Below are 57,671 nucleotides of genomic sequence, written 5' to 3'. Positions count from 1 at the left end.
GTGGGCTGTGCTCGTCCCGAATTAGGTGCAAAGGAAAACTCAGGTGCTGATTGTTGCTGTGAGCATCCAGGCTCAACTGTTGTTCCTGGCCCAGGCGGGCCAGCAACTCCCGCAGTTGCTCACCCATGATCAACTGCGGCGCAGCATTGGCTGGCCGCGTTTGTGCAGGTTTGAAAAGGATCTTCTGGAGGTAGTCCAGTTCGTCCTGAGTCAACAGCGGGTCACTGTGCATGGCATCAGACTGCATGGGGTCAAGCCCTTGAGACTGTGCGGCTGCTGGATCGTTTTGCCCGTTCGTCAGTTTTTCAGGCGCGCCAGTTCGGCTTTCAGTTCGGCCACTTCGGCCTCCAGCTCACGCACACGCTGCTTGGCTTCGACCTGCTCGGTCACGTCCTTCTGGATGCCGATGTAGTAGGTCAGCTGATCACTCTCGTTGAGCACGGGGGTGATCGACAGCTCGTTCCAGAAGGCGCTACCATCCTTGCGGTAGTTGCGGATGATCTGCCGGCAGGGTTTGTTCGCCTTGACGGCGTCACGAATGGCTTGCAGCCCAAGTTGGTCACGATCACCGGCCTGGAGGAAGCGGCAGTCCTGATAAAGAATGTCATCGCTGGCATAGCCGGTCAGGCGTTCGAACGCGGCATTGGCGTAGATCAGGATATTGTCTTCGCCCTCCTGCTCGGCCACCACGATTCCATCGTTGGAGGCATCGACTACCAGTTGCAGCAGTTTGGCATTGATCATGAGGCTGGTTCCGCGGTGGGTGTGGCGGCATTCTAAAACATCGGGTCAGGCTGTCCAGTTGCGGCATAATACGCGGCGTTATTCCTGTTTCCGGAGTTGTCATGAAAGTCGCCATTGTCTCGGGCTCGGTCTACGGTACGGCCGAAGAGGTTGCGCGCCATGCCGAGGGTCAGCTCAAGGCTGGCGGGCTGGATGCCTGGCACAAAAGCAACATGAATCTCGAAGAGCTGCTGGCTTTTGCGCCGGACGCTCTGCTGACCGTCACGTCCACGACCGGTATGGGTGAACTGCCGGACAACCTGCTGCCGCTGTACAGCGAACTTCGCGACCGCCTGCCAGCCTTGGGTGGCCGGCCTGCTGCGGTGCTGGCGCTGGGCGATTCCAGCTATGACACTTTCTGTGGTGCCGGTGAGCTGATGCGCGAGCTGTATGCCGAACTGGGGCTGCGTGAAGTGGTGGACATGTTGCGCCTGGACTGCAGCGAAACCGTGACCCCGGAAACGGACGCCGAACCCTGGCTGCAGGCCTTTGCCGCAGCGCTGAAGGCCTGAGCCACGCCGCACTCTGCCGGCGTTCGCCTGCGGCAGCCGAGGCCCTGACCTGGCGTGGTGGGCTGTCGGGCGGATGGTCGAAGGGCAATCAATGTGGCGAATGTCGGCTTATCCCCCCGCAGCGCAGCAGCGGCTGACCTGTAAAGCCATCAGGATGGCTGCCAGGGCAACTAGCCTGAGTCGCGCGTCTGGCTAGACTGCGTTCACACCGACCATAACAAGATCGAGGTGATCGCCGTGACTGCTCAGCTGCAACTCCCTGCCGTGAAGAATCAGGTATCCGAAGCCGAATGGCGTACACGCATCGACCTGGCGGCCTGTTACCGGCTGATCGCACTTTACGGCTGGGATGACCTGATTTTCACCCACATCTCGGCCAAGGTGCCGGGCACGGAAGATTTCCTGATCAATCCCTATGGCCTGATGTTCCACGAGATCACGGCGTCGAGCCTGGTCAAGGTCGATCTGGCTGGCAGCAAGTTGATGGACAGCCCCTTCGATATCAACCCGGCCGGTTACACCATTCACAGTGCCGTGCATGAGGTGCGCCACGATGTCGGGTGCGTGCTGCACATTCACACGCCTGCCGGTATTGCCGTGTCGGCGCAGAAACAGGGGTTGTTGCCGCTGTCGCAGCAGTCGCTGTTCGTCCTCTCCAGTCTGGCCTACCACGGCTACGAAGGGGTGGCGCTGAACCATGACGAGAAGGCGCGGCTGCAGGCCGATCTGGGCGACAAGAACTTCATGATCCTGCCCAACCATGGATTGCTCACGGCCTTTGGCAGTATTGCCGATGCCTTCCTCGGCATGTTCACCCTGCAGCGCGCCTGCGAGATTCAGGTGATGGCGCAGAGTGGTGGCGCCGAGCTGATCCATATTCCGCAGCTGATTCTCGATGGCGCGCAGGCGATGATTGCCGGGGTGATGAAGACGCCACAGGGCATGGGCGGCTCGTTGCCATGGCCGGCGCTGCTGCGCAAGCTCGATCAACAGATGCCGGGTTACGACCAGTGAGCGAGCTGCCAGGCATCGCCCTGGACACATGGCGCGCGCAAAGCCAGACCCTGGACTTTCAGGGCCACGCCATCCGCTACTGGGTCGCCGGTAACGCCGAGGCCGAGCCGCTGCTATTGATTCACGGCTTTCCCAGCGCCAGTTGGGACTGGCATCGTCTATGGGTGCCGTTGGCCGAACGTTATCGGGTGATCGCCTGCGACCTGCTCGGTTTCGGCTACTCGGCCAAACCGCGTGGGCATGCCTACAGCCTGCTGGAACAGGCCGATTTGCAGCAGGCGCTGCTGGCGCATGTCGGTGAATCGCGCCCACTGCATGTGCTGGCCCACGATTACGGTGACAGCGTGGCGCAGGAGTTGATTGCGCGGCATCAGGAAGGGCGGCTGCAACTGGCCAGTTGTGTCTTCCTCAATGGCGGCTTGTTCCCCGAGACGCATCATCCGGTACGCGTACAGAAACTGCTGCTCGGGCCGCTTGGGCCGCTGATCGGGCGGTTGTTCTCACGACGCAAGCTGGCACAGAGTTTCGCCCGCATCTTCGGCCCGCAAACTCAGCCCAGCGAGACCGAACTGGATGCTCTGTGGCAACTGGTGGCGTACAACAACGGCCCGGCGGTGATGCATCGCCTGATTCGCTACATGCCTGAGCGGCGTCAGCAACGGCAGCGCTGGGTCAGCGCGATGCAGGCCACGACGCTGCCGATGCGGGTGATCGACGGCGCCTTCGACCCCATCTCCGGGGCGCATATGGTGGCGCGCTACCGTGAGCTGATCAGTGACCCGGATACGGTGCTGCTCGACGGCATTGGTCACTATCCGCAACTCGAAGCGCCGGCGGCGGTACTCGAACATTATCTGCAGTTTCGCAGCACAAGGAGCCTACATGCGTAGACGTACCCTGCTCAAAGGCGCAGCACTGACCGGCGCCGCCGCCCTCGGCGCCGGTTACTGGGTCTTGCCGACGGGGCCGCAGCCCGCGGTCGCCAGTCTGGAGGGGGCGCGCCAGGTGCTGGCTGACTTGCAGGGCAAGACACTACGCAGTGTGCGAGGCTGGAGCCCGAGCCAAGTGTTCAACCACTGTGCGCAGAGCATCGACTATTCCATCGACGGTTACCCCGAGCTGAAGCCCGCCTGGTTCCTCCACAGCCTCGGGCCAGCCGCATTCGCCGTATTCAGCGCGCGCGGTGCCATGCGTCATCCACTGGATGAGGTCATTCCCGGCGCGGCGCCTCTGCTTGAACCGGCCAGCCAGGCCGAGGCCTTGCAGCGCCTGCAGATGGCGTTCGAGCGTTTCGCCAGCCATGCCGGTGAATTGCAGCCGCATTTTGCCTATGGCGCCCTGAGCCATGCCGAGTACGGTCAGGCGCACGTCATGCACCTGTACAACCACCTCAGCCTGATTCGCCTCGCCTGAGGCGCGTATAAGGTCGCATTATCGCTTGTCATTCAGCGCCTGCGCGCGCCTTGTGCCGCCTGCAGGGCTGCCTGACACTCGGGGTATTCGCAATCTGCCTAGGAGCCTGTCGATGAGCGATGCCATCCGTTTCGAAGATCAAGTAGTCATAGTTACCGGTGCTGGCGGTGGTCTGGGTCGTGCCCATGCGCTGCTGTTCGCCCGCCATGGCGCCAGGGTAGTGGTCAACGACCTCGGTGGCAGCACCCATGGTGAAGGGGCCAGCGCTTCGGCGGCGGACAAGGTGGTGGAAGAGATCCGCGCCTTCGGTGGCACTGCGGTGGCCAACCATGATTCGGTGACCGATGGCGACAAGATCGTGCAGACGGCGCTGGATTATTTCGGTCGCATCGATGTACTGGTCAATAACGCCGGCATCCTGCGCGACAAGAGCTTCCACAAGATGGAGGATGCCGACTGGGATCTGGTCTACAAGGTGCACGTCGAGGGCGCCTACAAGACCACTCACGCCGCCTGGCCCCATCTGCGCGAACAGAACTTCGGCCGGGTGATCTTCACCTCGTCCACCTCCGGCATCTACGGCAACTTCGGCCAGAGCAACTACGGCATGGCCAAGCTTGGCTTGTACGGCCTGACCCGCACCCTGGCCATCGAAGGGCGCAAGAACAACATCCTGGTCAACGCCATCGCCCCGACCGGCGCCACGCGCATGACCGAAGGGTTGATCCCGCCGCAGGTGTTCGAGCAGCTCAAGCCCGAGCTGGTCAGCCCGCTGGTGGTGTACCTCGGTAGCGCCGCCTGCCAGGATACCGGCGGCTTGTACGAAGTGGGCGGTGGCTGGGTCGGCAAGGTGCGTTGGGAGCGTAGCCTCGGCGCCGGTTTCGACCCCAAGGCCGGTTTCAGCCCCGAGGATGTCGCCGCGCAGTGGCAGCGCATCTGCGATTTCGACGGCGCCGCGCACCCGGCGGACAACGTCGAGGCGCTCAGGGAAATGATGGCGAACCTGCAAAAATACGCGCTCTGAAAGCTGTCAGGCGTGGCCGGTAATAGCGCTCAGGGCAGCGTGTCGTAAGCGTCCCGCCCCAGGACGAAGTTCGGCTCTATGCCGGGCACGTTCGCGGCGGGGCGCAGGGCTGCATCGCTTCGTGCCTTCGTGTAGGAGCCCCGCCCCGGGGCGAAGCTTTTCGATTCTGCGCCGGGCATGTTCACGGCGGGGCACCGCATCCGCCGGTGCATCGACGCTTGGCTGTGGGATGAGTAGTACCCGGTTGTTACCTGTCGGAAGAAACAGCGGCGAATAATGCTGTTCGTTCCACCTTCCCTCAGGAGACGATCATGGCTGCCAAGAAGATTCTCATGCTGGTCGGCGACTACGCCGAAGACTACGAAACCATGGTGCCGTTCCAGGCGCTGCAGATGGTTGGCCACAGCGTACATGCGGTCTGCCCGGACAAGGTCAGCGGGCAGACGGTGCGCACGGCCATCCACGATTTCGAAGGCGATCAGACCTACAGCGAGAAGCCGGGGCACAACTTCGCGCTCAACTTCGATTTCGCCAAGGTGCGTGCCGAGGATTATGACGCGCTGGTGATTCCCGGTGGCCGTGCGCCGGAGTATCTGCGCCTGAATGCGCATGTCATCGCCCTGGTGAAGGCCTTCGCTGCCGCGAGTAAACCCATCGCCGCCGTTTGCCATGGAGCTCAATTGCTGGCCGCAGCCGGTGTGCTGGAAGGGCGCGAATGCAGCGCCTATCCTGCCTGTGCGCCGGAAGTGACCTTGGCTGGCGGCCAGTACGTGGACATCGCGGTGGATCAGGCGCATGTGCAGGGCAATCTGGTCACCGCGCCGGCCTGGCCCGCACACCCGGCCTGGCTGGCGGCGTTTCTCAAGGTACTCGGTACGGAAATTCATCTGTAAACCCGTAGCCCGGATGCAATCCGGGGGCGCATCATGGCCGGTGACCCCCGGATTACATGCGGGCTACGAGCAGGAGCAGAACGATGTGCGAACTCTATGTGAAGGCCGATCCCATCCTCTACGAATCGCGCTCACGCTCGCTGCGTATTCGCGGCGTGGTGACCACCTTGCGTCTGGAAAATCAGTTCTGGGACATTCTGCGCGAGATCGCTGAAGTCGACGGCATGACCACCAACCAGCTGATCACCAAGCTCTATGAGGAGGTCATGGATTTTCGCGGTGAAGTGGTCAACTTCGCTTCCTTTCTGCGCGTCAGCTGCACGCGTTACCTGGCGCAGAAGGCCGGGCGGCCGGTGCCATTACGGGTAGTTGGTGCTGCCGGCTGACTCACTGATACATCCAGAAATTCGGGTGTTCCTGCACGCTTGGCGTGCTCGCCTGCCGGACCGGTTTGGTTGGCTGGAAAAGGCGCTTGATCAGGCTCATGCGGGGTTACTCCTGTAGAGGTTATCGAACAGGGGCACATGATCGAAGAAGCGCAATTATTGATAAAGCGGATTGTTTCTATTCTTTCGATTTGCTCTGGCTATGAGTGGCTGCGCGGCAGGCGCACGCTGACTCGCAACCCGCCGAGCGGTGATTCATCGAGGGCGATGCTGCCCTGATGCAGTTCCACCACGCGCCGCACGATGGACAGCCCGAGCCCGGCGCCCTGGCCATCGCCGATGCGGAAGAAACGCTCGAACAGGCGCTCGCGCAACTCCACCGGCACACCGGGGCCACTGTCGAGCACTTGCAGTACCAGTTCCTGTGGCGTGGCCTGCAGTTGCACCTGAATGCAGCCGCCTGCCGGGGTGTATTGCACGGCATTGCTCACCAGGTTCTGCAACAGGATGCCCAGGCTGGGCGCATCCGCCGGCAGGTGGTAATCAGCTGGCTCCTGGGCGTCGAGAATCAGCTCCTGGCCACGACTGAGTGCCAGCGGTGTCAGCTCGGCCAGTTCGCCACGCAGGAAGGCCAGCAGATCCAGGTCGTCCATGTTCAGGCGAATGCCGTTGGGGTCCAGACGCGCCAGTGTCAGCAGTTGCGCCACCACTCGTGTGGCACGGTCGACACCGCTGCTCAACTGTCGCAGTGCTTCGTCGCGATCACCGGCATCCGGTGCTTCCAGCGCGTTCTGCGCATGGATACGCAACACCGCCAGGGGCGTGCGCAGCTCGTGGGCGGCATCGGCGATGAAACGTTTTTCCTGTTCCAGCAACTGCCTGACCTGCATCAACAGGCGATTGAGCGCAGCGGCCATCGGCTCCAATTCGTTGGGCAGCGGCGGAAAGACCAGCGGTGCCAAGTTGTCCGGCGCGCGGCCGCGAATGGCGTCGGCCATGCGCTTGAGTGGATACAGCCCCCAGCCGACGGTCAGCCACAGCAGCAGGCCGACGATGGGCAGGCCGATCAGCAGCGGTTGCAGGCTACGCCGGGCGATCTTGCCGATCAGCTCGCCGCGCACGTCTTCGCGCTCTCCCGCCAGTACCCAGTGATAATCGCGGCTGTCATGCAGCACGAACACGCGCCAGCGATGCTCGCCGATGCTCAGGGTGTGATAGCCGATCAGGTAGCGTGCCAGTTGTGCCAGGCGCTGCTGCATGGGTTGGTCGTTGTCCGGCAGCACCAGGCCGAGCTGGGTGATCATGTCGTTGAGCAGGCCAGGCGGAGCGCTGGCGGACTGGAACAGCAGCTCACCATCCTTGTCGAGCATCTGGAAAGCCAGCTTGCCCTCGTATTCGTGGCCGAGCAGGTTGTCCGGGTTGCGCGCGTTGTGCAGCAGCAGGGCTTCGTCGAGTACGGCCTGCATCTCGCGGCGTTCGCTGTCGCTCAGGTCGTGACGCACCAGGCCCATGAGCAGGCGCGCGGTCTGCGACAGCTGGGCGTCGAACAGCTCGCGCACTTCATGCACCGAATCGTTGTAGATCTTGTGGCTGATCAGGCCGAAGCTGCCGGCGACCAGTAGCAGCAGAAGGGCGAGCAGACGGGTGCGGATGGAGCCGAAGGTTTTCAGCACGCTCATTTGTCCACCAGATAACCGACGCCGCGCACGGTGCGGATCAGCTCCGGGAAGAATTTCTTGCGTAGGTGGTGCACGTGCACTTCCAGGGCGTTGCTTTCCACTTCCTCGTCCCAGCCATACAGCGCCTGTTGCAGCTTGTCGCGGGTCAGTACGCGGCCAGGCTGGATCAGCAATTCGTGCAGCAGGAGAAATTCCTTGCGCGGCAGGTTGATGGTCTGGCCCTGGTATTCGACCAACTGGCTGGCCGGATCGAGGCGGATGCCACGGTATTCCAGGGCCGGTTGCGGGCGCTGGAAACTGCGGCGCAGCAGAGCACGCAGGCGCGCCTTGAGTTCAGCCACGTCGAAAGGTTTGATCAGGTAGTCATCGGCGCCGGCATCGAGCCCGGCGATGCGGTCGCTGGTGGCGTCACGCGCGGTGAGCACCAGCACCGGTACCGGGTTGGCGTTGGCGCGCAACTGCTTGAGCACCTGCAGGCCATCCATGCGCGGCAGGCCGAGGTCGAGAATGGCCAGCTCGAAGCTTTCGTGGCTCAGGGCATGCAGGGCACTGGCGCCATCCTGCAGCCAGTCGACGGTGTAGCCTTCGGGTTTCAGCGCGGTGCGAATGCCTTCGCCCAGCGCCTGATCGTCTTCGACGAGAAGAATGCGCATGGTCACTCCTGTTGCGGGTTACCGGAGTTTACCTGCGACCTGCTGCAAAAGCGCCTGGGCTTCTGCACGGCGGCCCTGATCGGCCAGTTCGCGGCCGGGACGATCCTTGGCCGCCAGGGCTTTCTCCAGCGCGGCGCGGGCTTCTTCAAAGCGCTTCTGCCGTTGCAGGAAGTCGCCGTAGAAATAATTCGGATCGATGCCATTCGGGTTGATCGCCAGCGCCTGTTTGAGCATTTGCTCGGCCAGCTCGTCATCACCGAAGCCGATCGGCCAGGCGGGTACCTGGTAGTAGAGGCTGCCGAGGCTGGTGTAGGCCGAACCGTCCAGCGCTTGCGGGGCGATGGCCAGGGCTTGTTCCAGGTTTGTTTTGGCCTTCTTGACCAGACTTAATGCGCCGAGGCCACCCTTGGCGCCGGCCTGGGTGCTGAGGATGATGCCGCGCCAGATTAGCAGCTCCGGCGCTTTCGGCTCGCTGGCCAGGGCTGAATCGGCTTGCGTGACGAGCTTGGCGAAGGCTTCCTCGCGCTGTTTTTCCGGCGTCTGGTAGTTGATTTCGGCCCAGCGTGTCTGCAGTTGGTGCAACTGCACTTCGCCTCCTGCACTGAGGGCAAAGGCGGGCAGGGCGGCGAAGCCGAGTGCGGCGATGATCAGGGTACGAAACAGGTTCACGGTAATCTCCTCAGTGCTTGTGACGGGCAAAGCGTTGAATGATCGGCAACTGCTTGCGCAGGGCCTGGTCGACCACGCGCGGCAGCAGGCCGTTGAGGCGCACGAACAGGCGCTCCGGCCAGCCCAGGTGGCGTTCCTCCTGCTCGCGGCCAATGGCGTCGAGCAACTGCTCGGCGACCTGCGCGGGATCGTCCATGGCCACGCCCAGCTCATCGTTCATCGCCACCACGCTGGGGGCGTTCATCGCCGTGCGGGTGGCGCGTGGGGCGAAGTACAGGACGCGCACATGGGTGTCGGCCAGCTCGCGGCGCAGCGCTTCGGAGAAACCGCGCAGGGCGAACTTGCTGGCGCAGTAGGCAGTAAAACCGGGGTAACCGATGGCGCCGAAGGTGGAGCCGACGTTGATCACCAGCGCGCGGTGCTGGGCACGTAGCAATGGCAGCAGGCGTTGGGTCAGTTGCAGCGTGGCGGTGACGTTGAGGCCGATCAGCTCGGCGATTTGCTGTTCGTCCTGCTGGTCGAGCAGGCCGAAGCGGTTGACCCCGGCGGCGTTGATCAGGCAGTTCAGCCCGCCGAAGTTCTGTGCCGCAGCAACCAGTGCATCACGTCCGCGGCGGCTGGCGATATCGGCCTGCACCAGTTTTACGTTCTGCGGAAAGCGTTGCAGCAAAGGCTGCAGAGGCTCCAGGCGACGTCCGACCAGCAGTAGATGGGCGCCTGCGCCGGCCAGGCGCTCGGCCAGGGCCAGGCCGATACCGCCACTGGCGCCGGTAAGCAGGGCACGGCAATCCGTCGGTTGCATGACCTTACTCCTCGCCGGCAAGCGGCAGGCTGCGGAACATGTCGCCATATAGGCGGTAGACGACCTTGGCGGTGTGCACCACGGCAGCCTTGTCATCGTCGTTGTCCAGGCGGTTCATCAGCTTCTTGAAAAACTCGATGTGCTCCAGATCCAGGCTGCCGTGGGAGTTGAGATAGCTGAAGGCCTTGTTCGGCAGTTGCAGTTTGTCCTGGATGATGCCGGCGGCTTGGGTGGCCAGGGCGATGCTGGTACCTTCGAGGACGTTGACCATGCCGAAGAAGCTCACCGGGTTGTGCCGGGCGATGCGGTCATAGACGTAGGCCACCATCAGCTCGGTGGCCATGTGCGGGGTGCCATGGCGCACCGCTTCCTTGTCGGCACCGCAGGCAGCGATGTCGTTGAGCACCCACTCCTGGTGGCCGGTTTCTTCCTCGATGTACTCGGCGATAGCCTCGCGCAGCCATTCCAGGCGCTCCGGCAGGCGTGCGCCGCAGGCCATCAGCAGCGGTACGGTGTGCTTGACGTGGTGGTAGGCCTCGGTGAGGAAGGCGATGTAGCTGTGCAAGGCGACCTGGCCGGTCATGGCCTGCTGGATGATCGGGGCGCCGAGCAGGTAGTTGCGTTCGGCTTGGGTCTGGGCCAGCAGGGATTCGTAGAAGCTCATGCGTGTACTCCTTCTGCCATCAACGCTTCGATGGCGGCTTGGTAATGATTGAACAGGGCAGTGCGGCGCAGGCGGCCGTTGGCCGTGGCCAGGTCGTTGCTCGCGTTGAAGGGGGCATCGGCGCGCAGCCAGTGGTGCACGCGGGCGTAGTCCGGCAGGCCGTGATTGACGGCGTCCACCGCTGCCTGCAACTGCGCGTCAGGGGTATTGGGGTAGCGCGGCACCAGCACCGCGACGTTGGCCGGCAGCGCCTCGCCGTGCAGCCAGGCCTGGGCGATGGGCAACTGCTGCACCAGCTCGGACTCGACCCATTCCGGGTTGACGTTACGCCCGTAGGCGGTGATGAACTGATGCTTCTTGCGCCCGTGCAGCACCAGGAAACCGTCCTCGAAATGGCCGAGGTCGCCGGTGCGCAACCATTCGCCTTGTGGCGCCGGGTCGCCGATGTAACCGAGCATGCGCGCCCCCTTGACCTGCACTTCGCCATCGTCAGCCAGCATGACCTGCAGATGACCGAGCGGCTTGCCGGTGCTGCCGATACGGCGCTGCTCGGGGGTGTTCATGCACACCACCGAGGCGCACTCGGACAGCCCGTAACCCTCGAAGATCGGCAGCCCCAGCGCATCGGCGCGCTGCAGCAACTGGGCGGAGACGCGCCCGCCACCGACGGCGACGAAGCGCAGCGAGCCCGGCACCGGCAGTTTGCGTTCGGCCGCGCTGACCAGCGCCAGCAGCAATTGCGGCAGCAGGATCAAGCTGTTCGGCTGGGCGGCTTGCAACGCCTGCAGAAAGCGCATCAGGTCGAAGCCACTGGCGCCGCTCAGGCCGATCTGCGCCATGGGCATCAGCTCCACCCGTGCGCCGGCCAGCAGCGGCGCGTAGACGCCGGCAATGTTCTCCAGCAGGGTCGCCAGCGGCAGGATGCACAGATGGCGCTCAACGTTGCGGCTGGCGCTGGCCTTGACCAGGCTGTCGGCCACAGCCAGTTGCGTGGCCAGATCCAGGCACACGCCCTTGGGCTGGCCGGTGGTGCCGGAGGTGTAGGTGATCTTGCAGGTGCCGTGATGCAGCGCTGCTGGCTGCGCCACGCTACGCCGGTGAATGTCACCCTCGACGCTGGCGAAGCCGGGGGCGCCGGCGCCGATCAGGCAGTCGATGCCGGCACTGTCGAGCACATGGCGCTGCTGCTCAGCGGAGAAGAACCCCGGCACCGACACACAGACCAGGCCGGCCTGCAGCGCGGCCAGATCCCACAGCACCCAGTCGATGCCGTTATCCAGCGCCAGTGCCACGCGCTGAGCGCCCAGCTCGCGCAGATGGCGGCTGCGGTTGGCCACGGCTACCAGCAGGTCGTCGTAGGTCAGCTCACGGCCATTTTCGGCCAACGCTGTGCGTGACCCGAAGGTGGCCAGACGGGCGAAAAAGGCTTCAGCTACAGGCCACATCGGGCATGTCCTCCAGGGCATACAGCGGTTGATGGCCCAGGCGTGGGTATACCCCCATCTGCAGCAGGCGTTGATGGCCGCCATGGATATCGCCGGCCATTACCCAGGGGCGGCTGTTGTAGTAACGGCCCCAGTCGGCCAGCTCTTCGCCCATACGCGCCGGCTCGGCTTCACCCAGGGCGATGGGCGCCAGGCCCAGACGCTGGAAGCTGTTGAGCAGCGTCGCTGTGCCGGTGAAGGTGACCCAGCGAAAGCCCAGGGCTACCAGCAAGTCGGTCAGGGCGACGATCAGCAGGCGTGCGGCGCCGGGGCTGTCAGCGGCCAGATTGCCCACTTCCACCAGCTCGTCACGGCCAGGCTCGGTGTGGCCGAGGCGTGCGCCGATGGCGTTCTGGATCGGCTCGTCCAGGTAACGTTCGAGAAACAGCGGCCCGCTGCCGGCACTGCGCACGCCTACAGCGCCGAGCAACTGCCCGGCCTGGTTTTCCAGGCTGAACAGACAAGGCATGAAGTGACGGATGCGTGCGCCGTGCTGCTGCTCGAAGCGCTGGCGGACGAACTGCTCCAGCGCCGCGCGTCGTGCGCTGCCGGGGGACGCCAGGTGGAGTTGATAAGTCTCGCCGCGCCCGATACGGGCAACGGGACGATCATGATGCGCCCAGGGTAGTTCCATGCTCGGAACCTCGGTGATTGGCCTGGGGGCGATTCTGGGAGGGCTGGCTTAACGCTGTATTAAGATGTTGCAGAATGTTTCAGGCGTTGCGCTGTCGCGGCTAAAGCCCCTCCCACAGTCCGTATGGCAACGGGCGCCAGCGTTCAGGCCCAGCGCCTGTAGGAGGCGCTTTAGCGGCGAGCTGTTCTATCGCGGCTGAAGCCGCTCCGCTCTGACACTGGCCCATGAGCGGGTGAGCGGGTAAGGTTCGCCATCGTTAGAAACACCTCGCAGGCAGGCGCGCAAGGCGCCTGGCGGCATTCGCTCAAGGAATACACGCGTGAACCAGCAAAACCTCGCCGACTTCATCTGGAACGTGGCCGACGTGCTGCGCGGCGATTTCAGACAATCCATCTATGGCGCATCATCCTGCCCTTTACCTTGCTGCGTCGTTTGGAGTGTGTGCTGGAACCAACCCGTAACGCGGTGCGTGCCCAGCATCAGGCGATGAAATCCAGCAGCGTTGATCTGGATCTGATCCTGCCCGCCACGGCCAAGGCCACCTTCTACAATGTCTCGCAATTCGACCTGGCCACCCTTGGCGCCACCGATACCCGCGCCAACCTCGAAGACTACATCGCCAAGTTTTCCGCCAACGCCCGCCAGGTGTTCGAGCACTTCGCCTTTTCCGACTGGCTGGTGCAGCTCGACAAGGCCAAGTTGTTGTATCTGGTCACGCAGAAGTTCGCTGCCATCGACCTGCACCCGGAGGTGCTGAGCAACCACGAAATGGGCCTGGTGTTCGAGCATCTGATCCGCAAGTTCGCCGAATCCGCCAACGACACCGCCGGGGAGTTCTTCACCCCGCGTGACGTGGTGCGCCTGACCACCACCCTGGTATTCGCCCCGGATCACCGCGCCCTCAACCAGGAAGGCGCGGTGCGCACCGTGTATGACTGCGCAGCCGGTACGGGCGGTTTTCTGTCGTCGGCCATCGAGCTGGTCAAGGACGAATGGAAGGCTCCGGCGCGCATCGTGCTTACGCCCAGGAGCTGAACCCGGAAACCTACGCCATCTCCGTAGCGGACAAACTCATCCAGGGCTTCGAGACCAAGAACATCAAGCTCGGCAACACCCTGTCCAACGACCTGCTACCCGCCGAGCGCTTCGACTACTGCCTGGCCAACCCGCCGTTCGGTGTGAAGTGGGAGAAGGTACAACCGCAGGTGCAGGCCGAGCACAACCAGCATGGTTTCTACGGGCGCTTCGGCCCCGGCCTGCCGCGTGTGGGCGATGGCTCGCTGCTGTTTCTCATGCACTTGCTGTCCAAGCGCAAACCGCCGGAAGAGGGCGGCACGCGCATTGGCATCGTGCTGTCCGGCTCGCCGCTGTTCAACGGCGGCGCCGGCTCGGGCGAGTCGGAGATTCGCCGCTGGATCCTGGAGAACGACTGGCTGGAGGCGATCATCGCCCTGCCCAATGACCTGTTCTACAACACCGGCATCGGCACCTATGTCTGGGTGCTGTCCAACCACAAGGACGAACTGCGCAAAGGTAAGGTGCAACTGATCGACGCCACCGCCATGCACGCGCCCATGCGCAAGAGCCTGGGCAACAAGCGCAAGTACCTGTCCAAGCGCAGATCGCCGAGATCGCCAAGCTGCACGAAGCCTGCGAGCAGGGCGCCCAGTCGAAAATCTTCGCCACCAGCGACTTCGGTTATCGCCGCATCACTGTCGAGCGCCCGCTGCGCCTGCGCTTTAGCGTCACCGCCGAAAAGCTTGCCGCCTACCGCGAGGCCAAGGGCGCCGACCAGATCGACGCCTTCGCCAGCGTGAGCGGCGAGTTCGATAACTTGCCGGCTTTTCTCAAGGCCGCAGGCATCACGAAACTTGGCAAGGGCGCGCTGAAAGCCGCACTGGCCTGCTTCGGCGAGCGTGACCCCAGCGCCCAGCCGATGCTCGATGACAAGGGCAAGCCGCAGCCCGACCCCGACCTGCGCGAGTTCGAGAACGTGCCGCTTAAGGAAAACATCGACGACTACTTCGCCCGTGAAGTTCTGCCCCACGTGCCCGACGCCTGGATCGACACCGGCAAGCTCGACCCCAAGGACGGCCAAGTAGGCATTGTCGGCTACGAGATCAACTTTAACCGCTACTTCTACGTCTACCAGCCACCACGCCCGCTGGCTGAGATCGACGCCGACCTCAAGGCCGTGGAGGCCGAGATCGCCGCGCTGCTGGGTGAGGTTACGGCGTGAGTGAAATTCTGATCTACCAGGCAGACAACCATCCGGTCGAGGTGAGACTGGAGGGCGAAACCGTGTGGCTTAGTCAGCGGCAACTGGCTGAATTGCTGGACACCACCACAGATAACATCAGCCTGCATCTGAAGAACATCTACAGCGACGGTGAGTTGGATGAGGCGGCAACTACCGAGGAAAGCTCGGTAGTTCAGCAGGAAGGTAAGCGTCGAGTGACGCGCCAACTGCGGCTTTATAATCTGGACGCCATCATATCGGTGGCCTATCGGGTCAACTCCAAGCGCGGTGTGCAGTTTCGCCAATGGGCCACGCGTATTCTGCGTGAACACCTGAGCCGGGGTTACACGCTCAACCAGCAGCGCTTCGAGAGCAATGCCCGTGAGCTTGAAGCGGCGTTGCTGATGGTGCGTCAGCTCAGCAGCAACCCACACCTGACGGCCGAGGCGGGGCGAGGCTTGGCGGATATCGTCAGCCGCTATGCGCAAACCTTTTTGCTGCTGCAGCGCTATGACGAAGGCCTGCTGAGCGAGCCAGAGGTGCAAGCCGGTGGCCTGCTGCCCACGGCGGAACAAGCGCGCACGGCCTTGGCTGGGCTAAAGGCCAACTTGCAGGCGCGGGGTGAGGCCACTGACTTGTTCGCCCGTGAGCGGGGCGATGGGCTGGCGGCCTTGCTGGGCAACCTCGATCAGAGCGCATTCGGTGAGCCGGTATACCCCAGTATCGAGGCCAAGGCGGCGCACCTGCTGTACTTCGTCATCAAGAACCACCCGTTCGCTGACGGCAACAAACGCAGCGGCGCCTTCCTGTTCGTCGATTTTCTGCACCGCAATGGTCGCCTGCTGGACGCCACAGGCCAGCCGGTGATCAACGATATCGGCCTGGCTGCGTTGGCGCTGCTGGTGGCTGAGTCCGACCCCAAGCAAAAGGACACGCTGATTCGTCTGATCATGAACATGCTGGCCGGCCCGGCGGCAGGAGCAACGCTATGAGCCATTACAAGCCGTACCCGGACTATAAGGATTCCGGGGTGGAGTGGTTGGGGCGGGTGCCGGAGCATTGGGTGAGCAAGAAGCTTGGCAATAAGTTGCTCGTTCTGCTCAGTGCTGGACATTTATGCCTCCTTGCGTTGATCTTGGCTTTTGTTTTGACAAAAAGGGGGCAGATTTATTTTCCTGTCTAACGCCTTTCTCGCCTGATTTCAAAGCGCCATCTTTCCCGGCCCAAACCCTTGCGGTCAAGCCCTTCAAACGCCAGAAACGAAAAAGCCCCGTCAGTTATGACGGGGCTTTTGCTTGGCTGTCTGGAGCGGGTGATGGGAATCGAACCCACGGCTCTAGCTTGGGAAGCTAGGGTATTACCATTATACGACACCCGCAGTGGGTGCCTTTATACCGGAAGCGGCGGCGGAAATGAAGCGCAAAGCGCATTCGCTTTGCGCTCGGTGCCCGTCATACCGCCATCGCCTGCAGTTCGCGCAGGTCGCCTTTGGCGGGCAGTTGCAGGCGTTTGCTGGGGGCGTTGAAGAAGTCCAGCAGCACGCGCTGGGTCTGTAGCCAGGCTGCTTTGTGTTCCATGTCGAGGAAGTGGCCGGCGTCGTCGATCACAGCGAACTGGGCGTGGTCGATGTGCTGGGCGAATAGGCAGGCATCTTCCACCGAGGTGTACTCGTCGCGCTCGCCGTTGACGAACAGCAGCGGGACGTCGATGGCTTGCAGGCATTCCATGCGGCAGTGCGCTTCCATGCTTAGCACCTGTTTGATGTGGGCGTACATCTGCCGGTATTCGTGTTCGTCCAGGGTACTGACGTGCTTGTGGTTGAAGCGTTTGAACAGCGACGGCAGGTGTTTGCCGATGGTGCTGTTGACCAGCAGGGCGATGTTGTCGCGATCCACTGCGTTCAAAAAGCGCAGGCCTTTGTGCAGGTAGTCGAGCATCGGCACGTTGAGGATCGGCGAGAAGGAGCAGATGGCAGCCTTCTCCAGCGTCGCCGGGCGCTGGGCCAGGGCGAGCATGGAGGCGACGCCGCCCCAGGAGAAGGACATCAGGTAGTTGGCGCTGTAGTGGTCGATCAGGTGCAGCAGGATCGCCGCTTCGTCTTCTTTGGTGATCGGCGTGAAGTCCGTGTTGTGTGGCTTGGACTGGCCGGCATAGGGCAGGTCGAAGGCCACCACGTTGAATTGTGGTTGCAGGTATTTGACCGATTGCGCGAACGAGGCGGTGGTCGCCAGGGAACCATTGACCAGGATGATGGTCTTGCTTGCGGCCGGGTTGCTGTAGAACTCCGTGTGTACCTTGTGCTTCCTGTTGATCTCGACGACTGCGGTTTCTGGCCTCATGTCGTTTCCTCCTGGCGCAAGTGAGCGTGGCGAGCGGGCGACCGTTCGCGCTGGATTGAGCAGTTAGAAAAGCGCCTGAGCGTGACAGCATGATGTCAGGCTGGAGATTTTTATAAGTATAGGAATTTCAATCAGTTAGGATCGAAACAGGCGAGCGCTCCAGGCTTTTCAGGGCCATGGAGAGGGCGGTGTTACCAGGCAGGAATCCAGTCGGCGCAGGGCGCCAGCAACTGTTAAAAGCACTTCGCTGTCTTTCTTTGACCGTATGGTCATCTGAAGACTTGTGGTTCGATTCAAGCAGCTACCTTGCAGCTGCGCAAGGGTAAGTCACATCTTTATCGCGCTTTATGGCTGCCGTTGGTCGGCTCGTCAGACGCTGTCGATTTCCGCATCCGTCAGGGCACGGTACTGGCCGGGGGCGAGCTGTGGGTCGAGGACGATATCGCCCATGCGCTCGCGGTGTAGGGCGACGACGCGGTTGCGGAAGTGGCCGAACATGCGTTTGACCTGATGGTAGCGACCCTCGAACAGGGTCAGGCGGGCGTGGTGGCTGCTCAGTACGTCGAGCTGGGCGGGCAGGGTGGTCAGATCCTCGAAGGCGAAGTACAGGCCTCGGGCGAAGACTTCGGCGTATTCGGCGGTGATCGGCTGTTCGGTGGTGACGTAGTAGACCTTGGGCTTGCGCTGCTGCGGCTGGGTGATGCGCCGCGACCAGCGCCCGTCGTTGGTGATCAGCAGCAGGCCACTGGTGTTCAGGTCGAGGCGCCCGGCCAGGTGCAGATCATGTTTGTCCGGCTCGTCGAGCAGATCGAGGACGGTGCGGTGCGCGTCATGCTCGGTGGCGCTGACCACGCCGACGGGTTTATGCAGCATCCAGTAGCGCGCGCTGCGCCCGGCTTGCAGCAGCTCGTCGTCCAGCTCCACGCGCTGGAAGTCGCGCACCTCATGGCGTGGGTCGTACACCACGGTGCCGTCCACGCGCAGGCGGCCGGCGCTGATCAGCAGGCGGCTGTCCTGGCGGCTGAAGCGCGGGAAGTTGCTGAGGAAGCGATCCAGGCGCATGGCTTAGTCGTGCTCATCGCGTTTGGCGCTTTCAACGGCACCCGCGCAGGCCGGGCACAGGCAGGCGTGGTTGCGTTGTTCGGGCGTCAGGCGCTGCAGCGCGGCAGGGTCAATCTGCGTGGTGAAGCACCAGCAGGGTTCCTCACGTCCGGCTGCGACGCTGCATTGGTTGCTCTTGCCGCACAGCGGGCAGAGTTGCCTGTCCATCAGAGATCGAGGCAGACGCGGTCGCGCCCACCCTGCTTGGCGCGATACAGCGCACGGTCGGTGCGGCCGAGCAGGGTATGCAAGCTCTCGCCGACGTGCCATTGGCTGAGGCCGAGGCTGACGGTGACCTGCAGGCTTTGGCCATCGACGGTATAACGCTGTTCGGCACAGTGCTGACGTAGTTTCTCGGCGAGATCGTAGGCGGCTTGGCGGTCGCTATTCTTCAGCAGCAGGATGAATTCCTCGCCCCCCCAGCGGCAGAGAATGTCAGACTGTCGCAGTGTGTCACGCAGTTGCCGGGCGAAGCGGCGCAGCACGTCGTCGCCAGCTAGGTGGCCGTGCTGGTCGTTGATCTGTTTGAAATTGTCCAGGTCGAGCAGCACTGCGCACAGTGGGCTGCTGTCGCGTTGCGCTTCCTGCAGCGCCTGTTCGGCGAGGATGTCGAAGCCGCGACGGTTTGGCAGTTCGGTGAGGCTGTCGGTGGTGGCCAGCATGGCGATGCGTTGCTGGTAGCGGCGCAGCACCAGTCCCACCAGGGTCAGGACGATAGCGGTGACCAGCAGGCACAGCAGCAGGTTGATATAGAGCCCCTGACGGATGCCGGCCAAGGCCTTGTCCTGCTTGTCGACGAACAGATACCACTCCAGTTCGGGGATGTAGCGCACGTGAAGAAAGTGCTCGCGGCCCTGTTCCTGGTATTCGAAGCGGCCGCTCTGTGGCGTTGGAAGCTTTTCCATCAAGCCGTTAAGCCCCGGCACATCGGCCAGCGATTCGCCCACCTTGGTACCCAGCGGGCCACCTTGGGCGCCGGTCAGGGTGATGCGGCCCTCAGTGTCGACGAAGTAGACACTGCGTTCATAACGCTGCTGGTATTCATCGATCAGCTTGACCACCGCGTCGACGGCCAGGCCCACGCCGGTGGCGCCGATGAATGTGCCTTCGTAGTCGTGCATCTTGTAGTTGATGAAGATGGTCAGGCGGTCGGCGTTGGCCATGTCGACGTCGACGTTGATCTCGTAAGGCTCCTGCAGCTCGCGAACACGGTAGTACCAGATGTCGCGTTCCTCGTCTGGCTTGACCTGCTTGAGTACACCCTTGGCCTGGTAGTAGGTGCTGGTCTTGTCGGAGACGAAGAAGCTGGTGAAAGCACCGTAGTGCTCCTGCACTTCGCGCAGGTAGCGGGTGATCTGGGCGTTGTCCCGTTCGCCGGCCAGCACCCAGTCACGCAGGAAGGTGTCGCGGGCCATCATCGAGGAGATGAGGATGGGGCGTACCATGTCCTTCTGGATTTCCGAGTAGACGGTATCGGAAGTCAGTGGCAATTCGGTGTTGATGATGCTGTCGCGGATCGAGTCCCGCGAGGCGTAGTAACTCAGCAGGGAGGTGGTGAGAAAGCCACTGCCGAGCAGGAACAGGAGCAACAGTAACAGCGACGCTTGCGAGTGCCGGTTGGGGCGGGGCATGGGTGAATCCGGAGATCGGGCTGATGGCGTGATGCTAGCTTGCTGGCAGGGGTAAGCGCCAGTTGTGATCACAGTTTGTGTATTGTTCCGCGGGCCGCGATCGTGAAGTCACTGTCCGTGGGAGCGCTGGGCTGCGGTGCTGGCAACAGCCGACGAAGTGAATCGCACTAGTTCTACACCGCGTTGTCTGACGCTTCAGGGATTACCGTCCCGGAGGCCGACATCGGTCGGCGTCGCCCCAGCGGTCACAGGAGGCCGCCATGCCCTACAAGATGCTGTTTTCCGTTTTGCTCTTGCTGCTTTCCGGCTGCGCCGTTTACGGCGGTGGCTTCGACCGCAGTTATCACAACGGCCAGTCCTATCGTTACTACGATGGTTATCGGCGTGACTACTACGCACCACCTGTCTACGTGACGCCTCGCTATTACTATGATGATCGCCGTCACCAGTACCACCAGGCTCCTCCGCGCTATGTGCCGGCGCCGCCGCCGCGTCAACATTACGGCCATGAACAGCGTTATCGCGACGGCTACAAGCGTCACGAACAACCACGACATGACTATCGCCGCGACCAGCGTCGCCATGAGCACCGCAGTGGACAGATCCAGCGCGGTTGGGAGGGCGGGCGTAACACGCAGCAGCGTTTTTCCAATGGGCATCGTTATAACGAGCAGCGCCGCAGTGGCGAACGGCGCTGGTAAACGGCTCTTCAGTCCTCCGCGCGCTCGCCGCGCGGTGTTTCTTCATCCACCCGCCTGATCGCTTCGACCATTGCCTGCGCAGCTGGTGACAGGCTGTGCCCGGCACGACTCACCAGGCCATAGGCCGAATGCTGATGCAGGTTCTGAGGCAGCAGGCTGAGTTGGCCGCTGTGTACCTCGTCTGCAATTACGTCCCAGGGCGCCATGCTCAGTACGTCGCTGTCGGCTACCAGGCACTTGAGCACCAGAAAATTGTCGCACTGCACGCTCAGGGGCTGCGCGCGACCGCTGGCTTGGCCCAGGCTGCGTTCTACTACGCCGGTAATGCCTATCTCAAGGGAGATTACCAGTGGGCCGCCGAGCTGGCCGGCTATGCGATCCGCGTTGACCATGAGGACAAGCTGGCGCGTGAGATCAAGGCGCGCAGCTTCCGTAAGCTTGGCTACGCCAGCATGAACATCAACTGGCGCAACTGGTACCTGATGAGTGCCATGGAGCTGGAAGGCAAGCTGGATGGCGATGGCATCCGTCAACGTTCGATGGAGATGCGCAAGGTGTTCCTATCGCCGGATATGGTGCGCAGCTTCACGCCGCAGAGTTTCCTGCAGAACTGGGTTACCCGTATTGATCCGGAGAAGGCCGCCGAGGTGGAGCTGACCCTGGGCTTCAGCTTCCCGGACTTGGACGAACAATGGGCGCTGGAGGTTCGTCGCGGCGTGGCGCAGTTGCATCGGGACATTCCCGAGGGCACGGGCTTGCGGCTGTCGATGGACAAGCGCTTCATGGAAACCTTGCTGACCGGCGAAGGCGTTCTGGTCAAGGGCGCGCTGCTGGGAGACGTGAAAGTCGATGGCAACTTGCTGGAGATTCGTCGTTTTCTCAGTTGCTTCGATTTCGCCGACGAAGCGTTTGGCTTAATGTTGCGCTAGCCAGTTCTGCGGACTCGCCCCTGTAGGAGCGCCGCCCCGGCGCGAAGCGATTGCGGCCTTTCAGTGATATTAGCGTTGTTCACAACATTCACCGCGGGGCACGTTTCCTGCGGATTGGGATCGCAGACAGGCGAAAGGGAGGCATACGTCGTGCGGTGCGTCCCACTCAAGGCTCATCCGACCGGAGGAACATGATGAACCTGCTGTCTTTCGCCAAAGGTGTCCTGGCCATGTTCTGGCTGGTGGCGCTGCTCAATCTGTTCTATCTCTTTGCAACGCGCTCGGAGGCTGGGTCAACTGGTCGGCCCTGCTGATTCTGCTGGCGCACATCGTCGCACTGCTGCTGTTTTGCTCGCGTCTTCAGAATGTGCCAGGGCTGTGGTGGCGGCGCCTGCATGTATTGCTCTTTGGCATGTTGTACCTGCAACGATTGTGCTGAACCCAAGTTAGATAGTGGCCTTTGGCGATTGCCTTTTGCTCCGAAGCCCCTCAGCATGCGGGCCACTAGATGTAGGAACTCACCCACTGTGCCGCCGATTGTTCGTCACTTGCTATTCGGGCTGTCGCTTGCCTTGCTAGCAGGCAGTGCAGTCCTGTTTGCAGGCGCGCCGGATGTCTGGGATTTTGAGCTGATCGGCAAGCGTGCCGAGCAGCTCTATGGTCCTTCTCATGAGGCGCAGCGCCGCATGAGTGACTGGCAGCGCTTGCTCAAGGAGCAGGGCGATGCGGACGAAGCAGAAAAACTCAAAGCCGTTAACCTCTTTTTCAACCTGCGCCTGCGCTTTCGCGATGATCGAGAGCTATGGGGTGTAGAGGATTACTGGGCGACACCGGTCGAGGCCCTGTATCGCGGGGCGGGTGACTGCGAAGAATTTGCCATCGCCAAATATTTCAGCCTGCGTCAGCTTGGTCTGCCCAGCGAAAAGCTGCGCATCACCTACGTCAAAGCCGTGCGTCTCAACCAGGCGCATATGGTGCTCACCTATTACCCTCACCCGTCCGCGACTCCGCTGGTTCTCGACAATCTGATCGATGCGATCGAGCCAGCCAGCCAGCGTACTGATCTTGTGCCCGTATACGCCTTCAATGCCGAAGGGCTATGGCTGCCGGGTAGCGGTGGTGGCAAGCAGGTCGGCGACAGCAAGCGGCTGTCGCGCTGGCAGGATCTATTGAGGAAAATGCGCGCCGAAGGTTTCCCTTGAGGCGATGAAGGAGCTATCGATGTCATTGTTCAAGCAGTTGTTCATCGCGATCTGCCTGCTGATGCTGGTCAACTTCGCGGGCAGCTTTCTGGTCGGCGTGGAGAGCTCGCGGGAGCAGCAGGTCAGTCAGTTGCGTTCGCACGCACAGGATGCAGCGACCGCGCTGGGGTTATCGCTTGGGACGCATATCGAAGATCCAGCCATGGTCGAATTGATGGTCAGCTCCATCTTCGATAGCGGCTACTTCGAGAGTATTCGGGTCATCGACCAGGTCAGCGGCGACGTGACGGTCGAGCGTAGCGGGGTGCCGGTGTCAGGTGTGGCGCCGCAGTGGTTTATCCGTCTTGTAGGTTTGCAACCTGCCGTTGGCGAGGCGTATGTCAGCGATGGCTGGCGTCAGGCCGCTCGAGTGGAAGTGGTCAGCCATCCGTTGTTCGCCATTGGCAAACTGTGGCAGGGCGCGTTGGGTAGCCTGCTCTGGTTGGCGCTCAGCAGTGTGCTCTGCGTCGTGTTGGGCGGTCTTTTTCTCAAGCGTCAGCTACGCCCGTTGGACTATATGGTCGAGCAGTCCAAGGCCATCGCTCGCCGCGAGTTTCTCAGCTTGCCGCAGTTGCCGAAAACACCGGAGTTTCGCCGTGTCGTCAGCGCGATGAATCAGATGGTGGAAAAGCTCAAGGCACTCTTTGCCGAGGAGGCCGCGCGTAGCGAAAAACTGCGTGATGAGGCCTATAAGGATGCGCTGACCGGCCTGGCCAATCGGCGTCATTTTGATATGCAACTGCATAACCGTCTGGGCGGTGAGGATCTGACCAGCAGTGGCTATCTGTTCCTGCTGCAACTGCATGACCTGGCGGTTTTGAACCAATCCCTTGGCGGCCAGCGTACCGATCAATTGCTGGTCGAGGTTGCCGAGCAGTTGCAAACACTGTCTCAAGGGCGCTATCCACTGGCTCGTAATCGCGGCGGCGAGTTCGCCTTGCTCGGCTTGGGTTTGCAGCGGGAAGAGGCCGAACAGGTGGCAGGGCAAGTGCTTCAGGCCCTGGAGCATTTACGGCAGACGTTGTCTGCTGATTGCGATTTGTCCGCGTATGTCGGTATCACGCCCTTTGCCCCTGGCGATTCGCTATCCGGTCTCTACCAAGGGCTTGATCAGGCGCTTACGGTGGCCATGAGTTCTGGGCCTAACAGCTGGGCGTTCAGCACTCAGCAGGGCGGCCCGGTGCTGGCCGACCAGACCCGGCACTGGCACCAGTTGCTGGATGAGGCCCTGACGCAGCGGTGCTTCCAGCTCTATTTCCAGCCGGTTCTCAAAGCCGGTAGCACGCACGAAGTCTGGCACCACAAGGTATTGGCTCGGCTGCCAGATGCCAATGGCGAGCTATTGCCGGCAAGCGTCTTGCTGCCATGGTTGGAGCGCTTTGGCTGGATGGCCAGGTTGGATCTGAGCATGCTGGAGCAAGCTTTCGATCATCTGCGACAGCATCGCCATCCCATCGCCGTCAGTATCTCCAGTCATCTTCTGCGCGATAACCAGCTGCTGGAGCAACTCTATCGTGTGCTGGAGCAGAACAAGGAACTGGCGGGTTTTCTCACTCTGGAGCTCGATGAAGATCAGTTGCCAGCGCAGAGTCAGCTCGAGTCGATGGCCGAGCGCCTGCATGCACTGGGCTTTGGTCTGGCGCTCCAGCACTTTGGTGGGCGCTTCAGCATGATCGGTAACCTCGCCAGGCTGGGACTGAATTACCTCAAGGTCGACGGCAGCTATATCCGGGCCATTGATCAGGAAAACGACAAGAAGCTGTTCATCGAAGCGATGCAACGCGCAGCGAGCAGCATCGACTTGCCGTTGATTGCCGAACGGGTGGAGAGCGAAGGGGAGTGGCGAGTGCTGAGCACCATGGGCATTGCTGGTGTTCAGGGTCGCCTGTTCGGCGAACCGGCGCCATGGCGGCAGGCGTAAGGTGTGTCTACGGTGCCGCAGTAGGATCCGCCGTGCGCACAGAAAAAACAGCGCCCAGGGCAATCGCGCTATGCGTTGTTGTGCGAAAAAACTCGATGAAAAGCGCTGAGGCTGAACGAAGTAGCCAGGCTCGACAGATTCGTAGGGCGGGTGCAACCCGTCAGAGGCTATTGGCGGGTTTCCACCCGCCCTACCGATGCAGTGTCCTTACCATCCTCGGCTCCTTGAGCGAACCCTCTCCCGACGCTTGACTGACAGGCATCCGGCTACGGCTTCAAATCAATCCTGCATCATCGTCGTCATTGATCAGCCTGTTCAGGCCGCCCAGAGCATCACGTGCCTTGCTCCGTCCAATGAGCTTGGCCTGTGCTGCTTCCGGCAGATCGGTAATCCGTAGCAAACCTTTATCGATCAGAGTGCTGATCAAATCCTCCAGCACCCGAACCATGTCCTGGTCGCTCTGGCGTAATTGCGCCAGGCTACTCTCGACCTCCTGATTGGCGAACCAGGCCTGTGCCTCCTGGCTATCAGCCGCTAGCTCGCCGTCCATATCTTCGAAAGGAGTCGGCTCGACCCGGAGCAGATTGCCTGTGGGGTCGCGTTTTATGTAGAGCATCGGTGGGAATCCTCGACCAAACGATTCACGGAAGATACCCGCTGCCGTCTGGCAGCGGGTAATTTCCTTTTAGTCGTGGTTCTTGACGATGAGGTCGTTACCAGCGATCAGGGAGTCGGCCATCACACCATTGCTGAACGTGATGGTGATATCGGCTGCGCCACCTGTAGCGAAGTTGCCGTCGGTACTGATTTCCAGTTTCGATGGGTCGCTGTCGCTCACGCGCAGGTATTGGGTCAAGTTTTCCGCCTCCGTCAAATCCTTGAACAGATCGCTCAGGTCGATCTTGTCTTGACCGACAGAGAAGTCAGTGATGATGTCATGACCAATGTCACCCTGTTTCCAGACGAAGGTGTCCTTGCCGCTGCCACCGGTCAGGGTGTCGTCGCCAGCACCGCCGATCAGGATGTCATCACCGTTGCCGCCGACCAGGATGTTGTTGCCCGAACCACCAGCAAGTACATCGTTGCCCGTAGTACCTTGTAAGGTTTGGTTCGGATCTATAACTACGGAGAAGTCGGTGCTGGCTGAGTCACCATTACCATCGGTCACGGTGGCGCCGAAGTCGAGTTTTATCTCTGTGCCATCAGTAGGTGTTTTCTTATAGCCAACATTGACTGTGGTTACAGAGAAAGTGGTACCACTACTGGAAGCTCGTAGCTCTATGGTTGAAATACCGTCCGGATTGTCAATGGATATGGTTGGGGAACTACTGCTAACCCGATTAACCGTAATCCAATTACCTTCACCATTGACTCGGTATTGTGCCTGCTCGCTCCAGCTTGTCAGGCCACTCGTGCCAATTTGTATTGATGTGATCAATACCTCGTCCGAGGCTGCAAGGTTAAAGGACAGTACTTCATTATCGGAACTTCGGTAATTAATAACCTGGTTCTCACTGCCAGAACTTGGTGCATTAACTCCTAGGAGTTTGTTGCTATTACTCCAGTAAGGTGTTCCTCCTGTCCCGCTCAGTGATAAGTTGAAATCTGTTGTGCCGGTCGCTATCTGTGTGACAGAACCGTTGCTGTTCGGGAACGTAATACCCCTACTGAAAGATGCGGAAGGCTGATCCAGTGTTCCCAGCATCTCGACGTTATAGCTACCGTTGGCGGCGTTGCCACTGACTTTGAACACAACCTCGTTCGTACCTTGCTTGACAGCCTCCAGGCCACCGTTGGCAGTCGAACGGTAAACTAGTGGCACTCCATCCGACGTTATTGAAACTGTATGTTGAATGCCGTTGACGGTGGTTGTGCCTGTTACCTGCTGGCCATTGAGCGAAGTATCATTGGCAGCAGTGATCTTCACGCTGGAACCAGCGACATCGCGACCGACTTCGATGCCAAGGCTGGCCTCTGCTTTGGTACCCGTTTCGCTGCTAATGACTAGGGTTTCCGCAGCTGCTTCCACCACCGGTACGGTAGGCAGGTTCTTTGCACCTTTCAGGGTGATAGTCACGTCCGCGGTAGAGGTGTCGCCATCGCTATCCCTGATCGTGTAGGAGAACTTAAGGTTCTCAACCTGGCCGACGTCCATATTGTCCCGAGCTTCGCGACTTACCTCGAATTTGTATGTGCCATCCGCTCTGCCGGTGAACGTCCCGAAGTCGGTGACAAGCGTGTGGGTACCGTCACCATTGTCCGTGGCACCATTCCAAGTGATGTAATCCCCCTCCGCTACAAGCAGAGCGCCATCCGCGCCTATGTCATATACGCTGGAGACATCGCCTGTTTCGACCGGCAAGGTATCCGTGGATTTGATGACGGCGTACAGGTCATATGAAGTAGCTGCTTGCTCGGTTGTATAAATTTTGCTGACCAGATCGCCGTTCTTATCAAGGAAACCCTTGATCTCAAGCTCGTAGGTACGATCACCGATGGTAAATGTCTGTGCCAACTGGCTATTTGCCAGTTCGATGATGTCATCATTATCCGGGTGGCTGGCCGGTGTTTTGTCGTTTGGAGTTTCGGTGTGCGTCAGTTTGACGACATGCGTAATGGTCGTCGATACGCCATCAATGACGACATTAAGTTTCACTACGAGGTCAACTGTCTTCATCACCGCATCGGATGACCCCAGCGGGAGGTTGTTATGCGTCAAGGTGCCGATCTTGAAGTCCGAATCGGTCAGAATCTGTCCGGATGCACGCAAACCTTCATTATCTTGGAAGGTATAGCTGGACTTGCTGCTGCTTGAACCTGAGCCCCAGCTAATTTTGTCCGTATAGCTGTCGGAGTCAGTGTTTTCATAGGTGAACGCATTATTGGCGGTTCCTTTGTCAGGAGCGGCATTGATGAATCCGGCCTCTAGGCCACCTACGCTTACATGGCTGACAGGAATCGTAATCTCTTGACTATCTGGCATCGCCTCTGGTGAATCGTCTTCGATTGTGACGGTAATCTTCGACGTGACAGTCGATACTTCGTCGCTCACCGTCACTCCGATATCGAAGTCCAGTACGTCTTCCAAGTCTTGGAGCGGATGATCGACCGGCGCTTTCAGTTCAATGCGGTAGTTGCCATCGTTGTCGATAGTGGCATTGATGACTTCCGTGCTCCCAGCCTTACCAATAAGGGTTTGGCCATCGGTAGACAATGTCCAGTGCACCCCGACCCCACTAGAGGTGATGTTTCCATCGGAGGGCGCGATCAATTTCACCGACAGGTTGGCGCTGTCAGGATCACTGATGACCAGTTGACCGACATATATGGCCTCGTCAGTCTCATCGGAAGTGCCTTTTGTATCGGGGACTCCGCCGGGAAGGCCTTCTTCGGACACAACTGCTGTGCCAGCAGTAATCGTTGGGGGAGTGTTGCTGATGATCAGATCAATGCTACCAGCGGTCGTCAACTTTTCGAACTGAGTACCTTCGACAGTAATTTTCTTGATGCTGTCAATCAGTGAGCCGCTCTGATCCAGTGTGAATTGGATGCTTCCAGTAGTTCCGCCGGGTGCGATTTCAATGATCCTACCGCTCTCCAACTCCACCGTGATCTTGCCATGTTGATCAATTGGTAGATTTGCGTCGGTGGTTAAATTGACCTGATAGGTGATTTCACCACCTAACGTAGGTGTGCCTACAGCGGTGAGGGTCGCGGTGACGGTGTCGACGGTGTCGACGATGGTGGTGGAGGCCGGGCTACCCAGGCTGAGGTTCTCGAACTCGACACCATCGCTGTCGGTCGCACCGGCCAGGCCGATGGTCAGCGGTTCACCATCTTTGAATACGTCATCGCCTTGGGCAGGAGCTTCGTAGTCGATGCTGCCGGTATTGGCGAGGATCGTGACCTTGTCACCATTGCTCAGCGTGACTTCCACATCGCGATCAACGTTCGGGCTGATGCTGATGGTGAACACCGGCTTTTGGTTTTCGAAGTACTGCGTCTCTTTGGCAGCGATGGTGATGGTGATGGGGTCACCGCCATTCGGGGTACCAGGATCGCCAGGGTTGCCTGGGGTGCCAGGCTCGTCAGTGACGGTAACGCTGGTTTCACCAGCGGTTGCCAGTTCTTCGAACTCGCTGTCGCTGCCCTCCAGCACACCTTTGATGCCATTAGTGATGGTCGGCTGGCCACCGACGAAGGCGTCGTCATCCACGGTCACTTTGACCGAGCCGGAGGTCGCACCCGCTTCGATCGTGATGGTTTCGCCGTTATCCAGCTCGAACTTCAGACCATCGTGCTTGGTGAAGTCGGCATGAGCAGGGCCGCTCAGGGTGATGGTGTAGGTGATTTCACCACCTTCAGCGACGGAGCTGCTGTCGACTGTCAGTGTGGCGGTGACGGTGTCGACGGTATCGACAACCTTGGCTTCTGCCGGAGCACCCAGGGTCAGGTTTTCGAAGGCATCGCCATTGGCGGCCTTGGCTCCTTCCAGAGGTATGCTCAGGTCAGCACCATCCTTGTACACGTCATCGCCTTGGGCTGGACGGGTATAGGTAGTGGAACCTTGGTTAGCCAGGATGGTGACGGTCTTACCACCATCGAGGGTGACCACGACATCACGATCAACAGGTTTGTCGATGCTGACGGTGAAGGTTTGTTCTTCGTTCTCGGCGAACTCCTCCTTGGTGGCTGCGATAGTGATGGTGATGGGGTCACCGCCATTCGGGGTACCAGGATCGCCAGGGTTGCCTGGGGTGCCAGGCTCGTCAGTGACGGTAACGCTGGTTTCACCAGCGGTTGCCAGTTCTTCGAACTCGCTGTCGCTGCCCTCCAGCACACCTTTGATGCCATTAGTGATGGTCGGCTGGCCACCGACGAAGGCGTCGTCATCCACGGTCACTTTGACTGAACCGGAGGTCGCACCCGCTTCGATCGTGATGGTTTCGCCGTTATCCAGCTCGAACTTCAGACCATCGTGCTTGGTGAAGTCGGCATGAGCAGGGCCGCTCAGGGTGATGGTGTAGGTGATTTCACCACCTTCAGCGACGGAGCTGCTGTCGACTGTCAGTGTGGCGGTGACGGTGTCGACGGTATCGACAACCTTGGCTTCTGCCGGAGCACCCAGGGTCAGGTTTTCGAAGGCATCGCCATTGGCGGCCTTGGCTCCTTCCAGAGGTATGCTCAGGTCAGCACCATCCTTGTACACGTCATCGCCTTGGGCTGGACGGGTATAGGTAGTGGAACCTTGGTTAGCCAGGATGGTGACGGTCTTACCACCATCGAGGGTGACCACGACATCACGATCAACAGGTTTGTCGATGCTGACGGTGAAGGTTTGTTCTTCGTTCTCGGCGAACTCCTCCTTGGTGGCTGCGATAGTGATGGTGATGGGGTCACCGCCATTCGGGGTACCAGGATCGCCAGGGTTGCCTGGGGTGCCAGGCTCGTCAGTGACGGTAACGCTGGTTTCACCAGCGGTTGCCAGTTCTTCGAACTCGCTGTCGCTGCCCTCCAGCACACCTTTGATGCCATTAGTGATGGTCGGCTGGCCACCGACGAAGGCGTCGTCATCCACGGTCACTTTGACTGAACCGGAGGTCGCACCCGCTTCGATCGTGATGGTTTCGCCGTTATCCAGCTCGAACTTCAGACCATCGTGCTTGGTGAAGTCGGCATGAGCAGGGCCGCTCAGGGTGATGGTGTAGGTGATTTCACCACCTTCAGCGACGGAGCTGCTGTCGACTGTCAGTGTGGCGGTGACGGTGTCGACGGTATCGACAACCTTGGCTTCTGCCGGAGCACCCAGGGTCAGGTTTTCGAAGGCATCGCCATTGGCGGCCTTGGCTCCTTCCAGAGGTATGCTCAGGTCAGCACCATCCTTGTACACGTCATCGCCTTGGGCTGGACGGGTATAGGTAGTGGAACCTTGGTTAGCCAGGATGGTGACGGTCTTACCACCATCGAGGGTGACCACGACATCACGATCAACAGGTTTGTCGATGCTGACGGTGAAGGTTTGTTCTTCGTTCTCGGCGAACTCCTCCTTGGTGGCTGCGATAGTGATGGTGATGGGGTCACCGCCATTCGGGGTACCAGGATCGCCAGGGTTGCCTGGGGTGCCAGGCTCGTCAGTGACGGTAACGCTGGTTTCACCAGCGGTTGCCAGTTCTTCGAACTCGCTGTCGCTGCCCTCCAGCACACCTTTGATGCCATTAGTGATGGTCGGCTGGCCACCGACGAAGGCGTCGTCATCCACGGTCACTTTGACTGAACCGGAGGTCGCACCCGCTTCGATCGTGATGGTTTCGCCGTTATCCAGCTCGAACTTCAGACCATCGTGCTTGGTGAAGTCGGCATGAGCAGGGCCGCTCAGGGTGATGGTGTAGGTGATTTCACCACCTTCAGCGACGGAGCTGCTGTCGACTGTCAGTGTGGCGGTGACGGTGTCGACGGTATCGACAACCTTGGCTTCTGCCGGAGCACCCAGGGTCAGGTTTTCGAAGGCATCGCCATTGGCGGCCTTGGCTCCTTCCAGAGGTATGCTCAGGTCAGCACCATCCTTGTACACGTCATCGCCTTGGGCTGGACGGGTATAGGTAGTGGAACCTTGGTTAGCCAGGATGGTGACGGTCTTACCACCATCGAGGGTGACCACGACATCACGATCAACAGGTTTGTCGATGCTGACGGTGAAGGTTTGTTCTTCGTTCTCGGCGAACTCCTCCTTGGTGGCTGCGATAGTGATGGTGATGGGGTCACCGCCATTCGGGGTACCAGGATCGCCAGGGTTGCCTGGGGTGCCAGGCTCGTCAGTGACGGTAACGCTGGTTTCACCAGCGGTTGCCAGTTCTTCGAACTCGCTGTCGCTGCCCTCCAGCACACCTTTGATGCCATTAGTGATGGTCGGCTGGCCACCGACGAAGGCGTCGTCATCCACGGTCACTTTGACTGAACCGGAGGTCGCACCCGCTTCGATCGTGATGGTTTCGCCGTTATCCAGCTCGAACTTCAGACCATCGTGCTTGGTGAAGTCGGCATGAGCAGGGCCGCTCAGGGTGATGGTGTAGGTGATTTCACCACCTTCAGCGACGGAGCTGCTGTCGACTGTCAGTGTGGCGGTGACGGTGTCGACGGTATCGACAACCTTGGCTTCTGCCGGAGCACCCAGGGTCAGGTTTTCGAAGGCATCGCCATTGGCGGCCTTGGCTCCTTCCAGAGGTATGCTCAGGTCAGCACCATCCTTGTACACGTCATCGCCTTGGGCTGGACGGGTATAGGTAGTGGAACCTTGGTTAGCCAGGATGGTGACGGTCTTACCACCATCGAGGGTGACCACGACATCACGATCAACAGGTTTGTCGATGCTGACGGTGAAGGTTTGTTCTTCGTTCTCGGCGAACTCCTCCTTGGTGGCTGCGATAGTGATGGTGATGGGGTCACCGCCATTCGGGGCACCAGGATCGCCAGGGTTGCCTGGGGTGCCAGGCTCGTCAGTGACGGTAACGCTGGTTTCACCAGCGGTTGCCAGTTCTTCGAACTCGCTGTCGCTGCCCTCCAGCACACCTTTGATGCCATTAGTGATGGTCGGCTGGCCACCGACGAAGGCGTCGTCATCCACGGTCACTTTGACCGAGCCGGAGGTCGCACCCGCTTCGATCGTGATGGTTTCGCCGTTATCCAGCTCGAACTTCAGACCATCGTGCTTGGTGAAGTCGGCATGAGCAGGGCCGCTCAGGGTGATGGTGTAGGTGATTTCACCACCTTCAGCGACGGAGCTGCTGTCGACTGTCAGTGTGGCGGTGACGGTGTCGACGGTATCGACAACCTTGGCTTCTGCCGGAGCACCCAGGGTCAGGTTTTCGAAGGCATCGCCATTGGCGGCCTTGGCTCCTTCCAGAGGTATGCTCAGGTCAGCACCATCCTTGTACACGTCATCGCCTTGGGCTGGACGGGTATAGGTAGTGGAACCTTGGTTAGCCAGGATGGTGACGGTCTTACCACCATCGAGGGTGACCACGACATCACGATCAACAGGTTTGTCGATGCTGACGGTGAAGGTTTGTTCTTCGTTCTCGGCGAACTCCTCCTTGGTGGCTGCGATAGTGATGGTGATGGGGTCACCGCCATTCGGGGTACCAGGATCGCCAGGGTTGCCTGGGGTGCCAGGCTCGTCAGTGACGGTAACGCTGGTTTCACCAGCGGTTGCCAGTTCTTCGAACTCGCTGTCGCTGCCCTCCAGCACACCTTTGATGCCATTAGTGATGGTCGGCTGGCCACCGACGAAGGCGTCGTCATCCACGGTCACTTTGACTGAACCGGAGGTCGCACCCGCTTCGATCGTGATGGTTTCGCCGTTATCCAGCTCGAACTTCAGACCATCGTGCTTGGTGAAGTCGGCATGAGCAGGGCCGCTCAGGGTGATGGTGTAGGTGATTTCACCACCTTCAGCGACGGAGCTGCTGTCGACTGTCAGTGTGGCGGTGACGGTGTCGACGGTATCGACAACCTTGGCTTCTGCCGGAGCACCCAGGGTCAGGTTTTCGAAGGCATCGCCATTGGCGGCCTTGGCTCCTTCCAGAGGTATGCTCAGGTCAGCACCATCCTTGTACACGTCATCGCCTTGGGCTGGACGGGTATAGGTAGTGGAACCTTGGTTAGCCAGGATGGTGACGGTCTTACCACCATCGAGGGTGACCACGACATCACGATCAACAGGTTTGTCGATGCTGACGGTGAAGGTTTGTTCTTCGTTCTCGGCGAACTCCTCCTTGGTGGCTGCGATAGTGATGGTGATGGGGTCACCGCCATTCGGGGTGCCAGGATCGCCAGGGTTGCCTGGGGTTCCGGGCTCATCGGTGACCACAACGCTGGTATCGCCAGCGGTTGCCAGGTCTTCGAAGGTGTCGTCGCCGGTGACGCCGACGATGCTGTTGGTGACATCGTCCTGACCGCCCTGGAACGCATCATCGGCTACCGGATCACTATCAGCGCTACCGCTGCTGGCGTCTTTTTCGATGCTGACTACAGTGCCGTCAGCCAGGGTGAAGGTCATGTTCTCCGGAGCCTTCACCAGATTGCCGTTGGCATCGGTGAGGGTGACGGTGTAGGTGATCACGCCGCCTTCTGCCACGCTGTCTTGTTCAGCGGTGAGGGTGGCGGTGACGGTGTCGGTATCATCTACCACTGTGGTGTCGGTGGTGCTTGAGGTATCCAGTGCCTCGTAGTTGCCACCAGTGGTGCCGACGATTTCGAAGGTGACGGTTTCATCGCCTTGTTTGTAGACGTCGTCGTCACGGGTATCTACTTCGATGGAGCCAGTGCTCTCGCCAACCGGGATGGTGATGGTGTTGCCGTTACCCAGGTCGATGACCAGGTCGCTGCCGGTAACCGGGTTGTCGACGGTGGCGGTAACGGTGATCTTGCCGCCTTCGGTGACGCTGTCATCGGAGGTCAGGGTGATGACGGTTGCATCGTTGTCATCGACCACGGTGGTGGAGGTGCTGCTGGTGGTATCCAGGTTCTCGTAGTTGCCACCGGTGGTGCCGACGATTTCGAAGGTGACGGTTTCGTCGCCTTGTTTGTAGACGTCGTCGTCACGGGTATCGACTTCGATGGAGCCAGTGCTCTGGCCAACCGGGATTGTGATGGTGTTGCCATTACCCAGGTCGATGACCAGTGGGGTGCCGGTTACCGGGTTGCTGACCTCGGCCGTGACGGTAATTTTGCCGCCTTCGGTGACGCTGTCATCGGAGGTCAGGGTGATGACGGTTGGATCACTGTCGTCACTGACGATGGTGGAGGTGGTGCTGTTGGTATTGAGGTTTTCGTAGTTGCCGCCCGAGGTGCCGACGATCTCGAAGGTGACGGTTTCGTCGCCTTGCTTGTAGACGTCGTCGTCACGGGTGTCGACTTCGGTGAAGCCGGTGCTCTCGCCAACCGGTATGGTTATGGTAATGCCATTACCCAGGTCGATGATCAGCGGTGAGCCGGTGACCGGGCTGCTTACTGTGGCAGTGACAGTAATCTTGCCACCTTCTGTGACCTGACCATCGGAGGTCAGTGTGACAGTTGCGCTGATGCCCGCAGGAACCCCGGTATTAGTGTCGTCTTCACCGATCTCTTCGCGGGCGAAGTCAGTTGCAGAGCCGATCGGGCCGGTCGGGAAACCAATGGTCGGATCCAGCCGCTGAGCTGTCGCGTCCAGCATCACGAAGCTGTGGCCGCCGCCTGCTGCGCCGCCTGCACCTCCAGCGCCTGGGCCTGCTGCGGTTGCTTCGAGGTCGGTAGTCGGGTCGAAGCCGGCTGCCAGGGCTTGTTCCAGCTCGGACGGGGTATCCGTGCCAGCTGTTGTGTCCTCTGTAGGCGCCTCGGCCTGCCAGGAGCTGTTGCCGGCCAGTGCAACGGTTTCACCATTGCTCAGTTGCAGCACCACTTCGCCGCCGAGCGAGGTGAGTACCTGCTCACCCTGCATCAGGCGATCGCCTTCGAAAATCTGACGCTTGAATCCATCGACTGAAACGGCGAATACCTGACCGACGAGGCTTTTGACGATAGCGGCGATGTTGCTCATGAGCTGACTCCTGATGCGCAGTAGGGCGCTGATATCCTTGAAGAGGGCGCTATTTCTTTAATTACTACAGAGACTTTGCGTGTTGTTTGATTGGCGTCAATTATTCGTCTTATTTCTGATTGGAATTGACTATATGCCAACCTATTGACCATTTAAGTCTGATCATAAACAATCTACACGCACGCTGCCACTTTGAAATGAAAACTTTGTTTATGGCCTGAATTGCACTGGCCGAGGGCCTGGCCACCGAGCTTCGAATTGGTGGTTGGCAGCGGTTGTTCCCTCTGTTGCGCGTTGGCCTCGCATCTGAAAGGAATTCCAAGATCATGCGCTTCTTCATCCTTCCGTTGGCTATGGCCGTATCCTTCGCCGCTCATTCTCAAACGCTTCCAGAAGCGATGCAGGCGGCACTGAATGTCCACCCAGAAATTCAAGCTGCCATCAATGCCAGGCTGTCTGCTGATGAGCAGATGAAGGCCGCCAGAGGGGGCTACCTGCCTCAGGTTGACTTGTTGGCTGGTTATGGTCGTGAGGGTACTGACAGTCCCTCTACCCGTGGCGCCGACCACAACAAGGAGACCTTGACGCGCGGTGAATCTAGCTTGCGTCTGCAGCAGATGCTGTTCGATGGATTTGCCACTAGCAATGAGGTTGGGCGTCAGCGTGCGACTGTTAATGCACGCGCTTATGAATTACTGGGCGGTTCCGAGCGCACCGCACTGCGTACCGCAGAGGTGTACCTGGAGGTACTCAAACGCCAGGAAATGGTTCGCCTTGCCGAAGACAACCTGCGTAGTCATGAGCGCATCTATGATCAGATTTCCCTGCGCACCCAGCGCGGCGTAGGACGTACTGCTGACCAGGATCAGGCAGAGGCTCGTTTGGCTCAGGCGCGTAACAACCTGATTACCGAGGAAACCAACCTGGCTGATGCTGCGATCAACTATTTCAGTGTCATCGGGCAGAACCCGAGTGAACTGACTCTACCCGCTTCTTTGGTAGGCCAGCTGCCGGAAACCTTGCAGGCAGCGCGCGAGCAGATGCTAGTCAACAACCCTTATCTGAGCTCTGCACAGGCTGATGTACAGGCCGCCGAGCACCAGTACGAAGCCGCGAAGTCGACCTTCTATCCACGTTTCGATGCGGAGCTGTCACGTAGCGCTGACAATAACCTTGATGGGGCGGCTGGCCACAGCAATGAATGGCGCGCCATGATTAACATGCGCTACAACCTGTTCGCCGGTGGCAGCAACAAGGCTGACCTGCAATCCAAGGCGCATCAGGTCAATCAGTCCATGGATATTCGTAACAACGCGCTGCGTGTGTTGAATGAAGACCTTGGCCTGGCGTGGAATGCTCTGGATAACGCCCGCAAGCAGTTGCCTATCGCACAGCAGTATGTCGACTACAGTAGCCGAGTGAGAGAGTCTTATCAGAAGCAGTTTGGTTTGGGTGAGCGTACTCTGCTTGACCTGCTGGACAGCGAGAACGAGCTTTTCACTGCGGCCCGTCGCCTCGAAGAGGTGCGATACACCGAGCTGTCGACTCAATATCGCATCCAGGCTACCGTGGGCTCGCTGCTCAAGAGCCAAGGTGTTGTCGCGCCGATGGCGGCAACGCCTCTGGATCAGGTCAATGCTCAGGTGCAGTTGCCAGGTCTGAATTAACTACGAGAAATGCATCGCTTCGGTGCTGTTGATCGTGAGCGGTTGTGGGATCTCGTTTACAGTGTGTAAGCGGGGTTCCCAACCGTTTTTTTGCTTTTCTGGTACATGGCTTTTGCTACCTATCTTTATGCGAGTGATCCTCTGTGACCGTAGAGTGCAGCCCCTCTCCAAGCCTTTCTGATCCTCGGGATCGCTATGACGATCCACTGCTCGATAGTCTGCTTTCGTTGTGCACTCTGCATCAGCGACCTGCCAGCCGGGCGATGTTGACCAATGGCTTGCCACTGCCGGCGCAACGTCTGAGCGCCGAGCTGTTGCCGCGTGCTGCTGCGCGTGCCGGACTACAGGGGCGCTTGTTGCGCAGGCCCTTGCAGAAGATTTCAGCCATCGCTCTGCCCGCGCTATTGCTGCTTCGTGATGGCCGCAGTGCCCTGTTGCTGGCCTGGGATGAACAGGGCCGGGCACGGGTGATGCCCAGTGAAAGCGAGGGGGGCGAGGTCTGGATCGATGCACAGGAGTTGGCAGCCGATTACAGCGGTCAGGCATTCTTCGCCCAGCCGCGGCACCGCTTCGATATCGATCGTGGTGAGCTGATACCCCGGACTCAATCCTGGTTCCGCGATACGTTGATGTTATCGCGAGGGCTTTACGTCGATGCGATTGCGGCAAGTCTGATCATCAATATGATCGGTCTGAGTATTCCGTTGTTCGTGATGAACGTCTATGACCGGGTCGTACCCAACCAGGCAACGGCGACCCTCTGGGTGCTGGCCATTGGAGTGGCAGGTGCCTTTATCTTCGATCTTTTGCTCAAGACCCTGCGTGGGTTGTGCCTGGATCTTGCGGGCAAGAAGACCGATCTGATCATTTCGGCAACCTTGTTCGAGCGCATCGCTGGAATGTCGATGAAGCACCGTCCGGCACGCGTCGGCAGCTTCGCGCAGAATATTCACGAGTTTCAGAGTCTGCGAGACTTTATGGCCTCGTTGACCTTGGCGAGTGTGATCGATCTGCCGTTTACCTTGCTGATTCTGGCCGTGATCGCCTTCATTGGCGGGCATCTGGTTTGGATTCCGCTGCTGGCGTTTCCGATTGCCGCAATGATTGGACTGATATTGCAGCGCCCTCTGGCACAAGTGATGGAGCGCAGCATGGCCTTGGCCTCCGAGCGGCAATCCAGTCTGATCGAAACCCTGGGCGGGCTTGATGCCGTCAAGGCCAACAATGCCGAGAGCGAGCGCCAGTACCTGTGGGAGCAGACCATCGGCACTCTGAGTCGTCTGGAGCTGCGGGCGCGCATGTTGTCCACCTTCGCCATGAACAGCACGGTTTTCCTGCAACAGTTGGCAGGCGTCGTAACTATTGTGCTAGGGGTTTATATGATAATCGCAGGCAACCTCAGCATGGGTGGCCTGATCGCCTGCTACATGCTTGGTAGCCGTGCTCTGGCACCGCTGACGCAGGTTTCGGGCTTGCTGACTCGCTACCAGCAGGCGCGGGTAACTCTCGACTCGGTCAACCAGATGATGAATCTGCCGCAGGAAAGACATGAAGAAGAGAGGCCGCTCAAACGGGAGACCCTGCAGGGCGCGATCGAATTCCGTCAGGTGGATTTCCATTATCCGGAGCAGGAGCAGGCTGCACTCAAGGACATCAACCTGACGATTCGTCCGGGCGAGAAAATCGGCATCATCGGTCGTAGCGGCTCAGGCAAGAGTTCGCTGGCCAAGCTGATCATCGGGCTGCACCAGGCCGATGCTGGGAGCCTGCTGATCGACGGTATGGATGTACGCCAGCTGGATGTAAGCGACTTGCGTCACAACATCGGCTATGTCCCACAGGACATCCAGCTGTTTTCTGGAACCTTGCGCGATAACTTGGTGAGCGGCGCCCGTTACGTCGAGGACGATTTGGTATTGCAGGCATCGGAAATGGCCGGCGTTCACGAGTTCGCCCGGTTGCATCCGAAAGGCTATGAACTTCAGGTTGGCGAGCGCGGCCAGCAGTTATCGGGTGGTCAGCGGCAGAACGTTGCCTTGGCTCGAGCCTTGTTGCTTGATCCCACCATCCTGCTGCTGGACGAGCCGACCAGCGCTATGGACAACGCCACTGAGGAGCGACTTAAGCAACGCTTGGCCTCTATTTCTGTCAATAAGACTCTGCTGCTGGTAACCCACCGAGCATCAATGCTTAGTCTGGTCGACCGGTTGATCATTATCGACCGTGGCCGAATCATTGCCGATGGCCCGAAAGGTTCTGTTATGGAAGCATTGAAGAAGGGGCAGATCAGTGTCGGGTAAGTCGTTGCGCCAATCTGTTCAGCAGTATTTTTCTGGTGGTTCCGAGAGTATAGGCAGCGAGCCCTTGCCCGAAGTGCGCAAGGCACTTATCGAGGATGCTCCACGGGTGGTGCGTTTGACCATCTGGGCGTTGATCGGCTTTGTAGCGTTTTTTCTGCTCTGGGCGCATTTTGCAGAAGTTGAGGAAGTCACCCGTGGCGATGGTAAGGCGGTGCCTTCTTCACGTCTGCAGAAAATCCAGAACCTGGAAGGTGGTATCGTCGCCGAGATTTTCGTGCGCGACGGCCAGATCGTGGAGGCGGGGGCACCTCTGATCCGTCTGGATGATACGCGCTTTGCGTCGAATGTCGGTGAGACCGAGGCCGACCGAATGGCACTGCAACTGCGTGTCGAGCGTTTGAGCGCGGAAGTCGCCGGACGTGACCTGGAAATTCCTGAGGCCATGAGTGCTCAGGATCCACGCCAGGCTGAAAGCGAGATGCAGTTGTTTTTGAGTCGTCAGCAACAGTTGCGTGACGAGGTTGCAGGACTCGAGGAGCAGCTTACCCAGCGTCGTCAGGAACTACGCGAATTCACATCCAAGCAGGGGCAGTTTCGCAATAGCCTGGAACTGCTGCGTCAGGAGATTCGCATGTCCGAGCCATTGGTCGCTGAAGGTGCGATTTCAGCGGTAGAGGTGCTGAGACTCAAGCGAGCCGAGGTAGAGAGTCGCGGACAATTGGAAGCGACTACCCTGGCGATACCGCGTGCTCAGGCCGCGATCACCGAGGTCGAACGCAAGATCGATGAAACCCGTGGACGCTTTCGTAGTGAGGCCCTGAGCCAGCTTGGTGAGGCACGAACCGAGCTGAACAAGATTCAATCGACCGGGCGGGCGCTGGAGGATCGAGTCAAGCGAACGCTGGTCACCTCGCCGGTGCGTGGTATCGTCAAGCAACTGTTGGTCAATACCATCGGTGGAGTCATTCAGCCGGGTAGTGATCTGGTCGAGATCGTACCGCTAGATGACTCACTACTGGTCGAGGCGCGTATTCGCCCACAAGACATTGCCTTTCTCCACCCAGGCCAGATGGCGACGGTGAAGTTCACGGCTTATGACTACACCATCTACGGCGGGCTTAAGGCTGAGCTGGAACAGATCGGTGCTGATACCGTAACCGATGAAGAGGGCAATAGCTTCTACCTGATTCAGTTGCGTACGGAGAAGAGTCATCTGGGTAACGAAGATCAGCCCTTGCTGATCATTCCTGGGATGGTTGCGTCAGTGGATATTCTCACGGGTAAGAAGAGCATTTTGAGTTACCTGCTCAAACCGATTTTGCGCGCGCGCTCCGAGGCCTTTCGCGAGCGCTAGCAGCATGAGTTTCATGGGGGCCAAGCCTTGAAGTTGGGCACCTGGGTTTGTATTGGGCTGACAGCCGCAATTCGCTGCGAGGCGCAGCTCCTTCGGGGGCGTTTGAGCGCTTCCACTGTAGGAGCCCCGCCTCGGGGCGAAGCTGTTGAGCTTTACGCAGGGACGTAATTCGCGATTTGCAGGTTCTATAAACGCGCATTCCTAGCGTAGCCCGGCTTACATCCAGGCTACGGTAAGGGGCGACTACACGAACAACTGCTGTACCACCGAAAAGTCCTGCTTGCCCTTGCCCTGCTTGAGCAGCAGGCGGTAGAGCTGCAGCGCCAACGCGCCCATCGGCGCGCTGTTGCCGTTGTGGCTGGCGGTTTCCTGGGCCAGGCCGAGGTCCTTGGCCATCAGTTCGGCCATGAAACCGCCGCTGTAGCCCTTCGAGGCCGGCGCGTTTTCCATTACGCCGGGCCAGGGGTTGTACTTCTCCAGCGTCCAGTTGCCACCGGAACTCTGCCGCATGATCTCGGCCAGAACGGCCGGCTCCAGGCCGTTGGCCACGCCCATGGCCATGGCTTCGGCGGTGGCGATCATCTGCACCGCGAGTACCTGGTTGTTGCAGACCTTGGCTACCTGGCCGGCGCCATCCGGGCCGGCGTGGAAGATGTTCTTGCCCATTTTTTCGAGCAAAGGTCGGGCGCGCTCCAGCGCCTGTGCCTCACCACCGACCATGAAGGTCAGGGTGCCGGCCGCCGCGCCACCGGTACCACCGGATACCGGCGCATCGAGCAGAGAGATGCCGCGCTCGCGGGCAGCGGCGTGCACCTTGCGCGCGGACTCCGGGGCGATGGTCGAGCATTCGATAACGAGCGTGCCGGCCTTGAGTCGTTCGAGCAGACCGCCTTCTCCCAGGTACAGGTTTTCCACATGGCGGCTCGCCGGCAGCATGCTGATCACCACCTGCGCCTGTTCGATGGCGTCTACGGCGCTGTCGGCTGCCACGGCGCCTTCGCTTGCCAGGGTGTCAACGGCGCTTTGCACCAGGTCGAAGACTTTCAGCGGGTAGCCCGCCTTGAGCAGGTTGCGGGCCATGGGCAGGCCCATGTGGCCGAGGCCGATAAAGGCGATCTGGGTCATGGCGGTTCTCCTTGCTGTTGGGTGGCGCGGTGTCGCCCGGGCACACCGATTGTTTGTAGCCCGGATGCAATCCGGGGGTTGGTTCCGGGTTCTCCCGGATTTCAACCGGGCTACGTGCTTGCTTTAGTGTTCCCTACAAGTCTGCCAACGGATGTTCGCCATCCCAGGCTGGGGCGAAGTGCGCGTCGATCACGGCTGCTGGGATCGCGGCCACGTCCGGCCAATGCCAGTGTGGCGTCTGATCCTTGTCGATCAGGCGGGCGCGTACGCCTTCGGGGAATTCCGGGTGGCGGCAGCAATTCAGGCTCATGACGTATTCCATGCGGAACACCTCGGCCAGCGACAGGTGACGGGCACGTTTGATCTGCTCCCAGACCAGGTGCGCGGTCAGTGGGCAGCCGTGGGCCAGGGTCTTGGCGGCGCGGGCGAGCAGGGCGTCGTCGTCCTGCTGCAGGGTGCTGAGTGCCTGCACGGCAGCCGGCAGGTCGGCGACATCGAGCAGCGTGTCGATACGCTCGCGATATGGTAGCCACTGCGCGGCGGGCAGTTCGCTGCGCGCCTCGCTTTCCAGCGCGCGCAGCAGGCTGTGCAGCTGAGCGTTGGGCTGCTCGCGCCAGTTCAGTTGCACCAGGCCGTCGAGCAGAGCGTCTTGCTGGTCGTCGCGCAGGAAGCGGTCGGCCAGGTTCAGGTCCAGCGCATCACGGGCATTGATGCTGGCCGCGGTGAGACCAAGGAACAGGCCCAGGCGACCCGGCAGACGGGCGAGGAACCAACTGCCGCCGACATCCGGGTACAGGCCGATATTGATTTCCGGCATCCCCAGACGACTGCTGGGGGTGACGATGCGGATGCCGGCGCCCTGCATCAGGCCCATGCCGCCACCCAGTACATGGCCGTGGGCCCAACAGATGAAGGGTTTTGGGTAGGTGTGAATGCGGTAATCGAGACGGTATTCGTCGGCGAAGAAGCGTCGTGCCAGCGGCGGTACTTCACCCGGTTTTTCGCGGCACTGATTGACCAGTTGCACCACATCGCCGCCGGCGCAGAAGGCCTTGGCGCCGTTGCCACGCAGCACCACGCAGGCGATCTCGGGGTCATCGGCCCAGGCATGCAGGCGCGCATCGAGCGCTTCGATCATCGGCAGGGAGAGGGCGTTGAGGCTCTTCTCGGCATCCAGGCTGGCGATGCCGATGCGGTAGCCGTGCAGGCTGGGGCGTTCTTCGAATTGCAGGTTCATGCGTGTTTCCCGCGTAGGGTGGAGGGCGCTTTGTCCATCCACCGCGTGTGTTGTGGTGGACGTGAAAGGCGACGTCCACCCTACGAGCGTGCTTACTTGTTACGCCACTGCGGATCGCGTTTTTCCAGGAAGGCGTTGACGCCTTCGCGGGTGTCGTCGGCATCGAACAGGTCGACGAAGCGCTCGCGCTCCTCCGGCAGCCAGGTGTTCGGGCCGCGCTGGCGGGCGCCCTGGATCAGCGGTTTGATGGTGCGTACCGCTACCGGGCTCTGCCGCGCCACCTTGGAGGCCAGCAACAGGGCGGTGCCGCGCGCTTCGCCGGTGTCCACCACCTGTTCGACCAGGCCGATGCGCAGGGCCGTTTCAGCATCGATGCGTTCGCCGCAGAGAATCATGCGCTTGGCCCAGCCTTCGCCGACCAGCCAGGGCAGCGCCTGGGTGCCGCCGGCGCAGGGCAACAGGCCCACGGCGGCTTCCGGCAGGGCCATCTGCGCCTGGCGTTCGGCGATGCGAATGTCGCAGGCCAGGGCGCACTCCAGGCCGCCGCCCATGGCGTAGCCGTTGATCGCGGCGATGGACACGCCACGGAAATCACGCAGGGTCTCGAAGGCCTCGCCGAAGCGCCGCGCCATTTCGCGGGCGCGAGCCTTGTCGCCGTCAGCGAACATGTTCAGGTCGGCGCCGGCGGAAAAGAACTTCGGCCCCTGGCCGGTTACCACCAGGGCGTAGACCTCGTCGTCACGGTTGAGGTGTTCGATCACCTGCTTGAGGCCGATCAGCGAGTCACGATCCCAGGTGTTGGCCGGCGGGTGGTTGATGGTGATCAGCGCGGTGTGGCCGTGCTTCTCCACGGTGAGCTTGTGGGTCAAGTCGAAGATGCCGGGTTTGTAGGTTTCGATTGCAGTGCTCATGACAGACCTCGTCGGTAATCTTCCCTCTCCCGGAAGGAGAGGGATCTAAGCGGTTACAGCAGGCGATCGAGCATGCCGCCCTGCAGCAGCAGGCGGCGGGCGACGATCACCCGCATGATTTCGTTGGTGCCTTCCAGGATCTGATGCACGCGGGCGTCGCGTACCCAGCGTTCCAGCGGATAGTCGTTCAGATAGCCATAGCCGCCATGCAGTTGCAGCGCCTCGTTGCACACCGCGAAGCAGTGGTCGGTGGCGAAGCGCTTGGCCATGGCGCAATACAGGCTGGCTTCGCCATGCCCGTGGTCGAGCTTGTGTGCGGCCAGGCGCACCATCTGCCGGCTGGCGGTGAGGTCGGTGAGCATGTCGGCGAGTTTGAATTGCAGCGCCTGGAACTGGCTGAGCGGCTTGCCGAACTGCTTGCGTTCCTCGACGTAGCGCAGGCTCTGTTCCAGCGCCGCCTGAGCGGCACCGAGCGAGCAACTGGCAATATTCAGACGGCCACCATCGAGGCCCTTCATCGCGTAGACGAAGCCTTCGCCTTCCGGGCCGATAAGGTGGCTGGCGGGAATACGCACGCCCTCGAAGGTGATGGTGCGGGTCGGCTGCGCCTTCCAGCCCATCTTGTCCTCGTTGCGCCCGTAGCGCACACCAGGGGCATCGGCCGGCACCAGGAAGCAGGAGATGCCCTTGGCGCCATCCTCACCTGTGCGTGCCATGACGATCAGCACCTGGGTGCTGCCGGCGCCGGAGATAAAGCATTTGCTGCCGTCGATCACGTACTCGTCGCCCTCGCGGCGGGCGCGGGTGCGCAGGTTGGCGGCGTCGGAGCCAGCGTCCGGTTCGGTAAGGCAGTAGGAGGCCAGCGTCTGGCCGGAAATCAGCCCCGGCAACCAGGTGTCCTTGAGCGCCTGGTCGGCGAAGCTGGCGAGCATCCAGGTGGCCATGTTGTGGATGGTCAGGTAGGCGGTGGTGGCCACGCAGCCGGCCGCCAATTGCTCGAAGATCAGTGAACTGGACAGCCGCGAGAGGCCCAGGCCGCCATCTTCTTCGGCGATATACAGGGCCAGGTAGCCCTGCTCGGCGGCGCGGCGAATCACCTCGACGGGGAAGTGATGGTCGCGATCCCAGTCGGCGGCGTGGGGTGCCAGCTCCCGTGCGGCGAAGGCACGTGCGCTGTCGGTAAGCAGGCGTTGTTCGTCACTGAGTTCGAAGTCCATGGCATCTCATTGCAAGGTCAGGGGTTGGCCGGCTGCGCGGCGCTCGGCCTGCCAGTCGGCGAGGCTGGGCAGGGCGCTGCTGGCGTCGAGGCGGTCGACGATCTCGAAGTAGTCCTGCTTGAGCGGGTCCTTGAGTACCTCGTCGCGGGTTTTTACCTTCACGGCATAGACCGTCTGCAGGTTCTGGTGATCGAAGGCACGCCATTGCTGTTCATCCTTGAGCAAGGTGTAGCGATGACCTTCCAGCGCCTTGATCAAGGCTTCGCTGTCGAGGCTCCTGGCTCGGGTGGCGGCATCGGCCCATTGCTGCACGATGCTGTAGGCCGAGGCCGCAGAGCTGGAGGGATACATCTCGTAGCGAGTCCTGAAGGCTTCGACGAAGGCTTCACCACGGGCAGATTTCTCCAGTGCCGGTACGCGCCAGGTCCAGGGCTCGGTACCGATCACACCCTGCATCAAACCGGGGCCGGCTTGTTCGACCATGCTTTGGGTCAGGTTCGGGGCGACGATCTGCATGCGGCTGGTCAGGCCCAGGTCATGGGCAATGCGCATGGCACGCACCAGGTCTTCACCAAACAGTACCAGGGCCAGAATGTCGGCATTGCTCGCAGCGGCCTGGGTCAGGGCATCGGTATAGTCGGCCAGGCGCGCGCCGGGGAAGGGCGTGCGAACCCCGGCATGCTGGCCCACGTTGTCACTGGCCGTGGCTTGGCGCAGTGAAGCTTCGGTGGTGTGGCCCCAGGTGTAGTCGGCGGTAACGTAGAAATAGCGTTTGTTCGGCAAGGTCTTGTTCAGGTACTGGCCGAGCACCTGAGCGCTCATCCAGGCGTTGTTGCACTCGCGGAACATGTAGCGATGGCCGTCCTTGCCGGTGGTGTCGTTGGAGTAGGTGAGGGTGCCGAAATACAGCAGGCCGTGTTCCTTGGCACGCTTGCCGGCAGCGATGGCCACCGCGCTGGAAGAACCACCAAAGAGCATGGCCGCACCCTCGGCCGCCAGCTTGTCGACGTTCTTCACGGCCTTGGCCGGACGCGAGGCGGTGTCCTTGCTGGACAGGCGCAAGGGCCGCCCGAGGACACCGCCTGCGGCGTTGATTTCATCGATGGCCAGCAGGGCTCCACGCATCTGCGCCAGTCCCTCCTCTTTATACGGGCCGGTGCGCGGGTAGTTGAGACCGAGGGTGATCGGCTCGGCAGCCTGCGCACAGGCGGTGATTCCGGCCCAGAGGGCCAGGATGGCGGACAGGTGGCGCATTGCAGTTCTCCTTGTTTTTTCTGCAGAGTCTTTTTACGCCGCTTGTCCAGTTCTCGTGATCGTCTTTTCGTCTAATAAGAACGCCGTTCTCATTTCAGTTGAATGGTCATGTTCGGCCCGGCCTCAAGCGGCGTGTCGTCGAACCAGCGACTGGTCACGGTCTTGGTTTCGGTATAGAAGCGCACCGCCTGCTTGCCGTAGGCGTGCAGATCACCGTAGAACGAGCCCTTCCAGCCAGTGAAGGAGAAGAACGGCAGTGGTACCGGGATCGGTACGTTGATGCCCACCTGGCCGACTTCAATCGCATGCTGGAAATGCCGCGCAGCGCCGCCGGAGCGGGTGAACAGGCTGGTACCGTTGCCGTAGGGGCTGGCGTTGACCAGTTCGATGGCCTCTTCGAGGGTATCGACCTGCATGCACACCAGCACCGGGCCGAAGATTTCCTCGCGGTACAGGCTCATCTCCGTCGTCACGCCACGGAACAGGGTCGGCCCGACCCAGTTGCCATTCGGATACTCCTCCACCGTGCACTGCGATCCGTCGAGCAGGCATTCGGCGCCTTCAGCCTTGCCCTGTTCGATCAGATGCAGCACGCGCTGGCGTGCCTGCGGGCTGATCAGCGGGCCATAGGCGGCGCCGCTGTCCTGCCAGTGGCCGGGACGCAGTGCGGCCATCTGCTCGGCCAGCTCGTCGATCCACTGTTTCGATTCGCCGACGAACACCGCCACGCTGATGGCCATGCAGCGTTGCCCGGCGGCGCCGCAACTGGCGCCGAGCAGGTTGCTGAGCACCTGATCCTTCGGTGCATCCGGCATGATCACCATATGGTTCTTGGCCCCGGCGAAAGCCTGCACGCGCTTCAGGTGCTGGGTGCCGGTACGGTAGACATGCTGGCCCACGTTGACCGAGCCGACGAAGGAGATCGCGCGCACGGCCGGATGTACCAGCAGTGCATCGACCTGTTCGCGACCGCCATGCAGCACTTGCAGCACACCAGCCGGCGCGCCGGCTTCGAGGAACAGCTCGGCCAGGCGATTGGGCGTCAGCGGATCCTGTTCGGACGGCTTTAGGATGAAGGTATTACCGCAGGCGATGGCCAGCGGGAACATCCACAGCGGAATCATCGCCGGGAAGTTGAACGGGGTGATGCCGACGCACACACCCAGCGGCTGGATCCAACTGGCGGTGTCGATTTCGCGTGCGACGTTCTCCACCGTCTCGCCCATCATCAGGCTGGCGATATTGGCCGCGTGTTCGGCCACTTCGATGCCACGCCAGACGTCGCCCTTGGCGTCGGCAAAAGTCTTGCCGGTTTCCTGGGCAAGAATCTCCGCCAGTTCGTCGTGATGCTCCTTGAGCAGGTGCTGGTAGCGCAGCATCAGGCGCGCGCGTTCCGACACCGGCACCTCGCGCCAGGCGAGGAAGGCCTTCTGCGCACTGGCGACTGCCGCCTCGATTTCCTCTGCGGTGGCTTTGGGGGCGAGGGCGATCACCTCCTGGGTGGCCGGGTCGGTGACTTCGATCAGATCCGTGGCCTAGCTTTGCAGCCATTGACCGTCGATCAGTTGCGGCAGGGTATGGGGCATCGTGGCCTCCTGTTGTTCTTGTCTGTGCTCCGTTATAGCCCTTGGCGAGGCGCTTGTGGATTGACGATCTTGGTCAATGGATGGACGATCTTGGTATTCATAGGTGTGGCGAGGTCGCTGGTATGGGCGCGCGGGTGGAAACTTCAAACTGGCCGTTGCCACTCGGTGGACAGCGTTTCATCACACCGCCACGCCTGCGCCGTTTGCTGCAGCGCCACCCCCTGAGCGCAGGCTGCTATCCGCTGGCCATGGGCTTCTATCCGGAAGCGGTCGGGCATCAGATGCAGCGTGCACGGCCGGATGATCACTTGCTGATCTACTGCCGCTCGGGCAAGGGTTGGCTGGAAACGGCGGATGGACGATTAGAGGTCGTGGCTGGCGATCTGCTGCTGCTGCCCAAGGGCGTGGCACATGCCTATGGCGCCGATGGGCAAAGCCCCTGGACAATCTATTGGGTGCATTTCGACGGCAGCCTCAGCCAGGACTTCCTGCATCTGCTGGGCGCGCAGATGCAGCGTCGTATCGGGGTGCAGCCGCGCTTGCTGGGGGACTTCGAAGCGTTACTGGGCCTGCAGCGCCAGGGGCTCAACGCTGCGCCCGCGATTCATGCCGCGCACCGCTTGCAGGCCATGCTCAGCTCGCTGGCGGCATTGCCGGCGCGAGTCAGTCTGAAATCCGGGCGGGTGCTGGATATCGAGGCGGTGCAAGCGGTGATGCGCGAACATCTGCACGGCAGCCTCAACCTCGATGAACTGGCCGCCCAGTTCAAGCTGTCGCGTTTTCACTTCGCCAAGACCTACCGGGCGCTGACCGGACAGGCGCCGATTCAGGACTTCATCCAGTTGAAGATGGCCCTGGCCTGCCGCCTGCTCGACCGTGGGGATATCGAGGTACGCCAGGTCGCCGAGCAACTGGGTTATGACGATCCGTATTATTTCTCGCGGCTGTTTCGCAAGGTGGTGGGGATGGCGCCCAGTCATTACCGGGCGCTGCACCAGGGCTAACATAACGGCCGCCTGCCATCGCTTGCGAGCCGTAGCCTGGATGAACTCTCCGTGTCAGCGCCGGCTCAGGCCAGCAGGCGCTTCCACAGGCTCAGTTCATCGGCCAGCTCCTGACGCAAGGTTGCCAGGGGCTGTTCCAGGCCCAGTTTGATCTGCGCGGGCAAGGGTGCTTCTGGTTCATGTGTCCCTTGCAGGGCGCTGGCCAGTAGCACCAGATCGGCCAGGTCGGCAGGGCCGTCATGTTCGCGCTGCCATTGTCCATACTGGCGTGCGCACTCGACGACGGCAGGTGGCAGTTGCCAGCGCGTGAGGATCAACGCTCCCAGATTACCGGAGAGTGATTCGCAGAGTCCTTCCAGCGTGGCCGCGTCACGAGAGACCTGCGGCCAATGCTCCAGCTCCGAGAGCAGCGGCAGGCTGCCGATGTCCTGCAGGAGGCCGGCGAGCATGGCGTCGTCCATTGATAACCCTGTGCGTTGCGCCAGCACTGCACAGTGTGCCGCACGCTCGCGCGCATGACGCCAGCGCAAACGAAACGCCTGTTGTAACAACGCATCGGTGCTGCTGAACAGGTGTTGCAGGCTGAAGCCCAGTACCAGGTCTGCCAGCTGGCGGGTGCCCAGACGGTCGAGCAACTCGCGCAGGGAGGCGCACGGACGATTGCCGCGCACCAGTGGTGAGCTGGAGAACTGCATCAGGTAAGCCGCCAGGGGCGGGTTGCCATTTATCACCCGCGCCAGTTGTTCGGTAGAGGTCATCGGGTTGTCCAGCAGCTTGCGGATACGCATGGCTGCTTCGGGCATTTGCGGGATCTTGGCCTCGCCTTTGATAAAACGATTGAGCAGCGCCAGGCGCAGGGTATCGGTGATGGTCGACATGGAGTCCCAAAAGCATCAAGGGTGGTGGGCAATAGGCTAGCAAAGCATGCTGACACCTGTCGCAGGCTCATGTCCTTGACTTGCCGCAACCCCATCACTAGCGTGCCTGCATTCGTTTCAAGGCACGCAGGACGTTTGCATGACCGATGACCACATCAAGCTCGAAGCCAGTTGGAAGCACGCACTGCGCGAGGAGTTCGACAAACCCTACATGAAGGCGCTGGGTGAGTTCCTGCGGGCAGAGAAGGCCGCAGGCAAGGAGATTTACCCGCCGGGCCCGCTGATCTTCAATGCGCTGAATTCCACGCCGCTGGATCAGGTCAAGGTGGTGATCATCGGTCAGGATCCTTACCACGGCCCCGGTCAGGCCCATGGCCTGTGCTTCTCGGTGCAGCCGGGCGTGCCAACACCGCCGTCACTGCTGAACATCTACAAGGAGCTCAAGCGCGATCTCAATATCGATATTCCCGCCCATGGCTACTTGCAGAGCTGGGCCGAGCAGGGCGTGCTGCTGCTCAATACCTCGCTGACGGTGGAGCGTGCCAACGCCGGTTCGCACGCAGGCAAGGGCTGGCAGTTCTTCACCGACCGGGTGATCGAGGTGGTCAGCCAACAGCAGCCCAAGCTGGTGTTCCTGCTCTGGGGCAGCCACGCGCAGAGCAAGCAGCGTCTGATCGACCCGACCAAGCATCTGGTGCTGCGCTCACCGCATCCGTCGCCGCTGTCGGCGCATCGCGGTTTTATCGGCAATGGCCATTTCAGTCGCTGTAACCAGTTCCTCAGCCAGAATGGCCTGCAACCGATCGAGTGGCGCCTGCCGGCGCTCTGAGCGTTGCTTCAGCGCTGCACGACTGCCTGATCAGTCGTGCACTGCTGTGCGGCCAGGTCAGCATGAAGGCTTTGCAGATGCTTGTCGGCGCGCGCCAGTTGCGTTGAGTCCGCTTGCCTGACCAGGTCGACGATCATCTCGGCCATGGCCTGGCGGTTGCTTGCATAGCTGGCCCGATAGGCATCGGTATAGAAGCGTTCGCGCTGTTGCAGCAGGGCGGTCATGCGCGCCGCGAAATCATCACCACGGCGAACATCCAGTGCTTCGCGCAGCGCCTGTTGCCAGGCCACGCGGTTTTCCAGCCAGACCTGGTTTTGCTCGCCCAGGCCTGCTGCCCAGACGCGTACGCGTTCGCGTTGTTCGGCATTCAGCTTGCCGAACCAGGGTTGCAGACGTTTTTCCATACGTTCGGCACGGTTACTGATCTGCTCGGCCAGTGGCGGTTCGAGAAACTCCTCGCGTAGCTTGGCACTCTGCTCGTCCATGGCCGTCACCAACTGCTCGACCTGACGTGGACTGAGGCCACGCAGCAGTTCGATGGTGCTGGGTGTGACCTCCACGGCGAGGCGCTGCATGGCCTGTTCAACATCAGCCAACTGGCTGGCCATCAGCTCGCTGTCACGGTTGTTCAACGCCTGCTGACTGCGTTGCAGCCAGTCGAGATAACGCGGCAGCTCGACACTGCAGTGCCAGGCCAGATGCTCCTGCAACTGGGGTTTGAGCCAGGCGCTCTGCTCGCGGGTCAGTGCCACGTAGTCGCCCAGCTTCCAGGGAATCAGCCAATCGAGGTTGCGATAGGCCAGATCGACACGGCTGCAGGCACCCAACAACAGGGAGATGGCCAGTAGCAGAAGCAGAGGCTTGCGCATGGTCTGTGCTCATGAGGGCAGAGTCGTTGAGACTAATACTCGGTTCTTTTGACGCAAGATGGTGGAAATATTCGCTTAAGAGTTCGCCAGCACGCCATGATCGCCGGCCAGCCGGCTCCTACAGGAGGCGCTGGTCTTGCTGTGTGTAGGAGCCCGCTTGCGGGCGATCCAATGTGGAGCGTTGCACTCCCGCAGCTAAAAAGAAACCGCCCCGAAGGGCGGTTCCGATGTCAGAGGGTGCGCTTAGCCGCCGAGGTAGGCGTCGCGTACCTTGGGGTCGTTGAGCAACTCTTCGCCGCTGCCACGCATGACGATGTGGCCGTTCTCCAGCACATAACCGCGATCAGCCAGCTTCAGCGCCTGGTTGGCGTTCTGCTCGACCAGGAACACGGTCACGCCGTCTTTGCGCAGTTGCTCGATGATGTCGAAGATCTGCTGGATGATGATCGGCGCCAGGCCCAGCGACGGCTCGTCGAGCAGCAGCAGGTTGGGCTTGCTCATCAACGCACGGCCGATGGCGAGCATCTGCTGCTCGCCGCCGCTCATGGTGCCGGCGCGCTGGGCGAAGCGCTCCTTCAGGCGCGGGAACAGGTGCAGAACCTTGTCCAGTTGCTCCTGATTGTCCGCCTTGTCACCGAAGAAGCCGCCCATGGCCAGGTTTTCCTCGACGGTCAGGCGGGCGAACACGCGACGGCCTTCCGGCACGATGGCGATGCTCTTGCGCATGATCTCCGGGGTATCCATGCCCACCAGTTCTTCACCCATATAGCGGATGCTGCCTCTGGTGGCGCGCGGGTTGCCGCACAGGGTCATCAGCAGGGTCGACTTGCCGGCACCGTTGGCACCGATCAGGGTGACGATCTCGCCTTTCTGCACGTCGATGCTGACGTCGTGCAGCGCCTGGATCTTGCCGTAGAAGGTTGAGACGTTGTTGAAACTCAGCATGGATTACGCCTCCCCCAGATAGGCTTTGATCACGTCCGGGTTGTTGCGGATGTCGTCCGGCGTGCCGTCGGCCAGGGGAGTGCCCTGGTTGATCACGTAGATGTGGTCGGAAATGCTCATCACCAGCTTCATGTCGTGCTCGATCAGCAGCACGGTGACGTCGTGCTCGTCACGCAGCACACCGATCAGCGCTTTGAGGTCTTCGGTTTCGCGCGGGTTGAGGCCGGCGGCCGGCTCGTCGAGCATGAGAATGCTCGGGCGGGTCATCATGCAGCGGGCGATTTCCAGGCGGCGCTGCTGACCGTAGGCCAGGGTGCCGGCGCTACGGTTGGCGAAGTCCACCAGGTCGACCTGCTCCAGCCAGTAGGCGGCGTACTCCATGGCCTCGCGTTCGCTGCGGCGGAAGGCCGGGGTCTTGAACAGGCCGGCCAGGTAGCCGGTGTTCAGATGGCGATGCTGGGCCACCAGCAGGTTTTCCACCGCGGTCATGTCCTTGAACAGGCGTACGTTCTGGAAGGTCCGTACCACGCCCTTGCGGGCGATCTTGTGGCCGGGCAGGCCTTCGATCGCTTCGCCATTGAGGCGGATGCTGCCGGAGCTCGGCTGATAGAAACCGGTCAGGCAGTTGAATACGGTGGTCTTGCCGGCGCCGTTCGGGCCGATCATCGAGACCACCTGCTTTTCCTTGACGTTCAGGCCCACCCCGTTGACGGCCAGCAGGCCGCCGAAACGCATGGACAGGCCGCTTACTTCGAGAATCGTGCGGCTCATCGCTTCAGCTCCAGGTGGGGACGTTGCATCGGCAGCAACCCTTGCGGGCGCCAGATCATCATGAAGATCATGACCAGACCGAAGAACAGCATGCGGTACTCGCTCAGCTCACGCATCTCCTGCAGCATCACCATGATGATGGCCGCGAGGATCACGCCCAGCTGCGAGCCCATGCCACCCAGCACGACGATGGCGAGAATCATCGCCGACTCGATGAAGGTGAACGACTCCGGTGTCACCAGGCCCTGACGCGCGGCGAAGAAGCTGCCGGCGAAACCGGCCAGGCTGGCACCGATGGTGAAGGCCGAAAGCTTGATCACGGTCGGGTTCAGGCCCAGCGCGCGGCAGGCAATCTCGTCTTCACGCAGCGCTTCCCAGGCACGACCGATCGGCATGCGCAGCAGGCGGTTGACCAGAAACAGGGTCAGCAGCACCAGCAGCAGGGCGATCAGGTAGAGGAAAATCACCTTGTACTGCGAGTTGTAGGCAATCTCGAAGTAGCCATGGAAGGTCGGCATATCGGCCGGCACACGGCGCTCGAAGGACAGACCGAACAGCGTCGGTTTGTTCTCGTTGGCGATGCTCAGACCGTTGGGGCCACCGGTGTACTCGGTCAGGTTGCGCAGCAGGATGCGAATGATCTCGCCGAAGCCCAAGGTCACGATGGCCAGGTAGTCACCGCGCAGGCGCAGCACCGGGAAACCCAGCAGGAAGCCGAACAGCGCCGCCATCATGCCGGCCAGCGGCAGGCAGATCCAGAAACCCAGGCCGAAGTAGTGCGCCAGGATCGCATAGCTGTAGGCGCCCACAGCGTAGAAGCCGACGTAGCCCAGGTCGAGCAGACCAGCCAGGCCGACGACGATGTTCAGGCCGAGGCCGAGCATCACGTAGATCAGGATCAACGTGGCGATATCCACCGCGCCGCGACTGGCGAAGAACGGCCACACCAGTGCCACCATGACCATCGCCAGGATGATCCAGCGTTGGGTGGAGGGCAGGGTGAGGAAGTTGCCAATTTGCCCGGAACCACTGGGCAGCTTGGGCAGTTTGGCCCAGGCCGGGGTCAGTTGGTCACGCAGCAGTTGCCAGAGGAAGACCAGCGCAGCAGCACCACCGATGCACCAGAGTTCGAAGGCAGTAGCGCCTTCGACACGCAGGCTGATACCGATGGTGCTGAGTTTCAGGCCCAGTACCGGGTAGGAGATGATCAGCACCAGCAGGGCGCTGAAAATCGCGGATTTGAGGTTGCGGCTCATACCTTTTCCACCTCCGGGCGGCCAAGGATGCCGGTGGGACGGAACAGCAGCACCAGCACCAGCAGGCTGAACGCCACCACGTCCTTGTATTGATCACCAAAGATATCGGCGCCGAAGGCTTCGGCCACGCCCAGCAGCAGGCCACCGAGTACTGCGCCCGGGATGCTGCCGATGCCGCCGAGTACCGCGGCGGTGAAGGCCTTGATGCCGGCGAGGAAGCCCAGGTGCGGGTTGATCACACCGTAGTTCATGCCCAGCAATACCGAGGCGATGGCGGCCAGCGCAGCGCCGATGACGAAGGTCAGGGCGATGATGTTGTTGGTATTGATGCCGAGCAGGTTGGCCATCTTCAGGTCTTCGGCGCAGGCGCGGCAGGCGCGGCCCAGACGCGAACGCGAGATGAACAGGGTCAGCGCGATCATGGTGACGAAGGTGACGATGAAGATCAGCACCTGCATGTAAGACACCACCACGCCGTTGGCCGCGCTTTCACCAAGGATGAAGTTGCCCGGCAGCAGGCTGGGGATGGCCTTGTCCTTGGAGTCCTGCGAAAGCAACACGGCGTTCTGCAGGAAAATCGACATACCGATCGCGGAGATCAGTGGGATCAGGCGGTTGCCACCGCGCAGGGGGCGATAGGCCACCCGTTCGATGCTGTAACCGTAGGCGCTGGTGACGATCATGGTGGCGGCGAAGGCCGCGATCATCACGAAGGGCACGGCTTCCAGGCCGAACATGGCGAGGCCGGCAATCACGGTGAAGGCTATGTAGGAGCCAATCATGTAAACCTCGCCATGGGCGAAGTTGATCATGCCGATGATGCCGTAGACCATGGTGTAGCCGATGGCGATCAGGGCATAGGTGCTGCCAATGGTCAGGCCATTGAGCAACTGTTGCAGGTAGTGGTAAAGATCAGGCATTGCCTAACTCCTGGGCGCTTGCGTGAAGCGGCGCTTGTGGCGCAGCGCGAGGCCGGAATTCTTCTAATGAACAAAGCCCACTGCAGCAGTGGGCTCTGGGTTAAGAACCTGTTCATGATCTGCTGCGCGTCGGCCCGCCGGGTCAATGGCGGGCGCTAGCTCGCTAGCTCATGAATCAGCTTCTTCGGCGGGGTTACTTGGCTTCGGACTTGGTGCCGTCCTGGTGCCACTCGTACACCACGAAGCTGAAGTCCTTCAGGTCGCCCTTCTCGTCGAAGGCCAGGGTGCCGGTGGGGGTGTCGAAGCTGTTGGCGCGCAGGGCAGCCGCTACCTTGGCGGTATCGGTGTCGCCGGCTTTCTCGATGCCTTCGGCGATCACCTGAACAGCAGCGTAGGCCGGGAACACGAACGGACCGCTCGAGTCTTCGTTCTTGGCCTTGAAGGCTTCTACCAGCGCCTGGTTCTTCGGATCCTGGTCGAAGGACTTCGGCAGGGTGACCAGCAGACCTTCGGAAGCCGGGCCGGCAATGGCGGAGATTTCGGAGTTGCCGACGCCTTCCGGACCCATGAACTTGACGTTCAGACCGCGCTCTTTGGTCTGGCGCAGCAGCAGGCCCAGTTCCGGGTGGTAGCCGCCGTAGTAGACGAAATCGACGCCCGCTTGATTGAGCTTGGCGATCAGTGCGGAGAAGTCCTTGTCGCCGGCGTTGATGCCTTCGAACAGGGAAACCTTCACGCCTTTGCTTTCCAGGGTCTGCTTGACTGCAGTGGCGATGCCTTCACCGTACTGCTGCTTGTCGTGGATGACGGCAACGGTCTTCGGCTTGATGTGGTCAGCGATGAAGTTGCCTGCGGTCGGGCCTTGCAGGCTGTCCAGGCCGATGGTGCGGAACACCAGTTCGTAACCGCGAGCGGTGATGTCCGGGCTGGTGGAGGCCGCGGTGATCATCAGGATGCCTTCGTCTTCGTAGATGTCCGAGGCCGGCTGAGTGGAGCTGGAGCACAGGTGGCCAACCACGAACTTGACGCCGTCGTTGACGATCTTGTTGGCCACGGCAACGGCCTGCTTGGGATCGCAGGCGTCGTCGTAGACCACGCCTTCGAGCTGGGCGCCATTCACGCCGCCAGCCTTGTTGATCTGCTCGATGGCCATCTTGGCGCCGATGAACTGCATTTCGCCGTACTGGGCAACTGCGCCGGTTACCGGGCCAGCCAGGGCGATCTTGATGTTGTCGGCTGCCATCGAATAACTGGCCGCCCCCGCCAGTGCCATTGCCGCGAACAGCTTGGAAATCTGCTTAGCCTTGTTCATGAGTGCTCCACTCTTATGTTTTTCGTTGTTGTAGTTCTTGCGGCCGAAGCTGCAGAACCGAGTCCATGACCCGGGTAATGCCTCCGGCAACTGTACCGGAGCAGTTTAGAGCGCGGATTTGCGCCTTGAAAAGCCGGCTGCTGAAGGCGGAACGCGGGGTTGTCGCTATATTGCAAGGAATGTATAGAAAAACGGCGTGGCCTGTGTCGGCTGGCGAGCGTCATGCGATTGCCAGGGCAGTTACCGGCGCTATCATTGCGCGCCTGCATTCAACGCCATCGACACGGGATACACCATGACGGATCAATCTAGCACCCTCTATGCCAAGCTGCTCGGTGAAACGGCACCGATTCGCTGGCAGGAACTGCAGCCATTCTTTGCGCGTGGTGCGTTGCTTTGGGTCGAGGGTAGTCAGGATCTGGTGGCGGTCGCGCATGCTGTGGCCGAGAACGATCAGGCCCGAGTCGCGCAATGGATGAACCAAGGCCTGTTGTGCAAGCTCGAAGATTCCCGTGCCGAAGATCTGCTCGCGCGTGACCCCCAGTTGTGGGCAGTTGTGGTCGCCCCCTGGGTGCTGGTCCAGGAAAGGGCAGGGGATTCGACCCTGCACTGAAATGGCGCATGCAGGGTTGGAAGTGGCGTACTAGACTCTTCGGGCGATCCGTCAGGACGCATCAAGCGGCGTTACGGCAGAGGAGAGAGCAGCATGTTCGAACCCGGTCACCTGCATCGCAGCAATCCGCCTGGCCTGGGCGGGCAACCTGGTTACAGCATCGATTTTTACTATGAGGTGCGCAAGGATTCGCAAGAAGGGCCCATGCTGCACGGGCGTCTGGTGGGCGAGATCGACGGCAAGGCCTTCGAGGAAGTCTTCGCGATGCACCGCGATACCGCCTTCAACTTCGCCAGCGTGATCTCCCGTTTGGTCGCCAGGCATGGCCTGTCGCCCAA

Annotated in this window: 50 protein-coding genes, 1 tRNA gene and 1 pseudogene (2 of these 52 cut by a window edge); 22 read left to right on the top strand and 30 right to left on the bottom strand. The window is 60.9% G+C overall.

Annotated elements, in window-relative coordinates; translation table 11 throughout:
- Together J7655_RS15035 and J7655_RS15030 are read right to left on the bottom strand one after the other, a co-directional pair.
- Positions 1–247, bottom strand: partial view of a PilZ domain-containing protein gene (locus tag J7655_RS15035; protein WP_230925131.1) — the 5' end (the start) only. The gene continues 374 nt to the left of window position 1, outside the view; only the first 247 of its 621 coding nucleotides appear in the window; its start codon is at positions 245–247; the stop codon falls past the left edge of the window.
- A 50-nt stretch (positions 248–297) separates the two neighbouring features.
- Positions 298–744, bottom strand: coding sequence for a PAS domain-containing protein (locus J7655_RS15030; RefSeq protein WP_230925130.1), 447 nt, complete (start codon positions 742–744; stop codon positions 298–300).
- 101 nt (positions 745–845) lie between these two features.
- On the opposite strand from J7655_RS15030, the gene J7655_RS15025 reads away from it, so the two are divergent.
- The 7 genes from J7655_RS15025 (at position 846) to J7655_RS14995 (ending at position 6,025) form a co-directional block, all read left to right on the top strand.
- Positions 846–1,295, top strand: a complete 450-nt coding sequence (locus J7655_RS15025; protein WP_230925129.1) for a flavodoxin — start codon at positions 846–848, stop codon at positions 1,293–1,295.
- A 237-nt stretch (positions 1,296–1,532) separates the two neighbouring features.
- On the top strand, positions 1,533–2,309 hold the full coding sequence (locus J7655_RS15020; RefSeq protein WP_230925128.1) for a class II aldolase/adducin family protein: 777 nt from the start codon (positions 1,533–1,535) through the stop codon (positions 2,307–2,309).
- On the top strand, positions 2,306–3,199 hold the full coding sequence (locus J7655_RS15015; protein ID WP_230925127.1) for an alpha/beta fold hydrolase: 894 nt from the start codon (positions 2,306–2,308) through the stop codon (positions 3,197–3,199). Before J7655_RS15020 ends, J7655_RS15015 begins: the two co-directional genes overlap by 4 nt.
- Entirely contained in the window at positions 3,192–3,722 is a 531-nt protein-coding gene (locus J7655_RS15010) for a DUF1569 domain-containing protein (RefSeq protein WP_230925126.1), read from the top strand. The genes J7655_RS15015 and J7655_RS15010 overlap by 8 nt, the downstream gene beginning before the upstream one ends.
- Before the next feature lie 112 nt (positions 3,723–3,834).
- The gene (locus J7655_RS15005) at positions 3,835–4,746 is read left to right on the top strand and encodes an SDR family oxidoreductase (RefSeq protein WP_230925125.1); all 912 of its coding nucleotides are present in this window, start codon (positions 3,835–3,837) and stop codon (positions 4,744–4,746) included.
- A 308-nt stretch (positions 4,747–5,054) separates the two neighbouring features.
- The gene (locus J7655_RS15000; protein ID WP_230927737.1) at positions 5,055–5,639 is read left to right on the top strand and encodes a DJ-1/PfpI family protein; all 585 of its coding nucleotides are present in this window, start codon (positions 5,055–5,057) and stop codon (positions 5,637–5,639) included.
- 83 nt (positions 5,640–5,722) lie between these two features.
- Positions 5,723–6,025, top strand: coding sequence for a ribbon-helix-helix domain-containing protein (locus J7655_RS14995; RefSeq protein ID WP_147812342.1), 303 nt, complete (start codon positions 5,723–5,725; stop codon positions 6,023–6,025).
- 200 nt (positions 6,026–6,225) lie between these two features.
- Here the strand turns inward: J7655_RS14995 and J7655_RS14990 are convergent, their stop codons facing one another.
- The 7 genes from J7655_RS14990 to J7655_RS14960 are packed head-to-tail and all read right to left on the bottom strand — an operon-like array spanning position 6,226 to position 12,610.
- Positions 6,226–7,704, bottom strand: a complete 1,479-nt coding sequence (locus J7655_RS14990; protein WP_230925124.1) for an ATP-binding protein — start codon at positions 7,702–7,704, stop codon at positions 6,226–6,228.
- The gene (locus J7655_RS14985) at positions 7,701–8,357 is read right to left on the bottom strand and encodes a response regulator (RefSeq protein WP_230925123.1); all 657 of its coding nucleotides are present in this window, start codon (positions 8,355–8,357) and stop codon (positions 7,701–7,703) included. The genes J7655_RS14990 and J7655_RS14985 overlap by 4 nt, the downstream gene beginning before the upstream one ends.
- Positions 8,358–8,375: 18 nt before the next feature.
- Positions 8,376–9,026: a tetratricopeptide repeat protein gene (locus J7655_RS14980; protein ID WP_230925122.1), complete on the bottom strand. Its 651-nt coding sequence runs from the start codon at positions 9,024–9,026 to the stop codon at positions 8,376–8,378.
- A 10-nt stretch (positions 9,027–9,036) separates the two neighbouring features.
- Entirely contained in the window at positions 9,037–9,828 is a 792-nt protein-coding gene (locus J7655_RS14975; protein ID WP_230925121.1) for an SDR family oxidoreductase, read from the bottom strand.
- Positions 9,829–9,832: 4 nt separating this feature from the next.
- The gene (locus J7655_RS14970) at positions 9,833–10,492 is read right to left on the bottom strand and encodes an iron-containing redox enzyme family protein (protein ID WP_230925120.1); all 660 of its coding nucleotides are present in this window, start codon (positions 10,490–10,492) and stop codon (positions 9,833–9,835) included.
- Entirely contained in the window at positions 10,489–11,937 is a 1,449-nt protein-coding gene (locus tag J7655_RS14965; RefSeq protein WP_230925119.1) for an AMP-binding protein, read from the bottom strand. Before J7655_RS14965 ends, J7655_RS14970 begins: the two co-directional genes overlap by 4 nt.
- Positions 11,921–12,610, bottom strand: coding sequence for a thermostable hemolysin (locus J7655_RS14960; protein WP_230925118.1), 690 nt, complete (start codon positions 12,608–12,610; stop codon positions 11,921–11,923). The genes J7655_RS14965 and J7655_RS14960 overlap by 17 nt, the downstream gene beginning before the upstream one ends.
- 298 nt (positions 12,611–12,908) lie before the next feature.
- Here J7655_RS14960 and J7655_RS14955 point away from each other — a divergent pair.
- From J7655_RS14955 to J7655_RS14945, 3 genes and pseudogenes are all read left to right on the top strand, one after another.
- Positions 12,909–14,849, top strand: a pseudogene (locus J7655_RS14955) (type I restriction-modification system subunit M).
- A complete protein-coding gene (locus tag J7655_RS14950) occupies positions 14,846–15,841 on the top strand; it encodes a virulence RhuM family protein/type II toxin-antitoxin system death-on-curing family toxin (RefSeq protein ID WP_230925117.1) in 996 nt (331 codons plus the stop codon). The pseudogene J7655_RS14955 and the gene J7655_RS14950 overlap by 4 nt, the downstream one beginning before the upstream one ends.
- Positions 15,838–16,032 carry a hypothetical protein gene (locus J7655_RS14945; protein WP_230925116.1) on the top strand — a complete coding sequence of 65 codons (195 nt, stop codon included), beginning with the start codon at positions 15,838–15,840 and terminating at the stop codon, positions 16,030–16,032. Before J7655_RS14950 ends, J7655_RS14945 begins: the two co-directional genes overlap by 4 nt.
- A gap of 121 nt (positions 16,033–16,153) precedes the next feature.
- Here J7655_RS14945 and J7655_RS14940 read toward each other — a convergent pair.
- The 5 genes from J7655_RS14940 to J7655_RS14920 form a co-directional block, all read right to left on the bottom strand.
- Positions 16,154–16,227, bottom strand: a tRNA-Gly gene (locus tag J7655_RS14940).
- A gap of 73 nt (positions 16,228–16,300) precedes the next feature.
- A complete protein-coding gene (locus J7655_RS14935; RefSeq protein WP_230925115.1) occupies positions 16,301–17,188 on the bottom strand; it encodes an alpha/beta fold hydrolase in 888 nt (295 codons plus the stop codon).
- Between the two features lie 369 nt (positions 17,189–17,557).
- A complete protein-coding gene (locus J7655_RS14930) occupies positions 17,558–18,250 on the bottom strand; it encodes a pseudouridine synthase (protein ID WP_230925114.1) in 693 nt (230 codons plus the stop codon).
- A 3-nt stretch (positions 18,251–18,253) separates the two neighbouring features.
- Positions 18,254–18,457, bottom strand: a complete 204-nt coding sequence (locus J7655_RS14925) for a cysteine-rich CWC family protein (protein WP_230925113.1) — start codon at positions 18,455–18,457, stop codon at positions 18,254–18,256.
- Entirely contained in the window at positions 18,457–19,920 is a 1,464-nt protein-coding gene (locus tag J7655_RS14920; RefSeq protein ID WP_230925112.1) for a sensor domain-containing diguanylate cyclase, read from the bottom strand. Before J7655_RS14920 ends, J7655_RS14925 begins: the two co-directional genes overlap by 1 nt.
- A 260-nt stretch (positions 19,921–20,180) precedes the next feature.
- Between J7655_RS14920 and J7655_RS14915 the strand changes: the two genes are divergently transcribed.
- Complete coding sequence (locus J7655_RS14915; RefSeq protein ID WP_230925111.1) at positions 20,181–20,621, top strand: hypothetical protein; 441 nt, start codon at positions 20,181–20,183, stop codon at positions 20,619–20,621.
- Between the two features lie 8 nt (positions 20,622–20,629).
- Here J7655_RS14915 and J7655_RS14910 read toward each other — a convergent pair whose 3' ends face one another.
- On the bottom strand, positions 20,630–20,887 hold the full coding sequence (locus J7655_RS14910; protein ID WP_230925110.1) for a LysR substrate-binding domain-containing protein: 258 nt from the start codon (positions 20,885–20,887) through the stop codon (positions 20,630–20,632).
- Positions 20,888–20,914: 27 nt separating this feature from the next.
- Between J7655_RS14910 and J7655_RS14905 the strand changes: the two genes are divergently transcribed.
- The 4 genes from J7655_RS14905 (at position 20,915) to J7655_RS14890 (ending at position 24,712) form a co-directional block, all read left to right on the top strand.
- Positions 20,915–21,550 (top strand): alkyl sulfatase C-terminal domain-containing protein, encoded by a 636-nt coding sequence (locus J7655_RS14905; protein ID WP_230925109.1) that lies wholly within the window; start codon positions 20,915–20,917, stop codon positions 21,548–21,550.
- Between the two features lie 191 nt (positions 21,551–21,741).
- Positions 21,742–21,864 carry a DUF1145 domain-containing protein gene (locus tag J7655_RS14900; RefSeq protein ID WP_230925108.1) on the top strand — a complete coding sequence of 41 codons (123 nt, stop codon included), beginning with the start codon at positions 21,742–21,744 and terminating at the stop codon, positions 21,862–21,864.
- 180 nt (positions 21,865–22,044) lie between these two features.
- Positions 22,045–22,752 carry a cysteine protease LapG gene (gene lapG / locus J7655_RS14895; protein ID WP_420850953.1) on the top strand — a complete coding sequence of 236 codons (708 nt, stop codon included), beginning with the start codon at positions 22,045–22,047 and terminating at the stop codon, positions 22,750–22,752.
- Between the two features lie 19 nt (positions 22,753–22,771).
- Positions 22,772–24,712, top strand: a complete 1,941-nt coding sequence (locus tag J7655_RS14890; protein WP_230925106.1) for a bifunctional diguanylate cyclase/phosphodiesterase — start codon at positions 22,772–22,774, stop codon at positions 24,710–24,712.
- 274 nt (positions 24,713–24,986) lie between these two features.
- On the opposite strand, the gene J7655_RS14885 is transcribed toward J7655_RS14890, so the two are convergent.
- Both J7655_RS14885 and J7655_RS14880 read right to left on the bottom strand, forming a co-directional pair.
- Positions 24,987–25,328, bottom strand: a complete 342-nt coding sequence (locus J7655_RS14885; protein WP_230925105.1) for a tryptophan synthase subunit beta — start codon at positions 25,326–25,328, stop codon at positions 24,987–24,989.
- A gap of 69 nt (positions 25,329–25,397) precedes the next feature.
- The gene (locus J7655_RS14880) at positions 25,398–35,285 is read right to left on the bottom strand and encodes a retention module-containing protein (RefSeq protein WP_230925104.1); all 9,888 of its coding nucleotides are present in this window, start codon (positions 35,283–35,285) and stop codon (positions 25,398–25,400) included.
- 326 nt (positions 35,286–35,611) lie between these two features.
- Here J7655_RS14880 and J7655_RS14875 point away from each other — a divergent pair, with 326 nt between their 5' ends.
- The 3 genes from J7655_RS14875 to J7655_RS14865 all read left to right on the top strand — a co-directional run bounded on the left by J7655_RS14875 (position 35,612) and on the right by J7655_RS14865 (position 40,606).
- Complete coding sequence (locus tag J7655_RS14875) at positions 35,612–36,952, top strand: TolC family outer membrane protein (RefSeq protein ID WP_230925103.1); 1,341 nt, start codon at positions 35,612–35,614, stop codon at positions 36,950–36,952.
- Positions 36,953–37,095: 143 nt separating this feature from the next.
- Positions 37,096–39,252: a type I secretion system permease/ATPase gene (locus tag J7655_RS14870; protein ID WP_230925102.1), complete on the top strand. Its 2,157-nt coding sequence runs from the start codon at positions 37,096–37,098 to the stop codon at positions 39,250–39,252.
- Positions 39,242–40,606, top strand: a complete 1,365-nt coding sequence (locus J7655_RS14865) for an HlyD family type I secretion periplasmic adaptor subunit (protein ID WP_230925101.1) — start codon at positions 39,242–39,244, stop codon at positions 40,604–40,606. The genes J7655_RS14870 and J7655_RS14865 overlap by 11 nt, the downstream gene beginning before the upstream one ends.
- A 243-nt stretch (positions 40,607–40,849) precedes the next feature.
- Here J7655_RS14865 and mmsB read toward each other — a convergent pair whose 3' ends face one another.
- The 6 genes from mmsB to J7655_RS14835 all read right to left on the bottom strand — a co-directional run bounded on the left by mmsB (position 40,850) and on the right by J7655_RS14835 (position 47,876).
- Positions 40,850–41,731 (bottom strand): 3-hydroxyisobutyrate dehydrogenase, encoded by an 882-nt coding sequence (gene mmsB, locus J7655_RS14860; RefSeq protein ID WP_230925100.1) that lies wholly within the window; start codon positions 41,729–41,731, stop codon positions 40,850–40,852.
- A gap of 133 nt (positions 41,732–41,864) precedes the next feature.
- Entirely contained in the window at positions 41,865–42,968 is a 1,104-nt protein-coding gene (locus J7655_RS14855) for an enoyl-CoA hydratase/isomerase family protein (RefSeq protein ID WP_230925099.1), read from the bottom strand.
- A 92-nt stretch (positions 42,969–43,060) separates the two neighbouring features.
- Positions 43,061–43,879, bottom strand: a complete 819-nt coding sequence (locus J7655_RS14850; RefSeq protein ID WP_230925098.1) for an enoyl-CoA hydratase — start codon at positions 43,877–43,879, stop codon at positions 43,061–43,063.
- 53 nt (positions 43,880–43,932) lie between these two features.
- Entirely contained in the window at positions 43,933–45,096 is a 1,164-nt protein-coding gene (locus J7655_RS14845; RefSeq protein ID WP_230925097.1) for an acyl-CoA dehydrogenase family protein, read from the bottom strand.
- A gap of 6 nt (positions 45,097–45,102) precedes the next feature.
- The gene (locus J7655_RS14840) at positions 45,103–46,350 is read right to left on the bottom strand and encodes an ABC transporter substrate-binding protein (RefSeq protein ID WP_230925096.1); all 1,248 of its coding nucleotides are present in this window, start codon (positions 46,348–46,350) and stop codon (positions 45,103–45,105) included.
- An 89-nt stretch (positions 46,351–46,439) separates the two neighbouring features.
- Positions 46,440–47,876: a CoA-acylating methylmalonate-semialdehyde dehydrogenase gene (locus tag J7655_RS14835; protein WP_230927736.1), complete on the bottom strand. Its 1,437-nt coding sequence runs from the start codon at positions 47,874–47,876 to the stop codon at positions 46,440–46,442.
- A 182-nt stretch (positions 47,877–48,058) separates the two neighbouring features.
- Between J7655_RS14835 and J7655_RS14830 the strand changes: the two genes are divergently transcribed.
- On the top strand, positions 48,059–48,940 hold the full coding sequence (locus J7655_RS14830) for an AraC family transcriptional regulator (protein ID WP_230927735.1): 882 nt from the start codon (positions 48,059–48,061) through the stop codon (positions 48,938–48,940).
- A 65-nt stretch (positions 48,941–49,005) separates the two neighbouring features.
- Here J7655_RS14830 and J7655_RS14825 read toward each other — a convergent pair whose 3' ends face one another.
- Positions 49,006–49,818: an HDOD domain-containing protein gene (locus J7655_RS14825; protein ID WP_230925095.1), complete on the bottom strand. Its 813-nt coding sequence runs from the start codon at positions 49,816–49,818 to the stop codon at positions 49,006–49,008.
- Positions 49,819–49,957: 139 nt separating this feature from the next.
- Between J7655_RS14825 and ung the strand changes: the two genes are divergently transcribed.
- Entirely contained in the window at positions 49,958–50,647 is a 690-nt protein-coding gene (gene ung, locus J7655_RS14820; protein WP_230925094.1) for a uracil-DNA glycosylase, read from the top strand.
- An 8-nt stretch (positions 50,648–50,655) separates the two neighbouring features.
- Here the strand turns inward: ung and J7655_RS14815 are convergent, their stop codons facing one another.
- The 6 genes from J7655_RS14815 to J7655_RS14790 all read right to left on the bottom strand — a co-directional run bounded on the left by J7655_RS14815 (position 50,656) and on the right by J7655_RS14790 (position 56,720).
- On the bottom strand, positions 50,656–51,516 hold the full coding sequence (locus tag J7655_RS14815; RefSeq protein WP_230925093.1) for a DUF6279 family lipoprotein: 861 nt from the start codon (positions 51,514–51,516) through the stop codon (positions 50,656–50,658).
- A 243-nt stretch (positions 51,517–51,759) separates the two neighbouring features.
- Positions 51,760–52,461, bottom strand: a complete 702-nt coding sequence (locus J7655_RS14810) for an ABC transporter ATP-binding protein (protein WP_230925092.1) — start codon at positions 52,459–52,461, stop codon at positions 51,760–51,762.
- Between the two features lie 3 nt (positions 52,462–52,464).
- On the bottom strand, positions 52,465–53,232 hold the full coding sequence (gene livG / locus J7655_RS14805) for a high-affinity branched-chain amino acid ABC transporter ATP-binding protein LivG (protein ID WP_104730319.1): 768 nt from the start codon (positions 53,230–53,232) through the stop codon (positions 52,465–52,467).
- Positions 53,229–54,488 (bottom strand): high-affinity branched-chain amino acid ABC transporter permease LivM, encoded by a 1,260-nt coding sequence (locus J7655_RS14800; RefSeq protein ID WP_230925091.1) that lies wholly within the window; start codon positions 54,486–54,488, stop codon positions 53,229–53,231. Before J7655_RS14800 ends, livG begins: the two co-directional genes overlap by 4 nt.
- Entirely contained in the window at positions 54,485–55,408 is a 924-nt protein-coding gene (gene livH, locus J7655_RS14795) for a high-affinity branched-chain amino acid ABC transporter permease LivH (protein ID WP_147812057.1), read from the bottom strand. Before livH ends, J7655_RS14800 begins: the two co-directional genes overlap by 4 nt.
- Before the next feature lie 193 nt (positions 55,409–55,601).
- Positions 55,602–56,720, bottom strand: coding sequence for a branched-chain amino acid ABC transporter substrate-binding protein (locus tag J7655_RS14790; protein ID WP_230925090.1), 1,119 nt, complete (start codon positions 56,718–56,720; stop codon positions 55,602–55,604).
- Positions 56,721–57,015: 295 nt separating this feature from the next.
- Here J7655_RS14790 and J7655_RS14785 point away from each other — a divergent pair, with 295 nt between their 5' ends.
- Both J7655_RS14785 and J7655_RS14780 read left to right on the top strand, forming a co-directional pair.
- On the top strand, positions 57,016–57,333 hold the full coding sequence (locus tag J7655_RS14785) for a DUF2288 domain-containing protein (protein WP_230925089.1): 318 nt from the start codon (positions 57,016–57,018) through the stop codon (positions 57,331–57,333).
- 93 nt (positions 57,334–57,426) lie between these two features.
- On the top strand, positions 57,427–57,671 hold the 5' portion of the coding sequence (locus J7655_RS14780) for a DUF5064 family protein (RefSeq protein WP_230925088.1). 124 nt of this gene lie beyond the right edge of the window; only the first 245 of its 369 coding nucleotides appear in the window; the start codon lies at positions 57,427–57,429; the stop codon falls past the right edge of the window.

This window comes from Pseudomonas wenzhouensis (genome assembly GCF_021029445.1).
GTDB classification, from domain to species: domain Bacteria; phylum Pseudomonadota; class Gammaproteobacteria; order Pseudomonadales; family Pseudomonadaceae; genus Aquipseudomonas; species Aquipseudomonas wenzhouensis.
Note: the sequence above shows the minus strand (reverse complement) of the source record. Positions and strands in the feature narration are given on the sequence as shown.

Bases quoted from the DNA above. Each gene is read 5' to 3' on its own strand.
- J7655_RS15030 (WP_230925130.1), bottom strand. From the start codon at position 744: ATGATCAATGCCAAACTGCTGCAACTGGTAGTCGATGCCTCCAACGAT.
- J7655_RS15025 (WP_230925129.1), top strand. From the start codon at position 846: ATGAAAGTCGCCATTGTCTCGGGCTCGGTCTACGGTACGGCCGAAGAG.
- J7655_RS15010 (WP_230925126.1), top strand. From the start codon at position 3,192: ATGCGTAGACGTACCCTGCTCAAAGGCGCAGCACTGACCGGCGCCGCC.
- J7655_RS15005 (WP_230925125.1), top strand. From the start codon at position 3,835: ATGAGCGATGCCATCCGTTTCGAAGATCAAGTAGTCATAGTTACCGGT.
- J7655_RS14995 (WP_147812342.1), top strand. From the start codon at position 5,723: ATGTGCGAACTCTATGTGAAGGCCGATCCCATCCTCTACGAATCGCGC.
- J7655_RS14990 (WP_230925124.1), bottom strand. From the start codon at position 7,704: ATGAGCGTGCTGAAAACCTTCGGCTCCATCCGCACCCGTCTGCTCGCC.
- J7655_RS14985 (WP_230925123.1), bottom strand. From the start codon at position 8,357: ATGCGCATTCTTCTCGTCGAAGACGATCAGGCGCTGGGCGAAGGCATT.
- J7655_RS14975 (WP_230925121.1), bottom strand. From the start codon at position 9,828: ATGCAACCGACGGATTGCCGTGCCCTGCTTACCGGCGCCAGTGGCGGT.
- J7655_RS14970 (WP_230925120.1), bottom strand. From the start codon at position 10,492: ATGAGCTTCTACGAATCCCTGCTGGCCCAGACCCAAGCCGAACGCAAC.
- J7655_RS14965 (WP_230925119.1), bottom strand. From the start codon at position 11,937: ATGTGGCCTGTAGCTGAAGCCTTTTTCGCCCGTCTGGCCACCTTCGGG.
- J7655_RS14960 (WP_230925118.1), bottom strand. From the start codon at position 12,610: ATGGAACTACCCTGGGCGCATCATGATCGTCCCGTTGCCCGTATCGGG.
- J7655_RS14945 (WP_230925116.1), top strand. From the start codon at position 15,838: ATGAGCCATTACAAGCCGTACCCGGACTATAAGGATTCCGGGGTGGAG.
- J7655_RS14935 (WP_230925115.1), bottom strand. From the start codon at position 17,188: ATGAGGCCAGAAACCGCAGTCGTCGAGATCAACAGGAAGCACAAGGTA.
- J7655_RS14930 (WP_230925114.1), bottom strand. From the start codon at position 18,250: ATGCGCCTGGATCGCTTCCTCAGCAACTTCCCGCGCTTCAGCCGCCAG.
- J7655_RS14925 (WP_230925113.1), bottom strand. From the start codon at position 18,457: ATGGACAGGCAACTCTGCCCGCTGTGCGGCAAGAGCAACCAATGCAGC.
- J7655_RS14920 (WP_230925112.1), bottom strand. From the start codon at position 19,920: ATGCCCCGCCCCAACCGGCACTCGCAAGCGTCGCTGTTACTGTTGCTC.
- J7655_RS14915 (WP_230925111.1), top strand. From the start codon at position 20,181: ATGCCCTACAAGATGCTGTTTTCCGTTTTGCTCTTGCTGCTTTCCGGC.
- J7655_RS14900 (WP_230925108.1), top strand. From the start codon at position 21,742: ATGATGAACCTGCTGTCTTTCGCCAAAGGTGTCCTGGCCATGTTCTGG.
- lapG (WP_420850953.1), top strand. From the start codon at position 22,045: ATGCGGGCCACTAGATGTAGGAACTCACCCACTGTGCCGCCGATTGTT.
- J7655_RS14890 (WP_230925106.1), top strand. From the start codon at position 22,772: ATGTCATTGTTCAAGCAGTTGTTCATCGCGATCTGCCTGCTGATGCTG.
- J7655_RS14885 (WP_230925105.1), bottom strand. From the start codon at position 25,328: ATGCTCTACATAAAACGCGACCCCACAGGCAATCTGCTCCGGGTCGAG.
- J7655_RS14880 (WP_230925104.1), bottom strand. From the start codon at position 35,285: ATGAGCAACATCGCCGCTATCGTCAAAAGCCTCGTCGGTCAGGTATTC.
- J7655_RS14875 (WP_230925103.1), top strand. From the start codon at position 35,612: ATGCGCTTCTTCATCCTTCCGTTGGCTATGGCCGTATCCTTCGCCGCT.
- mmsB (WP_230925100.1), bottom strand. From the start codon at position 41,731: ATGACCCAGATCGCCTTTATCGGCCTCGGCCACATGGGCCTGCCCATG.
- J7655_RS14855 (WP_230925099.1), bottom strand. From the start codon at position 42,968: ATGAACCTGCAATTCGAAGAACGCCCCAGCCTGCACGGCTACCGCATC.
- J7655_RS14850 (WP_230925098.1), bottom strand. From the start codon at position 43,879: ATGAGCACTGCAATCGAAACCTACAAACCCGGCATCTTCGACTTGACC.
- J7655_RS14845 (WP_230925097.1), bottom strand. From the start codon at position 45,096: ATGGACTTCGAACTCAGTGACGAACAACGCCTGCTTACCGACAGCGCA.
- J7655_RS14840 (WP_230925096.1), bottom strand. From the start codon at position 46,350: ATGCGCCACCTGTCCGCCATCCTGGCCCTCTGGGCCGGAATCACCGCC.
- J7655_RS14830 (WP_230927735.1), top strand. From the start codon at position 48,059: ATGGGCGCGCGGGTGGAAACTTCAAACTGGCCGTTGCCACTCGGTGGA.
- J7655_RS14825 (WP_230925095.1), bottom strand. From the start codon at position 49,818: ATGTCGACCATCACCGATACCCTGCGCCTGGCGCTGCTCAATCGTTTT.
- ung (WP_230925094.1), top strand. From the start codon at position 49,958: ATGACCGATGACCACATCAAGCTCGAAGCCAGTTGGAAGCACGCACTG.
- J7655_RS14815 (WP_230925093.1), bottom strand. From the start codon at position 51,516: ATGCGCAAGCCTCTGCTTCTGCTACTGGCCATCTCCCTGTTGTTGGGT.
- J7655_RS14810 (WP_230925092.1), bottom strand. From the start codon at position 52,461: ATGCTGAGTTTCAACAACGTCTCAACCTTCTACGGCAAGATCCAGGCG.
- livG (WP_104730319.1), bottom strand. From the start codon at position 53,232: ATGAGCCGCACGATTCTCGAAGTAAGCGGCCTGTCCATGCGTTTCGGC.
- J7655_RS14800 (WP_230925091.1), bottom strand. From the start codon at position 54,488: ATGAGCCGCAACCTCAAATCCGCGATTTTCAGCGCCCTGCTGGTGCTG.
- livH (WP_147812057.1), bottom strand. From the start codon at position 55,408: ATGCCTGATCTTTACCACTACCTGCAACAGTTGCTCAATGGCCTGACC.
- J7655_RS14790 (WP_230925090.1), bottom strand. From the start codon at position 56,720: ATGAACAAGGCTAAGCAGATTTCCAAGCTGTTCGCGGCAATGGCACTG.
- J7655_RS14785 (WP_230925089.1), top strand. From the start codon at position 57,016: ATGACGGATCAATCTAGCACCCTCTATGCCAAGCTGCTCGGTGAAACG.